The organism is Actinomyces acetigenes, assembly GCF_031296635.1.
In the GTDB taxonomy this organism is placed as follows: domain Bacteria; phylum Actinomycetota; class Actinomycetes; order Actinomycetales; family Actinomycetaceae; genus Actinomyces; species Actinomyces acetigenes.
On the sequence record NZ_JASPFC010000018.1, the window covers coordinates 1 to 56625 of the forward strand.

The 56625-nt window shown below is 68.7% G+C and carries 51 protein-coding genes and 1 tRNA gene (1 of these 52 only partly in view); 33 read left to right on the forward strand and 19 right to left on the reverse strand.

Features of this window, described 5'->3' with window-relative positions; translation table 11 throughout:
* Positions 1-244: 244 nt before the first annotated feature.
* The 3 genes from RIV14_RS08400 (at position 245) to RIV14_RS08410 (ending at position 4092) form a co-directional block, all read left to right on the forward strand.
* Entirely contained in the window at positions 245-1681 is a 1437-nt protein-coding gene (locus RIV14_RS08400) for a DUF418 domain-containing protein (RefSeq protein WP_075372069.1), read from the forward strand.
* A gap of 137 nt (positions 1682-1818) precedes the next feature.
* Positions 1819-3231 carry a DUF418 domain-containing protein gene (locus RIV14_RS08405; protein ID WP_075372068.1) on the forward strand — a complete coding sequence of 471 codons (1413 nt, stop codon included), beginning with the start codon at positions 1819-1821 and terminating at the stop codon, positions 3229-3231.
* Positions 3232-3645: 414 nt separating this feature from the next.
* A complete protein-coding gene (locus RIV14_RS08410; protein WP_075372067.1) occupies positions 3646-4092 on the forward strand; it encodes a hypothetical protein in 447 nt (148 codons plus the stop codon).
* A gap of 514 nt (positions 4093-4606) precedes the next feature.
* On the opposite strand, the gene RIV14_RS08415 is transcribed toward RIV14_RS08410, so the two are convergent.
* Together RIV14_RS08415 and RIV14_RS08420 are read right to left on the reverse strand one after the other, a co-directional pair.
* Positions 4607-5899, reverse strand: a complete 1293-nt coding sequence (locus RIV14_RS08415; RefSeq protein ID WP_256699150.1) for a sensor histidine kinase — start codon at positions 5897-5899, stop codon at positions 4607-4609.
* The gene (locus RIV14_RS08420) at positions 5896-6555 is read right to left on the reverse strand and encodes a response regulator transcription factor (protein ID WP_070658363.1); all 660 of its coding nucleotides are present in this window, start codon (positions 6553-6555) and stop codon (positions 5896-5898) included. Before RIV14_RS08420 ends, RIV14_RS08415 begins: the two co-directional genes overlap by 4 nt.
* A gap of 176 nt (positions 6556-6731) precedes the next feature.
* On the opposite strand from RIV14_RS08420, the gene RIV14_RS08425 reads away from it, so the two are divergent.
* From RIV14_RS08425 to RIV14_RS08440, 4 genes are all read left to right on the forward strand, one after another.
* Positions 6732-7199 carry a hypothetical protein gene (locus tag RIV14_RS08425; protein WP_075372066.1) on the forward strand — a complete coding sequence of 156 codons (468 nt, stop codon included), beginning with the start codon at positions 6732-6734 and terminating at the stop codon, positions 7197-7199.
* A gap of 83 nt (positions 7200-7282) precedes the next feature.
* The gene (locus RIV14_RS08430; RefSeq protein WP_075372065.1) at positions 7283-8479 is read left to right on the forward strand and encodes a peptidoglycan-binding protein; all 1197 of its coding nucleotides are present in this window, start codon (positions 7283-7285) and stop codon (positions 8477-8479) included.
* Positions 8476-9189, forward strand: a complete 714-nt coding sequence (locus RIV14_RS08435) for an ABC transporter ATP-binding protein (protein WP_075372064.1) — start codon at positions 8476-8478, stop codon at positions 9187-9189. Before RIV14_RS08430 ends, RIV14_RS08435 begins: the two co-directional genes overlap by 4 nt.
* On the forward strand, positions 9164-10417 hold the full coding sequence (locus RIV14_RS08440; protein ID WP_081379474.1) for an ABC transporter permease: 1254 nt from the start codon (positions 9164-9166) through the stop codon (positions 10415-10417). Before RIV14_RS08435 ends, RIV14_RS08440 begins: the two co-directional genes overlap by 26 nt.
* Before the next feature lie 221 nt (positions 10418-10638).
* Here the strand turns inward: RIV14_RS08440 and RIV14_RS08445 are convergent, their stop codons facing one another.
* From RIV14_RS08445 to RIV14_RS08470, 6 genes are all read right to left on the reverse strand, one after another.
* Positions 10639-10821: an Rv0909 family putative TA system antitoxin gene (locus tag RIV14_RS08445; protein WP_075372063.1), complete on the reverse strand. Its 183-nt coding sequence runs from the start codon at positions 10819-10821 to the stop codon at positions 10639-10641.
* A 177-nt stretch (positions 10822-10998) separates the two neighbouring features.
* Positions 10999-11472 (reverse strand): MmcQ/YjbR family DNA-binding protein, encoded by a 474-nt coding sequence (locus RIV14_RS08450; protein ID WP_075372062.1) that lies wholly within the window; start codon positions 11470-11472, stop codon positions 10999-11001.
* Between the two features lie 78 nt (positions 11473-11550).
* A complete protein-coding gene (locus tag RIV14_RS08455) occupies positions 11551-11760 on the reverse strand; it encodes a helix-turn-helix domain-containing protein (protein WP_075372061.1) in 210 nt (69 codons plus the stop codon).
* On the reverse strand, positions 11757-12518 hold the full coding sequence (locus RIV14_RS08460; protein WP_075372060.1) for a hypothetical protein: 762 nt from the start codon (positions 12516-12518) through the stop codon (positions 11757-11759). Before RIV14_RS08460 ends, RIV14_RS08455 begins: the two co-directional genes overlap by 4 nt.
* A 305-nt stretch (positions 12519-12823) precedes the next feature.
* Positions 12824-13528 (reverse strand): hypothetical protein, encoded by a 705-nt coding sequence (locus RIV14_RS08465; RefSeq protein ID WP_075372059.1) that lies wholly within the window; start codon positions 13526-13528, stop codon positions 12824-12826.
* 144 nt (positions 13529-13672) lie between these two features.
* Positions 13673-14353, reverse strand: a complete 681-nt coding sequence (locus RIV14_RS08470; protein ID WP_075372058.1) for a hypothetical protein — start codon at positions 14351-14353, stop codon at positions 13673-13675.
* Positions 14354-14598: 245 nt separating this feature from the next.
* Here RIV14_RS08470 and clpB point away from each other — a divergent pair, with 245 nt between their 5' ends.
* Entirely contained in the window at positions 14599-17280 is a 2682-nt protein-coding gene (gene clpB / locus RIV14_RS08475; protein ID WP_075372057.1) for an ATP-dependent chaperone ClpB, read from the forward strand.
* 178 nt (positions 17281-17458) lie between these two features.
* On the opposite strand, the gene RIV14_RS08480 is transcribed toward clpB, so the two are convergent.
* On the reverse strand, positions 17459-18487 hold the full coding sequence (locus tag RIV14_RS08480; RefSeq protein ID WP_075372056.1) for a DUF3152 domain-containing protein: 1029 nt from the start codon (positions 18485-18487) through the stop codon (positions 17459-17461).
* Positions 18488-18712: 225 nt separating this feature from the next.
* Between RIV14_RS08480 and RIV14_RS08485 the strand changes: the two genes are divergently transcribed.
* Both RIV14_RS08485 and RIV14_RS08490 read left to right on the forward strand, forming a co-directional pair.
* A complete protein-coding gene (locus tag RIV14_RS08485; RefSeq protein ID WP_143224190.1) occupies positions 18713-19012 on the forward strand; it encodes a hypothetical protein in 300 nt (99 codons plus the stop codon).
* A 29-nt stretch (positions 19013-19041) separates the two neighbouring features.
* The gene (locus tag RIV14_RS08490; RefSeq protein WP_143224189.1) at positions 19042-19890 is read left to right on the forward strand and encodes a hypothetical protein; all 849 of its coding nucleotides are present in this window, start codon (positions 19042-19044) and stop codon (positions 19888-19890) included.
* A 29-nt stretch (positions 19891-19919) separates the two neighbouring features.
* Here the strand turns inward: RIV14_RS08490 and RIV14_RS08495 are convergent, their stop codons facing one another.
* Together RIV14_RS08495 and RIV14_RS08500 are read right to left on the reverse strand one after the other, a co-directional pair.
* Positions 19920-20549 (reverse strand): RES family NAD+ phosphorylase, encoded by a 630-nt coding sequence (locus tag RIV14_RS08495; RefSeq protein WP_075372054.1) that lies wholly within the window; start codon positions 20547-20549, stop codon positions 19920-19922.
* Positions 20546-21136: a hypothetical protein gene (locus RIV14_RS08500; RefSeq protein ID WP_075372111.1), complete on the reverse strand. Its 591-nt coding sequence runs from the start codon at positions 21134-21136 to the stop codon at positions 20546-20548. The genes RIV14_RS08495 and RIV14_RS08500 overlap by 4 nt, the downstream gene beginning before the upstream one ends.
* A gap of 238 nt (positions 21137-21374) precedes the next feature.
* Between RIV14_RS08500 and RIV14_RS08505 the strand changes: the two genes are divergently transcribed.
* The 3 genes from RIV14_RS08505 (at position 21375) to RIV14_RS08515 (ending at position 26444) form a co-directional block, all read left to right on the forward strand.
* Positions 21375-22649, forward strand: coding sequence for an IS256 family transposase (locus RIV14_RS08505; RefSeq protein WP_075372053.1), 1275 nt, complete (start codon positions 21375-21377; stop codon positions 22647-22649).
* Between the two features lie 1226 nt (positions 22650-23875).
* Positions 23876-25246, forward strand: a complete 1371-nt coding sequence (locus RIV14_RS08510; RefSeq protein WP_218638384.1) for a hypothetical protein — start codon at positions 23876-23878, stop codon at positions 25244-25246.
* A 394-nt stretch (positions 25247-25640) separates the two neighbouring features.
* Positions 25641-26444, forward strand: a complete 804-nt coding sequence (locus RIV14_RS08515) for a TetR/AcrR family transcriptional regulator (protein ID WP_256693084.1) — start codon at positions 25641-25643, stop codon at positions 26442-26444.
* A 154-nt stretch (positions 26445-26598) separates the two neighbouring features.
* Here the strand turns inward: RIV14_RS08515 and RIV14_RS08520 are convergent, their stop codons facing one another.
* Positions 26599-27279, reverse strand: coding sequence for an HAD family hydrolase (locus tag RIV14_RS08520; RefSeq protein ID WP_075372050.1), 681 nt, complete (start codon positions 27277-27279; stop codon positions 26599-26601).
* Positions 27280-27477: 198 nt separating this feature from the next.
* On the opposite strand from RIV14_RS08520, the gene RIV14_RS08525 reads away from it, so the two are divergent.
* The gene (locus RIV14_RS08525) at positions 27478-28488 is read left to right on the forward strand and encodes a LacI family DNA-binding transcriptional regulator (RefSeq protein WP_081379473.1); all 1011 of its coding nucleotides are present in this window, start codon (positions 27478-27480) and stop codon (positions 28486-28488) included.
* Positions 28489-28561: 73 nt separating this feature from the next.
* Here RIV14_RS08525 and RIV14_RS08530 read toward each other — a convergent pair whose 3' ends face one another.
* Complete coding sequence (locus tag RIV14_RS08530) at positions 28562-31384, reverse strand: GH32 C-terminal domain-containing protein (RefSeq protein WP_075372049.1); 2823 nt, start codon at positions 31382-31384, stop codon at positions 28562-28564.
* A 246-nt stretch (positions 31385-31630) separates the two neighbouring features.
* On the opposite strand from RIV14_RS08530, the gene RIV14_RS08535 reads away from it, so the two are divergent.
* The 10 genes from RIV14_RS08535 (at position 31631) to RIV14_RS08580 (ending at position 41326) form a co-directional block, all read left to right on the forward strand.
* Entirely contained in the window at positions 31631-31936 is a 306-nt protein-coding gene (locus RIV14_RS08535; RefSeq protein WP_075372048.1) for a PspC domain-containing protein, read from the forward strand.
* Positions 31937-32405: 469 nt separating this feature from the next.
* Positions 32406-34652, forward strand: a complete 2247-nt coding sequence (locus tag RIV14_RS08540; protein ID WP_428978873.1) for an NAD(+) synthase — start codon at positions 32406-32408, stop codon at positions 34650-34652.
* Positions 34653-34954: 302 nt separating this feature from the next.
* Entirely contained in the window at positions 34955-35395 is a 441-nt protein-coding gene (locus RIV14_RS08545; protein ID WP_075372047.1) for a PTS sugar transporter subunit IIA, read from the forward strand.
* Positions 35395-35886 carry a PTS sugar transporter subunit IIB gene (locus RIV14_RS08550; protein ID WP_070658335.1) on the forward strand — a complete coding sequence of 164 codons (492 nt, stop codon included), beginning with the start codon at positions 35395-35397 and terminating at the stop codon, positions 35884-35886. The genes RIV14_RS08545 and RIV14_RS08550 overlap by 1 nt, the downstream gene beginning before the upstream one ends.
* Positions 35887-35994: 108 nt before the next feature.
* On the forward strand, positions 35995-36927 hold the full coding sequence (locus RIV14_RS08555; protein ID WP_075372046.1) for a PTS mannose/fructose/sorbose transporter subunit IIC: 933 nt from the start codon (positions 35995-35997) through the stop codon (positions 36925-36927).
* A 21-nt stretch (positions 36928-36948) separates the two neighbouring features.
* Complete coding sequence (locus RIV14_RS08560) at positions 36949-37806, forward strand: PTS system mannose/fructose/sorbose family transporter subunit IID (RefSeq protein WP_075372045.1); 858 nt, start codon at positions 36949-36951, stop codon at positions 37804-37806.
* A gap of 217 nt (positions 37807-38023) precedes the next feature.
* Positions 38024-38806: an HAD-IIB family hydrolase gene (locus tag RIV14_RS08565; protein ID WP_075372044.1), complete on the forward strand. Its 783-nt coding sequence runs from the start codon at positions 38024-38026 to the stop codon at positions 38804-38806.
* Positions 38799-39398: a hypothetical protein gene (locus RIV14_RS08570; RefSeq protein ID WP_075372043.1), complete on the forward strand. Its 600-nt coding sequence runs from the start codon at positions 38799-38801 to the stop codon at positions 39396-39398. Before RIV14_RS08565 ends, RIV14_RS08570 begins: the two co-directional genes overlap by 8 nt.
* Positions 39399-39470: 72 nt before the next feature.
* Entirely contained in the window at positions 39471-40388 is a 918-nt protein-coding gene (locus tag RIV14_RS08575) for an HAD hydrolase family protein (protein ID WP_075372042.1), read from the forward strand.
* 134 nt (positions 40389-40522) lie between these two features.
* A complete protein-coding gene (locus tag RIV14_RS08580; RefSeq protein WP_256699142.1) occupies positions 40523-41326 on the forward strand; it encodes an HAD family hydrolase in 804 nt (267 codons plus the stop codon).
* Between the two features lie 189 nt (positions 41327-41515).
* Here RIV14_RS08580 and RIV14_RS08585 read toward each other — a convergent pair whose 3' ends face one another.
* Positions 41516-41962, reverse strand: a complete 447-nt coding sequence (locus RIV14_RS08585; RefSeq protein WP_075372040.1) for a GNAT family N-acetyltransferase — start codon at positions 41960-41962, stop codon at positions 41516-41518.
* Positions 41963-42341: 379 nt separating this feature from the next.
* Complete coding sequence (locus tag RIV14_RS08590; RefSeq protein ID WP_075372107.1) at positions 42342-43685, reverse strand: serpin family protein; 1344 nt, start codon at positions 43683-43685, stop codon at positions 42342-42344.
* A 310-nt stretch (positions 43686-43995) separates the two neighbouring features.
* Between RIV14_RS08590 and RIV14_RS08595 the strand changes: the two genes are divergently transcribed.
* On the forward strand, positions 43996-45360 hold the full coding sequence (locus RIV14_RS08595) for a PAS domain-containing protein (protein WP_075372039.1): 1365 nt from the start codon (positions 43996-43998) through the stop codon (positions 45358-45360).
* Positions 45361-45530: 170 nt separating this feature from the next.
* Here RIV14_RS08595 and RIV14_RS08600 read toward each other — a convergent pair whose 3' ends face one another.
* The 3 genes from RIV14_RS08600 to RIV14_RS08610 all read right to left on the reverse strand — a co-directional run bounded on the left by RIV14_RS08600 (position 45531) and on the right by RIV14_RS08610 (position 48003).
* Positions 45531-46757 carry a methyltransferase domain-containing protein gene (locus RIV14_RS08600; protein ID WP_075372038.1) on the reverse strand — a complete coding sequence of 409 codons (1227 nt, stop codon included), beginning with the start codon at positions 46755-46757 and terminating at the stop codon, positions 45531-45533.
* An 88-nt stretch (positions 46758-46845) separates the two neighbouring features.
* A tRNA-Thr gene (locus RIV14_RS08605) sits at positions 46846-46921 on the reverse strand.
* Positions 46922-47085: 164 nt separating this feature from the next.
* On the reverse strand, positions 47086-48003 hold the full coding sequence (locus RIV14_RS08610) for a DsbA family protein (protein WP_075372037.1): 918 nt from the start codon (positions 48001-48003) through the stop codon (positions 47086-47088).
* Positions 48004-48244: 241 nt separating this feature from the next.
* On the opposite strand from RIV14_RS08610, the gene RIV14_RS08615 reads away from it, so the two are divergent.
* The 4 genes from RIV14_RS08615 to RIV14_RS08630 all read left to right on the forward strand — a co-directional run bounded on the left by RIV14_RS08615 (position 48245) and on the right by RIV14_RS08630 (position 50530).
* Positions 48245-48736: a hypothetical protein gene (locus tag RIV14_RS08615; RefSeq protein WP_256699137.1), complete on the forward strand. Its 492-nt coding sequence runs from the start codon at positions 48245-48247 to the stop codon at positions 48734-48736.
* A gap of 343 nt (positions 48737-49079) precedes the next feature.
* The gene (locus RIV14_RS08620; protein ID WP_256699135.1) at positions 49080-49337 is read left to right on the forward strand and encodes a hypothetical protein; all 258 of its coding nucleotides are present in this window, start codon (positions 49080-49082) and stop codon (positions 49335-49337) included.
* A 2-nt stretch (positions 49338-49339) separates the two neighbouring features.
* A complete protein-coding gene (locus RIV14_RS08625) occupies positions 49340-49915 on the forward strand; it encodes a hypothetical protein (RefSeq protein WP_081381805.1) in 576 nt (191 codons plus the stop codon).
* Positions 49916-49927: 12 nt separating this feature from the next.
* Positions 49928-50530 (forward strand): hypothetical protein, encoded by a 603-nt coding sequence (locus tag RIV14_RS08630; protein WP_256699133.1) that lies wholly within the window; start codon positions 49928-49930, stop codon positions 50528-50530.
* A gap of 96 nt (positions 50531-50626) precedes the next feature.
* On the opposite strand, the gene RIV14_RS08635 is transcribed toward RIV14_RS08630, so the two are convergent.
* On the reverse strand, positions 50627-52678 hold the full coding sequence (locus RIV14_RS08635; protein ID WP_075372034.1) for a serine/threonine-protein kinase: 2052 nt from the start codon (positions 52676-52678) through the stop codon (positions 50627-50629).
* A gap of 383 nt (positions 52679-53061) precedes the next feature.
* Here RIV14_RS08635 and RIV14_RS08640 point away from each other — a divergent pair, with 383 nt between their 5' ends.
* The 4 genes from RIV14_RS08640 to RIV14_RS08655 form a co-directional block, all read left to right on the forward strand.
* A complete protein-coding gene (locus RIV14_RS08640) occupies positions 53062-54189 on the forward strand; it encodes an ABC transporter ATP-binding protein (RefSeq protein ID WP_070658311.1) in 1128 nt (375 codons plus the stop codon).
* Positions 54190-54372: 183 nt separating this feature from the next.
* On the forward strand, positions 54373-55749 hold the full coding sequence (locus RIV14_RS08645; RefSeq protein ID WP_075372033.1) for a DUF4032 domain-containing protein: 1377 nt from the start codon (positions 54373-54375) through the stop codon (positions 55747-55749).
* 104 nt (positions 55750-55853) lie between these two features.
* Complete coding sequence (locus RIV14_RS08650; protein WP_075372032.1) at positions 55854-56333, forward strand: hypothetical protein; 480 nt, start codon at positions 55854-55856, stop codon at positions 56331-56333.
* Positions 56334-56373: 40 nt separating this feature from the next.
* On the forward strand, positions 56374-56625 hold the 5' portion of the coding sequence (locus RIV14_RS08655; protein WP_075372031.1) for a hypothetical protein. Its footprint extends 204 nt past the window's final position; 252 of the gene's 456 nt are visible here — the first part of the coding sequence; the start codon lies at positions 56374-56376; the stop codon falls past the right edge of the window.

Below are 56625 nucleotides of genomic sequence, written 5' to 3' on the forward strand. Positions count from 1 at the left end.
CGCGCACGCGCCGGTGCGACGGGGGCAGCGGGCACTGCGGGAGGCGTGAGCACCGCTCTCGTGCCCATGGGTCGGTGGCACTGACTGGCACTGACGGGGACTGGCGAGCGCCGGCGGGTTCTGGACTCGGGCACTGATACGGCACTGAGCCCGTCAGCCGCTGCGGCGGGGCCAGCGGACAGCCCTTGCGCATCATTCTCCGGGCGGATGCAGCCGGTCCTCGACCGCCCGTAAGGTCCTGCCCATGCGGATGACAACCTCCTTCACCGGCTCGCGGGGCGTGCGATACCCCGCCCCAGACGTGGCCCGTGGCTTCATGCTCCTGCTCATCGCGGTCGCCAACGTTCCGTCATGGAACAAGATGCCCAACGGGGCCGAACCGCCGGTGTCCTCCGTTGACGGCTGGTGGATGTTCGTCCGCACGCTGCTGGTGGACCACCGGGCCTACCCGCTGTTCGCGATGCTCTTCGGCTTCGGGCTCATGACTATGATCAACCGACGCATCGCCTCCGGGACCCAGACCTACCTCGCCTCCCTTCCCGGCGCGCCGGAGGGCCGCGAGCCAATGCCGCACGAGGCGGCCTGGGCCCGCGAGATGGCCACCATTGACGCCTACCGCCTGGTGCGGCGCCGCGGCTGGTGGATGCTCCTGTTCGGATTCGTCCACGGCCTCGTCTTCCCCGGTGACATCATTGGCGCCTATGGGCTGGTCGCCGTCCTCCTGGCCAACCTGCTGGCCCGCAAGAACTACGCGGCGCTCTACCTCACCGGGGGCATCATCTCCGTGCTGGCGCTGGGGACGTACCTGGCCTCCGGGACCCTGTCGGGCGGCGACACCCTGACGGCCTCCGGGGAGCAGTCGGTCTCGCTCACGGCGGCACTGCTCTGGGTCGGCAGCAACATCGTGCAGTGGGTCATCGTGCTGGTCGTGCAGGTCCTCATCGCCCTCATCATTCCCGCCGTGGTGATCGGCGCCCGCCTGGCCGACACCGACATCCTCACCCAGCCGGAGCGGCACCGTCGCCTGCTGATCTCGGTGGGCCTGGGCGGTTTGGCGCTGGGGGCGCTCGCGGCGTTCCACGGCGCGCTGACGCTCGCGACGTCGATACAGCGCTGGCCGACGGACTTCGCCGCCACAGAGTTCTTCGGCCTGGCCGGCGCCTGCGGCTGGCTGGCACTGCTGGTGCTGTACGCCGGCGGACCCAGGCCGGATGGTCGGCTCACGGGGCTGCGCCGGCTCGCCTCCGCCGTCGGCCGCCGCTCCATGACCGTGTACCTGAGCCAGACGATCCTGTTCGGCATCATCTTCGGCATCATTCCGCTCCTGGTGACGGGCAGGCGCCTGTGGATGGGGCAGGCCGCGGCCGCCCTCGTCGCCCTGGGTGTCTGGCTGGCAACCGTGGTCCTGTGCCTCCTGCTGGAGCGCGGTGGTCATGCCGGCCCCTTCGAGACCCTGCTGCGCACCGCCGTCGCCCGCAGCGAGCGCAGGAGGACGCCGGCGCCCCCGCCCACCGTTTGGCCCGGGATGCAGCCGGGACCGTGGCCGATGATGCAGATGGGAGTCCAGCCGGGAGCGCCGGTGCCGATGCAGCCGGGCATGCCGCCAGCGGCTCAGCCGGGAGTCCAGCCGGGGGTGCCGGTCCAGCCGGGCATGCCGCCTGCGCCCCGGCCGGGAGCTTAGCCTGCCCCCTGAGCCGGCCCCGTCCCGGGGCCGTCCGCCGGAAGAATGGCTGGGCCTCAGGCTCCTCCTTTCGGTGGAGACGATCTCGGCGCTTAAGGCGGACGCCGCGGAACCACTGGTTTTCATACGGTCGAGTCATGAACACGACGACTTCCTCCGCGACCTCATTCAACGGTTCCCGCGGCCTGCGCTACCCCGCCCCCGACGTAGCCCGCGGCTTCATGCTGCTGCTCATCGCCCTGGCCAATGTGGGGTTCTGGGTGGCAGGCCCCGAGGGCCGTGCGCTATCGACCGTCGACAGGACCTGGGCCTTCATGCGTGCCCTGTTCATCGACCAGCGCGCCTACCCACTGTTCGCACTGCTCTTCGGCTTCGGGCTGGCCACCATGGTCAACCGTCGCATGGCATCGGGCATCGACGCCTACTGCCGGCAGCTGACCGGCGGGCTGCGGGCGCCGTCGGCGGCTGAGCTCGACCAGGCCCGGGAGCAGGCCACCATCGACGCCCGCCGCCTCGTGCGGCGCCGCGGCCTGTGGATGGTCCTGTTCGGGCTCCTCCACGGCGCCTTCTTCCCCTCGGAGATCATCGGCACCTACGGCATCGTCGCCGTCGTCTTCGCCGGGTGGTTCGCCCACAAGCACCACAAGCGCCAGCTGGCGGTGTGCGCCCTGGTCATTCTGTCCCAGATCGTGCCGGTGGTCCTGGCTATGCTCTTCGGCCCCGGCGGTGAGGCGGCTGCCTCCAGCGCGGCGGGCCCCGCCCCGGCGGCTGCGGCAGCCACCGGCGCAGGTGAGTCCGTGGCGTCAGCGCTGCCCTGGTTCGTGACCAACGTGAATGACTGGTTCTTCACCGCCCTGGGCGCGGCCTTCACCACGATGATTCTTCCCGCCGCCTTCCTGGGTGCCCGCCTGGCCGACACCGACCTCATCGCCCACCCCGAGCGCCACCGCGGTCTGCTGACACTCGCCGGGATCGGTGGTCTGGCCCTGGGGGCGCTCGGCGCGCTTCACGAGCTCCTGGTCCCGCTCACCAGTGCTCAGTCCTGGGAGGCCGACCCCGCCCTGATCGCGGTCCTGGGCCTGGCCGGGGGCTGCGGCTGGCTCGCCGTCCTGGCCCTCTACGCCGGCGGGCCGACGGCGGACAACCGGCTGACCGGCCTCAAGTGGCTGCTGTCCAACGTGGGGCGCCGCTCCATGACGGCCTACCTGTCCCAGACGGTCATGTTCGCCAGCATCTTCGTCATCGCGCCGTGGATGACCGGGAGGCCCCTGGAGCTGGGGTTGGCGGCATCCGCCGCGGTGGCGGTGATGGTGTGGCTGACGACCGTGGTCCTGTGCGCGGTACTTGAGCGGCTCGGCATGCCCGGTCCCTTCGAGGTCCTGCTGCGCACCGCCGTCGCCCGCAGCGAGCGCAGCCGCACGAACCCGTTTCCCCAGCAGGTCCCCGACCAGCGCACGGACCAGCTCCTCGGCCAGCCGATGAGCGCCCCGGCGTCGCCCGCCCTGTGGCGCGCGCAGGTCCCCGTCACCCCGGTTCCTGCGGGAGCCTGAGAGCGGGGCGGGTGCCCGACGCCATCGAGAGTGGGCTGAGCCCTGGTCCTCCCGGGAGGACCAGGGCTCAGCCCATCCTCCCGGGAGGAGAGGATCGGCCCGTCACGATGGCCCTGCCGGTGGGCGCCTCCAGCACCTACGGCCTGACGCGTTGAGACACCGAAGCACGGGTGGGTTCCCCAAGCGATGGGGAGGGCTTCCCCCGCGGGCCGGCGGGTGCGTGCCACCACATCCTTCAGGGATTCTGTATGGTGGGGTGGCCCGATGACCGCCTTGATGGCGTGTCAGTGCACCATGTCCTGAGGACTGTGAGTCGCCTCGCAGAATGCGAGGGTTGACCTGATCGTTTCACAGGGCATCGTTGACACGGTAGCCTGCCTGCGTCCCCAACTCCGAAGGAAGCGAACAGCCCTCATGACTCAGCCCCCCAACCCCGGTCAGCCCTTCTACCAGCAGCAGCCCTCGGCCCCGTCGGCTCCGGTCCCGGGGCAGCCCTACCCGCCCCAGCAGCAGTTCCAGGGCGCTCCCGGCGCCCCTGGCGCCCCCGGCCAGCCCTTCGCTCAGGCTCCGGCGGGGGACAGCTTCATGGGCAACCTCTTCGACACCGCCAAGCCCTTCGCCGAGAAGTTCGGCAAGGTGGTCTTCTACATCGCCGCCATCGCCCTGGTCGTGAACTGGCTCTACGCGGCTTACAACGCCGGTGACCTCACCCATGGCTTGGACATCGAGCTGCAGAACGGAAGCTTCAACTTCGGCAAGTTCCTGCTGAGTCTGCTCTTCGACGCCCCCTGGGTCGTCGCTCAGATCGGCCTCATCCGCCTCTTCATCGAGCTGGTCATCAACTCCGCCAAGAAGAACTAGTCGCTGCCCGGCGGAGTAGCGTCTCCGCCGCAGCCAGGTGCTTGACCCTGACGGTCGCCGGCCCGCGTGGTCGGCGACCGTCAGCCGTTGGTGCCGGCTGTATGGACACCGGGTTGCCTGTGTGGCCGAGTCCGGGGCCATGGCGGCGGAGCCAGACGCTCTCACCTCGGGGCCAGCCTCGCCTTCCCCTTTGGCCCCTTCCGGCTCCCGCGCAGGGGTCGGGAGGGCATGGTTCGACGTCGGCTCCGGCCCACCTCGTCGCCAGGGCGGCCTACTGCACGAGGGTGGGGGTGCACTGGCCAGGGGTTGTGCGTACTGCACGAACCCCCGCCCCCCGTGAAGTACACCCGACCCTCCTCCAGTAGCACCCGATCCTCGTGCATTGCGCACCCATGACACCGGGAACCATGTGGATGGTCGCGTCCGCTCCTTAGCGGGTGAAGCGAGCGACGACGATCAGGTCCGCCCCGCCGTCGGTGTCGTGAGGCGCTTTGACCCCCGAAGCTCTCAGTGGTCACGAGGCAGCATGGTTGGAATCTGCTGCGCTTGAGGCGTCCTCGGCCTGACCCACCGGCAGCTCGAGGACGGCCGTCAGCCCGCCGTCGGGGTTGGCGCTCAGGCGCAGCTCGCCGCCGTGCGCGGTGGCCACGGCCGTGACGATGGCCAGGCCCAGCCCGTGCCCGGAGCCCCGGGTCCGTCCCCGCCCCTCGCCGCGGACGAAGGGCTCGCGCAGGGACTCCACGCTCTCGGCCGCCACGACGGGGCCCTCGTTGCGGATCGTCAGGCGCACGCCGTCGTCCAGACGCGCCATGCCCACCGTGATGCGGCCGCCCTCGATGTTGTAGCGGGCCGCATTGCGTAGCAGGTTGGAGACGCTCTGGCGCAGCAGCACCGGATCCCCGGGCACCCGGGCGGGAAGCAGGTGGGTGGAGACGTGAAGCCTGCGCTCGGCGACCTCCGGCGCGATGAGGCGCAGGGCGTCACGGACCGTGGCCTCCATGTCCACGTCCTCGTGGGCCAGCTTGCCGGACTGGGCGTCGGCCAGGTCCAGTAGGGCGTCGATCGTCTCCCGGTTGGCGCGGTTGGTCTCCAGGACCCGGGTCAGAACCCGGCGCAGGTCCTCGGCCGAGGCCTGCGGGTCGGACAGGGCGACGTCGATCATCGTCTGCGTGGTGGCCAGGGGAGTGCGCAGCTCGTGGGAGGCGTTGGCCGCGAACCGGCGGTGGACGGAGAAGGAGCGCTCCAAGGAGGCCAGCATGTTGTCGAAGGTGTCCGCCAGGTCGTGGATCTCGTCGCGCGGGCCGGACAGGTCCAGCCGCTGACTGAGGTCGCCCGAGGCGGCGCGCTTGGCTGCCGCATTCATTGAGGACAGCGGCTGCAGCATCCGCCCCGCCAGGATCCAGCCGACGGTCCCGGAGAGCACCACGAGCAGCGCCAGCGCGCCGACGGCCGAGCGCATGATGGTGCCCAGCAGATCGAACAGGTTCGTGTCCACCTTGGCGGCCTCACCGACCTGCGAGACCGGCACGGCGGCGGTCTCCCCGACCGGACCTCCGATCTGGATGCTCAGCGTGACGTAGCGCGTGTAGAAGGAGACCAGGGCAATGAGGACCACGCCGGCGGCCGTCACCATCCCGGCGTAGGTCAGGGTCAGGCGGGCCCGGATACTCAGGTGCCGGGCGCGGCGCAAGCGCTCCCGGCGACCCGGCCGGGCGTCGCGGGCTTCACGAGCGCCGTGAGGCCCGCTGTCGGCGCCCGGCTGCGCCGCGTCGTCGGCCCGGGTCTGCGCAGCCCCCACCCCACTCATGCGCTGAACCTGTAGCCCGCGCCGGGAACCGTCTGGATCACGCGCGGCTCACCGAGCTTGCGACGCAGGTGGGAGATCGTCACCCGCGTGGAGTTGGTGAAGGGGTCGGCGTTGGCGTCCCAGGCCTTCTCCAGAAGCGTCTCGGCGCTGAGGACCCCGCCCTCGGCCTCCATGAGGACCTGAAGGACCGCGAACTCCTTGGGACTGAGGTGAATGAAGCGCCCATCGCGGTAGACCTCCCGGCGGAAGGGATCCAGGCGCACCCCGTGGGCCTCGAGGACCGGGGTGCGCGCCGGCTGGCTGCGTCGCCCCAGGGCCCGCAGCCGGGCCACCAGCTCAGGGAACTCGAAGGGCTTGGTGAGGTAGTCGTCCGCCCCCAGCTCGAAACCGCCCACGCGCGCGTCCAGCGTCCGGGACGCGGTGAGCATGAGGACCCGCGTGCTGGGGTAGTCGCGCACCACCCGCCGGCAGACCTCGTCGCCGTGGACCACGGGCAGGTCCCGGTCCAGGACGATGATGTCGTAGTCGTTGATCTCCACCTGCTCCAGGGCGCTGGCCCCGTCGCCGACGACGTCAACGGCCATCGCCTCACGCCGCAACCCTGTGGCGATGGCCTCAGCCAGGTACTCCTCATCCTCCACGACGAGCACGCGCATTGCCCTGCCTCCTTCACTGTGGTGTCTTCGGCCGGTCCCTGAGCGAACCAGCCCCCGTGTTGCCACAACATAAGCGAAATTGTGAATCCCATGGCAACACCGCTCCCGGTTGGCTGTTCCCCGAACGAACGGACGCCACCGCGCCCCGACCCACGTGAGCCGAAAGGACCCCTCCCATGAAGCAGCCCCTCAACACCCGGATCCTCACCCGCGCCGCCACGGTGCTGACCTGCGCCGTGTGCGCCGTCGGACTCATGACCGGATGCTCCCAGGGCTCGAAGGCGGACTCGGCCGCCTCCGCCTCCGCCACCAGCGGGGACGACTACCTGCTCAAGATGGCCAAGTGCATGCGCGACAAGGGCATTGACGTCTCCGACCCCGACTCCAACGGCAACGTGCAGTTCCCCGACAACGAGGCCGCCAACAAGGCCGCCCAGGAGTGCGAGCAGACCGTCGGCCCCGCCCCCGGCACCGAGGACCTCGCCAAGCCCGAGACGCAGCAGGACCTGGTCAAGGCCGCCGAGTGCCTGCGTAAAGAGGGATACGACGTGCCCGACCCCGAGGCCGGCAAGGGCATCCAGCTCAACGGCGATATCCCCCAGGACGTCATGAGCAAGTGCTTCTCCCAGGTCGGTAGCAAGTGACGCCGCGCCCCTCCGGGCGCCAACAGACCACAGGCTCGCGCGGCCCGGCTGCCGCGCAGACACACACTCAGACAGGCAGACACATGGATCAGACCACCACCTCCACGCAGGCCGACGACGGCTCGACCGGCACCGCGGACAAGCCGGCGGGTACGGCCCACCGCACCCGCCGCCGGGCCTTCCTGGCCATGGGGGCCGCCGCGATCCTGGCTACGGGCGCTGGTGCAGGCGCCTTCGCCTCCAGATCGGGCCCCTTCGCGGCCAAGGCCAAGCCGACGACGTCGACCTTCAACGGCGCCACCGACACCATCACCAAGGGGGACCTCCAGGGGCACACCTCCGTGACCGGTACCCTGCGCTACTCCGACTCGCGCAAGTTCAAGTCGGGCTTCGAGGGCGTTCTCATCCAGGTGCCCGACTCCGGGACCGTCCTGACCCAGGGGGACGTCCTCTACCGCACGGGCTCCGGGACCGCCTACCTCATGCGTGGCTCCCTGCCCGCCTGGCGCAACTTCGAGGCCGGCATGGAGGACGGCGAGGACATTCGCCAGCTCGAGACGGCCCTGAGGGACCTGGGGTACTTCGACTACGATCCCGACGACCACTTCAGCTGGGCCACCACCAGCGCCATCATAAAGTGGCAGAAGGACCTCGACCTGCCCCAGACCGGGACCATCCCACTGGGACGGGTAGTCTTCGCTCCCGGGGACCTGCGCGTGGGGAAGGTCGCTGCCCGGGTGGGGGACCGCGTCGCCGCCGACACCGAGCTCTTCGACGTCACCTCCACCACCCAGGTGGTCGACGCCAACATCAAGCTCTCCGACCAGAAGCTCGCCGTCGCCGGCACCGCCGTGACCATCAAGCTGCCCGACGCCAAGACCACTCAAGGGAAGATCACCTCCGTGGGCACCCCCACCGAGAAGTCCTCCGGCTCCGAGTCAGGTTCCGGTTCCGGCTCAGGTTCCGGCTCCGGCTCCAGCGAGTCCAAGGAACGGGTCATCCCCATCACCGTGACCCTCACCGACGCCTCGGCGACCACCAACTTCCAGGAGGTCTCCGTCACCGTCGACCTGCCCAGCGAGAAGCGGACGGGTGTCCTGTCGGTGCCGGTCGGGGCCCTGCTGGCCCTGAGCGCCGACCAGTACGGCGTCGAGATCGTCGAGTCCGGCGGCACCACCCGCAAGGTGCCGGTCACCATCGGGCTGTTCGCCGGCGGGCGCGTGGAGATCTCCGGTAAGGACATCTCCGAGGGACAGCGAGTGGTGGTGCCGCAGACATGAGCCGCATCCTGTCCCTGCGCGACGTGAAACGCACCTACGGGGAGCCGCCCGTGGCCGCCTGCGCGGGCGTGAGCCTGGAGATCGACTACGGCGAGTTCGTCGCCATCGTCGGCCCCTCGGGCTCGGGCAAGTCCACGCTCCTCAACCTCATCGGCACCCTGGACCGGCCCAGCTCCGGCACCGTCGAGATCGACGGCGTCGACGTCGGCTCCCTGTCCGACGCCAAGCTCTCGGCCCTGCGGGCCAGCCGCATCGGCTTCGTCTTCCAGCAGTTCCACCTGGCCGACGGCGTCAACGCGGTGGACAACGTCGCCGACGGCCTGCTCTACAGCGGGGTCCCCCGCTCCGAGCGGCGCCGACGCGCCCGGGCCGCCCTCAGGCGCGTCGGCCTGGCCCACCGGCTCGACCACCGCCCCCACCAGATGAGCGGCGGCGAGCGCCAGCGCGTGGCCATCGCCCGGGCCGTCGTCGGCGAGCCCCCACTGCTGCTGGCCGACGAGCCCACCGGGAACCTCGACTCCACCTCCGGGGCCTCGATCGTCGAGCTCCTCCACGAGCTCCACGCCCAAGGCACCACGATCATCGTCATCACCCACGACAACGAGCTGGCCGCCCAGCTCCCCCGGCAGATCGCCATCCGCGACGGCCGCATCGTGGGGGACTCAAGCCTGAAGGAGATCGTCCATGACGACGTCTACGCTCCGGCGTGACCGGTCCACGGCCGAGCGGGCCGGCAACGCCCCGGCTCGGCGGCTCCAGCGCTCGCGGCTGCGCCTGGCCGACGTGCTGCGCCTGGGAGGCACCGGCATCAGGGCCCGCCCCACCCGCGCCTTCCTGTCCGCACTGGGGATCGCCATCGGTATCGCCGCCATGATCTCGGTGGTGGGCATCTCGGCCTCCAGCCGCGCCCAGCTCTCCGCCCAGCTCAACTCCCTGGGGACCAACCTGCTGACGGCCACCGCCGGCCAGGACCTCTTCGGAAACTCCTCCTCCCTGCCGCAGGACAGTGTCGGCAAGGTCCGCCTCATCGACAACGTCCAGAGCGCCTCGAGCACCGGGCTGGTCAAGAACTCGCTGGTCTACCGCACTCCGCTCATTGACAAGAACGCCTCCGGCGGCATCACCACCCTGGCCGCGGACAAGTCGCTGCTCGACGTCGTGGCCGGCCAGGTGGACAAGGGCACCTGGCTCAACGAGGCCACCAGCAAGTACCCGGCCACGGTCCTGGGTCAGACGGCGGCCCAGCGCCTCGGCGTCGTCTCGCCGGGAACCAAGGTGTGGATCGGCGGCAACTGGTTCACCGTGGTCGGCATCCTCAAGCCGGTGGTGCTGGCCCCCGAGCTCAACAACGCCGCCCTCATCGGTCAGGGCGTGGCCAGTAACCTGCTGGGGCACGACGCCAAGCCGACGACGGTCTACACGCGCAGCCAGGACGCCGCCGTCCCCACAGTGCGCAAGGTGCTGGCGCCGTCGATCTCACCGCAGGCCCCCAACGAGGTCAAGGTCTCGCGCCCCTCGGACGCGCTGGAGGCCAAGAACGCGGCCGACAAGGCCTTCACCGGCCTGCTGCTGGGCGTGGGCTCGATCGCCCTGCTCGTCGGTGGTATCGGGGTGGCCAACACGATGATCATCTCGGTGCTCGAGCGCCGTCGGGAGATCGGGCTGAGGCGGTCCCTGGGCGCGATGCGCGGACACATCCTCGTGCAGTTCATGACCGAGGCGCTGCTGCTGGCCTCCCTGGGCGGTGCCCTGGGCTGCATCATCGGGATCGGGGTGACTGCCGGGATGTCGGCCGCCAACGGCTGGCCCTTCTCCCTGCCAGTGGTCGCCGTCGCCGGTGGGCTGGGCATCACCATCGCCATCGGCGCCCTGGCCGGCGTGTACCCGGCGGTTCGGGCCTCCCGCACTCCTCCGACCGCCGCGCTCAACGCGCAGTAGGCGAGCGCAGGCAGCCCGAGGGGAGGCCGATGAGACATCCCGGTGGGAGACAACTGGGCCCCGCGGTGGCGGCACCGGACTGTGGCGGCCGGTGCTTGAGAGAAATGGGGAGAGCCCAGTTGGCCGGGATCGCGTGAGGGCCCCGCACTGAACTGTGCGGGGCCCTCACTCCTGCGATCAGAAGACCGCGGTGCCTGGGGTCAAGCAGGCTCTCAGCCGGATCACTCCGTGCCGAGCTTGCCGTCAACGGCGTCGCGGGCGGCGTCGATCTTGTCGTCGTACTTGCCGCCGGTCGCCTTCTTGGCAGCACCGGCTGCGGCGTCCAGCGCCTTGTCGCTGATCGCCTCGGCCTTGTCGGAGTTGAGAGCGTCACCGGCCTTCTTCGCCAGGTCATCAAGTCCCATCTGTGTCTCCTTCCGTCGGGTGGCCAGACGTCGGATGACGATGGCCTCGCCTGAATAGTGCCAGGTTTGCGCACCTGCGTCATCTGAGACCGGCTCGACCGCCGGTCTTCGGGAGAGGACTGCGCGGGAGAGGACATCCCGCGCGGCCGGCCTCCGGACTGCTGTGGGGACGGCGCCTCACCACTGCCAGGTGGGGCGGGTGGGGGAGCCTGCGGCGTCGGCCAGAAGGACGGCCTCGCGCGTCCGGCGGGTCAGGAGGGACAGGACAAGCCGGTAGGAGTCCTCGACCATGCCGGCGGCCTCGTCCGCACGGTAGTCGGGGCTGGTGAGGTCGATGCTCACCCAGTGCCGCTTGGACTGGTGGAAGCCCGGTTCCACCCACTCGAAAGCGGCCCGCACGGCGACGACGTCCTCGGGGTCGAGCTTGACATTGGCCAGGAGGCGGCCGTCGGTGTGGGGGATGAGCAGCAGGAAGAGGCGGGGGCCCACCGAGGCGACGGGGATGTCCCACTCGGGCTTGTGCCCCGCCCAGGCGCCGGGCAGCATGGCCGCCGTGGCCAGGAGCTCGTCGCGGCGGGCGGTCACGGCGGCCTCGTCGACGCGCGTGGAGGGCTCGTCGGGGTGAGGGCTGCGGTGGAGTGGTGCGGTCATCGACGTCGAGCCTACGATCTCCCCGCCCGGCATCGAGCGCTGCCACAAGGTGAGGCGCCCAGGATGAGTACTGGGAGGTCAGTGCGGCACGACCTCCAGGAGCTCTCCGACCGAGCACCCCAGGGCCTCGCAGATGGCGCAGAGCGTGGAGTAGCGAATGGCCTTGGCGCGGTCGTTCTTGAGCACTGAGAGGTTGACGGTGGTGACCCCGACCTTCTCGGAGAGCTCCACGAGCGTCATCCCGCGGGCGGCCAGCAGCTCATCGAGGTGGCAGACGACGTGACTCACACGAGCCCCTCGGTCTGTTCGCGCAGCACGGTGTTCTCAGCGGCCAGGGTGCGGGAGTGCTGGTACACGCGGTGCAGGGCGAGCAGCAGATGCGTGGCGAGGATGAGGATGATGATGCTCTTGAGGGTCGGGATGTCGTTGCCGGTGGGGATGACCCCGGTCAGCTCCGTTCCTGCTCGGGCACCGGTGAGGTACTCGTCGGAGATCGCCAGGCCTGAGATGCGCAGCGCTAAGGCGCTCAGCTGCTGTCCCAGGAGGAGCCAGAACAGGTGGCCGCCCCGAGTGAAGAGGTGGTCGACGAATCCCCTCCGCTCCGGGCGGATCGCGGCGATGAACCGGACGAAGGCGACGGCGCAGGCCACGATGAGGAGGAGGTGGATGGCAATGATCAGGCCGACGAAGAACCGCGCGCCGCCGGACATTCCGTGCACGGTCCCATAGCTCACCGAGTAACCGTTGATCGTCTCCACCGTCGTGCGCCCGAAGGACAGGTGCCGGTCCAGCGCGGGGTCGCTGTCGGTGAGCTCCATCAGCAGCCCGCGGCCGTTGATGAGGTCCCACAGGTTGGAGCCGAGCATGTAGAAGGAGGGGAAGCAGAGCAGGGCGAGGAGGAACGAGGTGAAGGCCAGGCTCCCGGGGCCGACGCCGGCGTCGGCACCAGGGGAGGCACCGACGTCATCCGTTGGGGTCTGGTCGGCGGCCACCTCGTCGTCGAGGTCGGCGCCGGGGGCGGTGTCGGGTTCGGTGCTGACAGTCATGACGACACTCCATATCGACTATCGATGTATCGATACTCGATATGGTGCGCTTGGGCACTCGCCTTTGTCAAGCATTCTTCCGGGCGGGCCCTGCCGTGCAGCCGCTGCCGACGGTGTCAGGCCGAGGTGTTGTGTGCGGGCGGGGCATTGCGCGTGGTCGGGTGCCGAAACTTCCAGCCGGGGACATCCTGCACGCCCGGGGACAGGATTGCTGTCCCCGACGGCGTCGAATGCCCCCGGCTGAACGGAAAAGTCTCTGGCCGTGTGGAGTGTCCCCACCCGGAGTGAGGTGCCCCTGGCTGTGCTCAGTGGATCGTCTCGAGGACGGTCGTCCTCAGCTCGTCAACGGTCTGACCGCTGGAACCGGCGTTGACGGCGATGATGGCGTACTTCCCCTTCTCCTTGGTGGGGGCCGCGATCACGGCACCGTTGACCGTCTGGCCTCCGATGTTCGCGGTGTAGTTGAGTACGGCCGCCTCGCCATTGGCGGTCTGCTCGGTGGAGTAACCGGTCGGGGTCCCTCCGGGGATCGAGGTGAGGGCGGCGCTCAGCTCAGCCTCGGTCGGGGGCGCGGTGGCGGGTATGACGGTCTTGGAGACGTTGGCGTTGCCGAGGTAGGGTTCGGCGCCGGTGTCGGGGGCCTTGTAGTAGATGTCGGATGTCTCGTCCAGGGGGGTGGCCTGCCAGCCCTCGGGCACCGCGAAGGTGATGCCGACGGTGGGGGCGGTGATCTCCTGGTAGCCCGCGGGCGTCGTTTTGGGCAGGTCGCTCTTCGTGGCGCTGGCGGAGGCCTTGTCGTCGGCCTTGTCGGTCTTGTCCGCCTCGGCGTCCTTCTTGCTGTCCTTCTTGCTGTCCTTGGTGTCGCCCTTGTCTGATGCTGACGAGCTGTCGGAGGCGGCTGAGCTGGAGGAGCTGGAGCCCCCAGTGCTCTGAGAGCAGGCGGTCAGAACGGGGGTGGCGGTCAGGGCGAGGCCGGCCAGTAGTATCGCGGCGGTGCGTACGGATTTCATGATGCTCCAGTGTGCGAGTGCGAGTGTGATAACTAGGTCATCACGTTTTGCTGAGAATACTCGATGGGGATGATTCCCCATCGTGGACTGAAGGCGGGGCTCGCGGTGGCCGGGCTGTGACAGGCTCGCCATCGCCCCTGCCCGTCAGCGGGCCGTCGTGAGGATGGTGGACACGATGGTATTGACCTCCTGCTCGTTGCCGGCCGTCACGGCGATGCGCACGTAGGTGCCCGACGACGTCGGCACGGCCACGACCGCGCCGGCCGTCTGGGCGCCCTGAACCTGCGCGGTCGAGGTGTCGACAGCGGCCTGCCCGTAGGTGGACTGCTTGGTGGAGTAGCCCGTCGGCGTGCCTCCCTGCCGGGTGATGGTCTCATCCAGGCTCTCCTGGGACGGGGGCGTGGAGGAGGTCTCGGTCTCCTTGGCGACCGCGGCGCTGTTGAAGGAGATGCCGCCGCTCTGTGAGAACCGGCCGTAGAAGGCGTCGGTGCTGCTCAGGCGCTGGGTGAGGGTGGAGGGATCCACCCCCTGAGCCCGGGCGAGCAGCGCCTTCTGGGCCTCGGGAAGGGCGTTGAGGTCCTGCCAGTCCTCGGGAATCGCGAAGGTGAGGCCGGATGTCGGTGCGGTGACCGCCTGGTGGCCCGCCGGGATGGAGGGGGTGGCGCTGCCGGAGGTGCTCGCGCCGCCCCCGCTCGACGACGTTGCCGCGGCCACGGGTGCCGAACCGGCCGCTGTGGCCGAGCCCGCCGACGAGGGGCTGGTCTGCGAGCAGGCCGCCAGGATGAGGATGGTGGCCAGGGCCAGGACGGCGCGCGTGGTTCTCATGATGTCTCCGGGGTGAGGACGTGATCGTGATGTGACCATAGCGGTGGCGTCGAACAGCGGTGTTTCAAGCGGTTGGTTGGCATGTCGCGGGTGGGCGCGATCACCGACGGGATTCCAACGACAAGGGCCCGCGGAGTAGCCCACGTCACTGCCGGTCCTGGAAGTTGAGCGGAATAGACTCAACTCTGTGAAGGTTGTGGTGACCAGAAGACACAAGACGTCACCACCTCTTGAAGGAGATCCGCATGGACACCAACTACACCACCAAGTCGCAGGAGGCGATCTCCGGCGCGATGCAGGCCGCCGCCGCGGCCGGCAACCCTCAGATCGAGCCCGCGCACCTGCTCATCGAGCTCCTCTCCCAGCCCGACGGCGTCGCCGCCGGACTCCTGGCCGCCGTCTGCCCTGACACAGCGGCCCGCCAGGCCGTCGGCGCCTCCGCGCGCCGCATCCTCACCCAGCTGCCCGCCTCCTCGGGCTCCTCCATGACCCAGCCCCAGCCCTCGCGCTCCCTGCTGGCCGCCCTGGAGGCCGCCTCGACGGTCGCCAAGGAGCTGTCCGACGAGTACATCTCCACCGAGCACCTGCTCATCGGCCTGGCCAAGGGCGACACCTCCGGCTCCGCCCCCACCGTGGCCCGCATCCTGGCCGATGCCGGCGCCACCCCGGACGCCCTTGTCAAGGCCCTGCCCCAGGTCCGCGGCTCCTCGCGCGTCACCTCCGCCAACCCCGAGGGCACCTACAAGACCCTCGAGAAGTACGGCACCGACCTCACCGAGGCCGCCCGGGAGGGCCGCCTCGACCCAGTCATCGGCCGCGACGCCGAGATCCGCCGCGTCGTGCAGGTCCTGTCCCGGCGCACCAAGAACAACCCCGTCCTCATCGGTGAACCCGGCGTCGGCAAGACCGCCGTCGTCGAGGGCCTGGCCCAGCGCATCGTGGCCGGCGACGTCCCCGAGTCCCTGCGCGGCAAGCGCCTCATCGCCCTGGACCTGTCCGGGATGGTGGCCGGCGCCAAGTACCGCGGTGAATTCGAGGAGCGCCTCAAGGCCGTCCTCAAGGAGATCAAGGACTCCGACGGCGAGGTCATCACCTTCATCGACGAGCTGCACACCGTCGTCGGCGCCGGCGGCGGCTCCGAGGGCGCCATGGACGCCGGCAACATGCTCAAGCCCATGCTGGCCCGCGGCGAGCTGCGCATGGTGGGCGCCACCACCCTGGACGAGTACCGGGAGAACATCGAGAAGGACCCCGCCCTGGAGCGCCGCTTCCAGCAGGTCTTCGTCGGTGAGCCCAGCGTCGAGGACACCGTCGCCATCCTGCGCGGCATCGCCCCCAAGTACGAGGCCCACCACCAGGTGACCATCTCCGACGGCGCCCTCGTGGCGGCCGCGACCCTCTCCGACCGCTACATCACCGGCCGCCAGCTGCCCGACAAGGCCATCGACCTGGTCGACGAGGCCGCCTCCCGGCTGCGCATGGAGCTCGACTCCAGCCCCGTCGAGATCGACGAGCTGCGCCGTCGCGTGGACCGCATGCGCATGGAGGAGGCCTACCTGGACGAGTCCATCGAGGACGTCTCCACGGCCGACCCCGCCGACGTCGAGCGCCTCGAGCGCCTGCGCGCCGAGCTGGCCGACGCCTCCGAGGAGCTGGCCTCGCTCAACGCCCGCTGGGAGGCCGAGAAAGCCGGCCACAACAAGGTCGGTGAGCTGCGCGCCGCCCTGGACGAGATGCGCACCCGCGCCGACCTGGCCGAGCGCGAGGGGAACTTCGAGGAGGCCGGTCGCCTGCGCTACGGCGACATGCCCGCCCTGGAGCGCCAGATCCGCGAGGCCGAGGCCGCCGATGACGCTGCAGAGCAGGCCGCCGGTGAGCCGATGATCGCCGAGAAGGTCGGCGCCCCCGAGATCGCCGAGGTCGTGGGGGCCTGGACCGGCATTCCCGTGGGCAAGCTCCTCCAGGGTGAGACCGAGAAGCTCCTGACCATGGAGGACGTCATTGGTGAGCGCCTCATCGGGCAGAAGGCCGCCGTGGCCGCCGTGGCCGACGCGGTGCGCCGCTCGCGGGCCGGCATCTCCGACCCCGACCGCCCCACCGGCTCCTTCCTCTTCCTGGGCCCCACGGGCGTGGGCAAGACCGAGCTGGCCAAGGCCCTGGCCGAGTTCCTCTTCGACGACGAGCGTGCCATCGTGCGCATCGACATGTCCGAGTACTCCGAGAAGCACTCCGTGGCGCGCCTCGTGGGCGCCCCTCCCGGGTACGTCGGCTACGAGGAGGGCGGCCAGCTCACCGAGGCTGTGCGGCGTCGGCCCTACTCCGTGGTCCTGCTTGACGAGGTTGAGAAGGCCCATCCCGAGGTCTTCGACATCCTCCTGCAGGTGCTCGACGACGGCCGCCTCACCGACGGCCAGGGGCGCACGGTCGACTTCCGCAACGTCATCCTCGTGCTCACCTCGAACCTGGGTAGCCAGTTCCTCACCGACCCGCTCACCAGCCCCGAGGAGAAGCGCAACGAGGTCATGAGCGTGGTTCAGGCCTCCTTCAAGCCAGAGTTCCTCAACCGCCTCGACGACATCATCGTCTTCGAGGCCCTCTCCAAGGAGGAGCTGGGTGAGATCGTCGACATCCAGCTGGCCCGCATCGCCAAGCGCCTGACAGGCCGGCGCCTGAGCCTGGAGGTGACCGACGCCGCCCGCAGCTGGCTGGCCGACGAGGGCTACGACCCCGCCTACGGGGCCCGGCCGCTGCGCCGCCTCGTCCAGCGCGAGATCGGCGACCGCCTGGCCCGCATGCTGCTGGCCGGGGAGGTCCTCGACGGCCAGAGGGTCGTCGTCGACAAGGTCGATGGCTCCGACGGGCTCACGCTGCGGGCCGAGGGCGAGGCGCACCTGCCGTCGGCCTCCTCGGCGGCGTCGCCGGCCTGAGCTCGGAACCCGGCTGAGGCGGCCGACTGAAGCCGAGGCCGTGCCGAGGCCGTGCCGAGGCAGTGACAGGTCAGCGACAGGTCAGTGACAGGCGCCAGCGATGAGGGGCGGGCCCACCTGAGTGGTGGGCCCGCCCCCTCTGTGCTGCCAGCACACGCTGCCGGCGTCGTCGTGGGCCTCAGCCGGGCTGGTTGTCCTGGGTGGGCCAGGCGTTGTACACGCAGCCGCCGGCCAGGTCATGGCTCTGCTGGGCCATGAGCGGGGCCTTGAGACCGGCTCCGGCGCAGAACTCGTGCTCGTGGCCGAGAAAGTGGCCCACCTCGTGGTTGGTGACGTAAGTGCGGTAGGAGTCGACGTCGGGATAGGTGACGGCGCCCCAGTTCCACCGGTCGGAGTTGATGACCACATTGTCCCCGTTGCGACAGCTCCACATGCCGCCGGTGTCCAGCGGCGAGCACAGGGCGTCGGCGCTGGGTGGCGTGGCGATGTTGAAGGTGAAGTCCGCGCTCGCGGGGTCGGCGACCGGCTGGAAGGACGTGTTCTGCGCCGTGGGCCAGCCACGCTCGTCATTGAGGATGCGTTCCACGATGGGGGCCGCCGCTGCGGCATCAACATACGTGCCGCCCTCGACCCGCAGCACGTAGCGGTAGACGGTGGCGGCTGCGGGCCGGGAGACGGGCACGGCCGGCGCGATCGTCCAGGTGCCGTTGCCGACGGCGCCGGAGTGCGCGAAGCCCTCGGAGTCCAGCTGCGGGGACGGGAGAGCCGAGGCTGACGGCGTCGGTGAGGCGGAGGAAGCGGCCGACGCAGACGGCGAGGGCGCGCGGCTGGCGGACGCCCGGGCGGAGGGCACGGCGGTGGCCTGCGACGGCGTCGTCGACGGCTTGGGGGAGGAGCCCAGCGGCAGGGCGAAACCGGGGTGGAGTCCCCAGGCTCGCAGGCTGACGACGATCAGGGCCAGCGCTACGACGAAGGTCGTTCCGTAGAGGAGCCGGTTGCGGGAGCGCCGGCGCCGCCGCTCCCGGCGGGCGATGGTGAGTGCTCGCCGGCTGGCGGGATCGGGTGCGTCCAGCGGGCGGCGCGGGGAGCGCCGACCCTCGGGGCTGCGCCGATGACCGGCGGACGCTCGACGGCCTCCGGATGCCGACGACGAGTCGCGGCCGGTCCGGGAGGGGCGCCGCGGCGGCTGCGGGGGCGAAGGGCGCATACGACCATCGTAGGGGCGCTCACCCAACCGACCCACCGGGAGGCGCCCCCGCGCGCCCAAGGTCACACGAGGCAGGCATTCGTGGAGATCCGCCGATCTGTCTGGTGTGCGCTCATCTCCGGGCGTCAGCCGCGATGCTGCGGGCTGAACCTCCCCAAGATGTCGGTGGGAGCATGTAACCTGCTCCTACAAGGTGATCCACCGCGCCCCAACCCAGGAGCACCGATGAAGACGTATTCGACCGCAACCTACCTTAAGGTGAATGATAAGGCTCGCGCGAACCATCTGTGCGAGTTGCTCAGTAGTGTTCTAAAAAGCGCAGCCGAGACCGTTGACCATGTCGATTATGATGAGGTGCGACTGCTTCCGTCGGCAGGGTCAATCTATGTGAGCTTACTTGTCCAGGCGGATAGTGCCCAGGGGGCTGCTGAGCTTGCGGAGGTAGTCTATTCAAGCGCGCTTAACATGATGGGTGAAGCTGCTGAAGAAGTGTCGCGTCGACAGACTTCCCTTTCTTACGCCTGATATTCTGCTCGTCTGAGAGAATGCCGAAGGTGGCGAAAGAGTTGTCGGGAGATCTTGAAGACAAGATACTGACATTGACGTTTCGGCGTCGCTTGAAAAGTCACTTCGGGGAAGTTGTGGCAACATTCTCTAGTATCGTCCTCCTCTATCCCAGTCTTTCCGGCTCTCGTCGTTTTCCTGGCAGTGAAGTACTGTGGTGGATTTGCATTATTCTTGGTGTTCTGGGGGTGATTTTATCGCTTATTCACACCCTTAGGGTACGGCCGACAAGAGAAGAGCTCTTGCGGGAGGCTGACCGTCTTGGCGAGCAGCAAGAGCAGTGGGAGGGCGAACTTCGCGACGCCCTCAACGTGGTTGCGCAGCGTCTCTTCGATGAGACGGTCTCTAAAGCAAATGCTAATGCGAGTGAGGCTCGTCTCACGGTCTATTTTCATCGAGAGAACTCCTTTGTCTCGGTTTGTCGACGGTCGGGTAACCCTAACCTGAGTTCGATCGGCAGAGGGAAGTATCCTGATAATCAAGGTGTTATCTCGAAGGTCTGGCAGATGGGGAGGCACGTAGAAGTTGATCTGCCTTCTGATGTGGAAGAGTGGGTTCAAAGTTGCGTTGATCATGGCATGGATGAGGCAGAAGTGCGCGGCGTTGTGGCTCGCATGCAAAGTTTATCATTCGTTGGCAAGCGGATTGGCAGCAGAGGAAGTCCTGTAGGACTAGTTCTTTTCGAGTCACTGAAATCTCGCGGATTTAACAACAAGACGGTTGAGTATTTTGACGACGAGGGTATTAGGCTGCTTTTGGATGTGTTGTCAGAAATTCTGATTGTCGTGCGAGGAAGTCTTAGTTCTGAGCTGGAACACATTCCCGCTAATAGAACGTGAGCGGAACTGTTGGTGACTTTTGCGGTAGCTCAGACGATCTCGTAGCCGATGTCGGGGGCGAGCGTCTTCAGCAGGGCGTAGAGCGTGGCGTCCGCCAGTGGGGCGGTGTCCCGGGGCAGGGTCGGCAGGCTGTCGCGCGCGGGGGAGAACAGCACTGTCATCTCGCCCCCGGTCATCGTCGAGCGGGCGCGCAGGCCGTCGACGTCGGGCAGCTGAATCCGGATGGCTCGCGCCCAGGCCCGGCACGTCGAGCGCAGGGCGCTGTCGAGGCTGACCGAGGCTCCGTTGCGCAGCGCCCAGGTGCTGGTGAGATCGAGCAGGCGCAGCGGACGAGTCGCCTCCCAGACCTGCAGAAGAGGTATATCGCTGCGTGTGTCGATGACGCGGGTGTCGGCGAAGACCTCCGCCACGCACGTGAGCAGGTCGCCGGCGGTGTACAGGACCCCGTGCTCCGGATGCTCCCCCGTCGGCAGCGGGTGCGGATCCCAGCGGCATCGCGGGTGCGGCCCCCAGGTCCGCAGCTCACCCCACGGCAGGGGATGAGGGCTGTGCGCGAAGGCGACGCGGGCGAGCTCGGCGTGCTCCACCGTCACGATGTCCTCCGGGCGGGTGTGGAGCGTCGACGGCGGCTGCGAAGGATTCTTCGGTCGGGGACTCACCGGTGGTCCGCATCCGAGAGCTGCTGGACCACCGCCGCCGGGTCCCCGCCGGCGATCAACCACTGCGTGGGTGTCGCCCCGTCGAGCAGCTCGGGGTCCGACGTCGTCATCCGCGCCTCGATGGTGGCCGGCGTCAGCCCCTCGCGCAGGGCGGGTACCACCGTTGCCAGCCCCGGGATCGGGCAGCCCTCATGGAACTGCCACGTGGGGAACCTCAGCGACCGCCCCTCGCGGTAGGCGTAGAGGGTGCGCCCGGCCGCGCGGGTGATCGTCGTCGTTGTCCGGCTGAGCAGGGTGGCGACCTGGCGGGTGCTCAGAGAGCGCGCCAGCGTGCAGGCCGCCTGGACGGCCTCATGCTGGGCGGTGAGCTGCTCGGCGTACGTGCGATCGGACAGGATGCGCTCCACTGTGCGGGCTGTGGACTTGCTGCGGCCGCGAGGGGTGGTTCGGGCCAGGAAGTCGGTCATGCCGGCGGACACCGGGCCGACGCCGCCCTGCGACGTGCGGGCAGTGGCCTCGCGCATCGCGTCCGCGAGCTCCTGGTCGCTGAGGTCGAGCTGGTCGAGCAGGCCGGCAAGAACAGTCATGGCGCAAGTGTAATGCATCATACCTGCATGCACATGCATACATGATGCGTATCTGTGGTCCCGGGGCGGGCTTACTGCGCGAGGGTGGGGAACCACTGGTCGGGGGTTGGGGTGAGTCTTTTAGTGTGGTGGCAATTCCTGCGGGGCTTCCCTGGCCGGTGTGGCTGCCTGAGATCAGTAGAGGGGGCATCGTGGGACCCGGATTTTCGACCAAGATTCACCAGGAGGTACTCCCACGATGCCCAGTGACCAGTCTGCCGTCTCCGTCCTGATTCAGGAAGTCCTGTCCGACCCGGACCTGGCCCATGATGACGTCTTCCGTCGTCTACTCCAGGCCGGCTTGCAGGACCTGATCGACGCCGAGGCCACCGCCCAGATCGGCGCAGAACCCTATGAGCGCTCCAGCACGCGCTCCAACCGACGAAACGGCAAGCGCCCCAAGAAGCTGGCCACCACGGCCGGGGAGGTGGACCTGGCCATCCCCAAGCTGCGGCAGGGATCGTTCTTCCCGTCCCTGCTCTGCCCACGCAAACGGGTCGACAAGGCCCTGTACGCCGTGATCTGCTCAGCCTGGATCGAAGGGGTCTCGACCCGCAAGGTCGACGACCTGGTCAAGGCCCTGGGCAACGAGTCGGGTATCTCCAGATCCACCGTCTCAAGGATCTGCAAGGACATCGACGAGGCAGTGGGTGAGTTCCTCACCCGCCCGTTGGACCACACCTGGTTCCCCTACGTGTTCGTCGATGCCACCTACGTGGATGTCAGGGTCAGCCACCGGGTGGTCTCTCAGGCCCTGGTGGTCGCCACCGGGGTCTCGGCCCAGGGACGTCGCGAGATCCTGGGTATGGCGCTCGGCGACGCTGAGACCACGGACTTTTGGACCTCCTTCCTGCGGTCCCTGCGCGAGCGGGGACTGAGGGTCGCCACCGACCAGGACCCCCAGGGCGTCGTGCTGGTCACTAGTGACGCCCACCCAGGTATCCGGGCCGCGGTCAAGGCGATCCTGCCTGGCGCCGCCTGGCAGCGGTGTCGGGTCCACTTCGCCCGCAACATCACCTCCAGGCTGGGCTCGGCTCGCTCCAAGCCTGCGGGCGCCCTGATCTCCACGATCTTCGCTCAGACCAGCCGGGAGGCCGTCACCGCCCAGTACCAGCACGTCATCGACTCCCTACGCCCCTCCTTCCCGCAAGTCGCTGACATGCTCACCGACGCCGAGCCGGACCTGACCGCGTTCGCACCCTTCCCCAGGGAGCACTGGCCCAAGATCTGGTCCAACAACCCCATTGAGCGTCTGGGCCGCGAGATCAAGCGCCGCACCGACGTCGTGCAAGTCTTCCCCGACCGGCAGTCCGTCACCCGCCTGATCGGTGCCGTCCTGCTCGAGCAGCACGAGGAATGGCAGTACGGCGAACGCCGCTACCTGTCCGAGACCTCCCTCAGACACCTCACCCACACACTCCACCACGACCAGCACGCCCTACCCGACCACAACACCATCACCCTCAACCCCTAACCCGATCTACACCACACCAAAAGACTTGACCGGGGGTTGTGCGCACTGCGCGAGAGCCCGGCCTGCTGTGCTGTCCCCTCATTTCTAGACGTTTGAGTGTCGTGGCTTCTGAGGCACTCGCTCGGGCGGGAGCCCGGGGCAGGCAGTGGTCCTGGAGGCGAGGGTGGGCCGAAGAGATGGGGCGTGACGGGTGTGGGTGTCCATGGTGCTGACATCAACTCTGCATTGGCACTGCATGCCGGGGAGGAACCGCAGGATTCCAACGATTTCCGCTGGATGCTTTGGCGGCAGGCTCGTTCATGTCAGCGCTGTGGACACTGGGCTGCTGGCGGGATCGACTTCGCGGGGTTGTGGGGCGGGGTCGGCCGCGTAGGCCGGCGTCGCGTTCGTACCTTATGCCTCGCGTTCGGGGGTTCAGGGTACGAACGCGAGGGCTACCCTACGAACGCGAGGCGCTCGCTCAATGGGAGCTCGGAGGCCGGGGCTCAACGCCCAGTTTCGGGCCCGGACCCCTTCCCGCCCCGAGTCGACCAATGTGCACGAGGGTGGGGATCTACTGGCCGGGGGTTGTGCGTACTGCACGAGCCCCCGACCCCCATGGAGTACACCCGACGCTCGTGCAGTGGCACCCCACCCTCGTGGAGTGGTCGCTGGGCGGAGGGTGGGATCGAGTCCGTGGTGTCTTGGCGGCGAAGTCGGCCGCGTAGGCCGGCGTCGCGTTCGTACCTTATGCCTCGCGTTCGGGGGTTCAGGGTACGAACGCGAGGGCTACCCTACGAACGCGAGGCGCTCGCTCAATGGGAGCTCGGAGGCCGGGGCTGAACTGGTCAGGCGTGGTGTGTAGCACGGCCCGCGGCAAGCCGCCCAACCGGTGTCTCAGAAGTCATGACACTCACCTGTCTCAGAAGTCATGAGACAACACAGAGAGCCTGACCTACGTGGAGTGCCTCCGGCCCTCCCCAGTAGTGCCCCGCCCTCGTGCAGTATGTGCCGAACTCGGCCGGGTTCACAGCGTGGTCACGGGGGAGTGCTGCCGTAGTGACAGGCCGGGGCCCAAGAGTGGAGACACGGAGCCCGGGCGCCCCTGGGCGACCCCAGCAACCCCCAGCAACCCCCAGCAACCCCCAGCAACACGGACACACGACATGGACAACCGTCGGTGCTGCGGGAGAGTGCCACGCCGCCGCGCTCGCCGCGCCGCCCCTGCTGATTCAAGGAGACACATCATGACCCTGTCCGCACCCACCACCCCCATTACCCCGGCAGAGGCCGCCGCGGCCGCCGACGCCGCCCTGCGCGGTTGTGATTCGGGGATCTCCTTCACTATGAGGCGTCGCAGTCTCCTCATGGCCGGCTTCGGCCTGGGAGCCGCCGGTCTCGTTGCGGCTTGTGGCTCCTCCGGCGAGGCGATCGCCGCCGGGTCCTCCGGAAGGGGTGGCGGCTCGTCCTCCGGGCCCGCCTTGGCCGCGGCCTCCCGGGCCGCCTCCTCCCCCGAGTACCACGAGGCCAGCGCCTCCAACACACCGCTGTCCGCCGGCACCTGGAGCGGCACCATCGGAGACAAGCAGGTGACCCTCTCCGGGGCCTACCTTGTCGACGGCACCACCGCCACCATCGACGGCGGCACCTTCGAGTCGGCCACCGCCGATCAGGCCGTCTTCCTCGTGGTCAACGGCGGGCGACTGACGATCACCAATGCCAGGATTGCCAAGGCCGGAGACGCCGCCTCCAGCGGCCAGCACGGTGTCGACGACTCCTACAGCTTCTACGGTCTCAACTCCGCCGTCGTGGTCGTCGGCCAGGGGTCGAGCGTCACCGTCAGCGAGACGACCCTGACCACTGACGCCTCGGGCGCCAACGCCGTCGTCGCCACCGGCAGCGCCAATGCCACCGTCACCAGCTGCGCCATCGCCACTACCGGAGAGTCCTCCCGCGGCCTGCACGCCACCTACGCCGGCGTCATCACCGGATCCGACCTGACCATCGAGACCCAGGGTGCCCATTGCGCCGCGCTCGCCACCGACCGCGGTTCGGGAACCGTCACGGTCGACGGCACCAACACCTTCACCACGAACGGCGACGGTTCCCCGTGCCTCTACTCCACCGGGCAGATCATCGTCAGTGGCCTGACCGGTCAGGCCAACGCCTCCCAGGCCGTCGTCGTTGAGGGCAAGAACCACGCCACCGTGTCGAGCTCGACGCTTACGAGCGCCTCCACCAAGGGTGGCGTCATGCTCTACCAGTCCATGTCGGGCGACGCCGCCGACGCCGATGCCACCACGGAGGTCTCCACCCTGGCCATGACCGGCGTCAGCCTCACGTGCACCCACAAGGTCCCGATCCTCTACGTCACCAATACCTCCTCCCAGGCGACCCTGACCGGCTGCACGCTAACCACCACCGGCGGCCTGGCCACCGCGGCTGAGGACCGTTGGGGGACGGCCGGCTCCAACGGGGGCGTCCTCGCCCTGACCATGGATGCCACCGCCTCCGACGGCGCCATCACCGCCGGCTCGGAGTCCTCCTCCATCACCGTGGTGACGGCCAACGGCGGGACGGCCACCGGGCCGACCTCGGGTAACGTCACTGTCTCCTGAGGGGTGGTGACGATCCTGCTCGCTCGGCCTCGGCTCTCCCCGGGGGGTGGAGGCTCTGGGGAGAGCCGACGCATGTATTTGAACCGGAAACAAGAATCTCGCAAATGTTACACAACTGTGACCATCATGGTGTTGCTGCATGAACCTGGGTGGAGTCATAAGACGTTCTGGGTGGTAGCGGGAAGATGTGGTGGCCTGCAATCCCAGCAGCCCCAGCAGACCGCGTGGTCGGGGAACTCTGTGCTGGTAGGGGCTGGTTAATTGTGTGAAAACCGAGACCAAGTCGTCACTCACGTCACGAGGAGGGCACGTGGAGGTCACACTTGAGCGGATTATTCCGTTGAAGGCCTTTCTGCCTTGCAATTCCCTTACTGGAAGGTGCCATGATTCGGCCATGAACACTGTCAGTACCCCGACTTCGCCCCAAGCTGCCCCGGCTAGGCGGCGCGGACCCGGGCGCCCCCGAGCGGGCAGCGAGGACAAGCGAGCACGCATCCTCAACGAAGCCGTGGTTCTCTTCGGAGAGCACGGGTATGCCGGCACCTCCCTGGCCGACATCGCCAACGCGGCAGACATTTCCAAGGCCGGACTCCTGCACCACTTCTCCTCCAAGGACGAGCTCTTCTGCAAGGTGCTGGAGCGTCGTGACCGCGAGGATGCCCTGAGCATTCTCGTGGAGTCCCCGGCCGTCGAGGGTGACGCCGCCGAGGCCCCCGTCGACACCGTCGGCAACCTGGACACCCTCGACGTCGCGGGTGACTCCGACCTGGACGGCAACCCCTGGGCCCTGCTGGAGCGCTACATCGAGCTGCTCGAGCGCAACGTCGCCCACCGGGACCTCACGGCGATCTACACCGCGACGGCGGTCTCGGTCCTCGACGCCGACCACCCCGCGCACCGGTGGATGGCCAACCACCTCAACAGCGCCGTCGAGCGCTTCGAGTCCAGCTTCGAGGCCGGCAAGACCGCCGGGCTCGTGGACCCACAGATGCCCTCGCGCCTCGTGGCGCGCAGCCTGGTCGCCCTCGTCGACGGCCTCCAGCTGCAGTGGCTGTGCTCGACGACGCCCGGGACGGCCGCCGCGGAGGCCCTGTCCACCGACCTGGTGGCGGAGATCCGCCTCTACACCGAGTGCCTGCGCAGCCGGTGGGAGGTCCAGGAGACCCCGGAGACTCCTCAGCGGCCCAAGGCTGCCTGACAGCCGGAGGCGCCGCGTCGCACCGGCTCGGCACCATACGAATCCGCACCAGCATCCCTATCCATCCCATCCGGCTCGGGAACCTCTCGTTCCCGAGCCGGTCCTGTCCGTGGGTGTCGGTCGTGAGCTGGTGCCCGCCTGGCGCCGGTCCGGTTCAGCGCTCCGCCCACAGCAGCAGGTGCGGGGTGATTGAGGCCAGGTCAGGGACGACGACGAGGCCGGGGTCGGCCGGGAAGTGCTTGGTCGTCCCGATCTGCACGACGTGGATCCCGTTGCCCCGGGCCGAGGCCGCCCCTGTGGGGGAGTCCTCGACGACGACGCAGTCCTGAGGGCGCAGGTCGAGGCGCTCGACCGCCGTGGCGTAGGGCAGCGGATCGGGCTTGGCTCCGACACCGTCGTCACCGGTGACCAGGACGGCGAAGACGTCGCCGAGCGCGGAGGCCACCTTCTCGACGATCCGGCGCGGTGAGGCCGAGACGATTCCCTGGGCCAGCCCCACCTCTGAGAGCGCCGAGGTGATCCGCAGTGCTCCGGGCACCAGGGGAGGGGCTGCGCTCACGGAGGCCTCGACGTCGTGCGCGATCGCCTCGAAGACCTCCTGCGTGGCCGGGTCGTCCCAGGAGCGGGTGGCGCCGGTGGCGGCGATGAGTTCGCGGGCCTGACGGATCGAGGCCCCCGTCATCTGGGCGACGAGTTCGGGGCGCGGGTTGCCGCCCAGGGCCTGGCAGTGGTGGATGAAGGCCTCGTCCCAGAAGGGCTGGGAGTCCATGAGGGTGCCGTCCATGTCCCACAGGACAGCGCGCACCGTGAAGTTGGGAGTGGGGGATGGCGTCATGAGAAATAGCCTAGCCGGAGGGTGTCGTGGCGCACAGGGGCCGGGTGCGCTGCCTCATGATCCGCCTGCCGGCGCTCAGGGTTATGCGCTGCGTCGTCGTCCTGGCAGACTGCCGTCAGGACGCCAGGCGGTGCACGCGCCCGATCCCAACGGGGTGTGCAGGTGGCGGCGCAGTCGGAGGGGCCGGGAGGAGACCGGGTGGGGGACACCTACAGGACCACGATGGCGGACGTGGCCAAGGCGGCCGGCGTCTCGCGCACCACCGTGTCCTTCGTGCTCAACAACCGCGACGGCGCTCGTATCCCTCCGCAGACCCGTGAGCGCGTCCAGCAGGTGGCTGCCGAGCTCGGGTACCGCCCGCACGGTGGGGCGCGGGCTCTGGCCTCGCGCCGATCCTCCCTGATCGGCCTGGTCTCCGAGATCGTCACCAGTCCCTTTGCCGCCGCGACGATCCGCGGGATCCAGGACACCGTCCGGGCTGCCGGCTACACGCTGTTCATCGTGCCGACCTCGACGGAGGCCAGCGTGGATGCCGAGGCCTTCGAGACGCTGCTGAAGTCCAGGGTCGAGGGGATCATCTACGCCACCGGCTGGAACTGCCGGGTCCGCATGCCGGCGCAGGCCCGCGAGATCCCCACCGTCCTGGTCCACTGCATCGACCCGGTCTCCGGCCTTCCCTGCGTGCGCCCTGACGAGGAGCAGATGGGGCGCCTGGCCGCGCAGGCGCTCTTGGAGGGCCATCACCGCGACATCGGCGTCATCGAGCTCGACCCCAACGACGGTGAGGCCGCCCCGGGACGGCGCGTCGGCTGTCGGACCTACCTGGAGCAGGCCGGTATCCCCTGGAGCACCGTGCACGTGGCCGTCGGCCACGGCACCGCCCGGGACGGGTACGCGGCCGCCTCCCGCCTCCTGACGGACGATCCCTGGCTGACCGGGCTGGTGTGCGGCAACGACTGCATGGCAATGGGCGCCTATGCCGCGATCCGTGAACAGGGGTTGAGGGTGCGTGAGGACGTGGCCGTCATCGGGATCGACGACCAGGAGCTCATCGCCGACCAGGTCCATCCGGCACTGACGACGGTCGCGCTGCCCTTCGAGGAGATGGGCCAGGTGGCCGTCTCCCACCTGCTGGCCCTCATGGAGGGCGAGGAGGTGCCCGCTGAGACGCTCCTGCCGGGCACAATCATCCGTCGTTCCTCGGCCTGACGGCGCGTCACACCGCCTCTCCGGTCCGGTCCCCGACGGCGTCGAAGGTCCCCGGCCGTGAGGGGCGGAGTGCTCAGGAGCGCCGACGGCGCAGGCGCAGCGCGTAGGCGCCGGTCGCGGCGGCGGCCGCCCCCAAGGCGCCGAGAGCCAGGGACGTACCGGTGCGGGCCAGCGGGAACCGGGCCGAAGCACTCCTGCCTGCAGTTGCGGCAGTGGGGCTTGCCGACGCCGACGCCGCCTTCGCCTGGCCGCGGGCCGGCTCCTGGACGGCGGGCTTGCCGGGCTCGGGGGAGTCGGGACCCTCGGCTGGGGCGCCCTTATCCTGAACGGACCCCAGGTGCCACAGGCTCAGGGAGTCCAGGTGCGCCGTGCCGCCCTCGGCGTAGAGCGAGACCCCCGTGGCGTCCTGTCCGGGGTAGACGGTCTCGGTGATGACGGGGGTGCCGTCGGCCGCGAAGACCTCCACGGAGTGGGCGTCGACGACGATGTGCAGGTGGACCTGTCCCTTGCTGTCCGGTGACAGCGGCGCGGTGGAACGGCCCGGGAACTTCGGGGAGAAGTCGGTGACCCCGGAGTGGGTGCGGTCCACGACGAGCTGCTTGGCCTTGGAGTCGTAGCCGATGAGCGTGTACTGCTCGCCGTTGTCGAGGACCTTGAGGCCGGCGAAGGAGGAGGCGCCGGGTTTCAGGTCGACGCTGATGTCCAGGGAGGTGCCCTGGGCGGTCTGCCCCAGGGAGGTCTCGCCCACCGGGATGTCGGTATTCGTCCGAGTGAGCTCCTGCCCCGTGCGCAGGGACTCCAGGGCGGTGACGGGCTGGGCGGTCAGGCGCAGCTTGCCGCCCACCCGGGTCAGCCCCATCTCGCGCACCGTGGACATGGCGGTGCGCCAGGTGGTGGTGGGCAGGTCGCGCACGTAGGCCCAGTTGCTCATCCAACCCACCTGGTAGCGCTTGCCGTTGGGGACATTGTTCCAGGTGACGGCCGCGTAGTAGTCCTTGCCGTAGTCCAGGCGCGGGACGACGTCGGCCCCGGAGAAGGCCTTCGTGTCCGACTGGAGGATCTGGTCGACCATGAGGTGGCCCCAGTCCTCGGCGTTGCCGTTGCGGTCCTCAATGACCAGGCGGGCCTTGCGGCCCTTGTAGGCCGTCACGTCCATGCTCGTCCACTCCAGGGTCCCGGAGTTGTTGCCGGTGGCGGAGGCGACGACCTTGCCGTCGACGACGAGGTTGACCGAGGTGTTGTCCGCGATGGGGGAGGCCTTCTTGTCCGAGGCGCGCACCTCGTCCAGGAGGATGTGCCCCCAGGGGCCGGTGGCCGTGTCGGTGACGACGATCTGGGCGGACTTGCCCTTGAGGTCGCTGACGTCCCAGCTCTGCCAGTTGAGCTCCTCCAGGTTGCGGCCGGTGGCCGAGCGCACCACCTTGCCGTCGACAACGAGCTCGACGACGCTCACTCCCGAGCCTCCCTCGGCGTCGCCCTTGGGGCGCGGGTTGTTGCCGCCGCCCATGAGGAGGTTGAGGTAGGCGGAGTCGATGGTGAAGGTCGGTGAGGTCGCGGTGCCGGTGGTGGCATCCGAGCCCTGCCCGTTGCTGACGTCCAGGTAGGTGTTGAGCAGCCCGGCGCTGGAGTGGTTGACCAGCGGCTGCTGGCCGGGGGTGGCGCCCTGAGGGGGCGTGGCCCCGAAGGCGCTGCCCTCCACGGTCCAGCCGTCCCAGGAGCCGTCGAAGCCGGCCAGGAGCCGGCCGCCGCCGTTGTCACCGGTGGCCTTGGGGTTGTAGGGGTGCTTGCCGCCGGCGGTGCGCAGGTTGATGTAGGACGAGGAGACGGTGAACTCATCCGAGGTCAGCGTGCCGGTGTCGGCGTCGCCGCTGCCGAAGGAGTCCACGTAGGCCTTGCCCTGGTGCCCGGGCAGGTCACCGGTGGCCGGGCCCGAGCCGAAGGCGGCGCCGTCGGCCTTCCAACCGGCGTAGCCGTTCTCGAAGTCGGCCAGGGTCGTGCCCTCCTCGCCGGTGTAGTGGGGGATCTCGTCAGGGGTGAAGGTAGAGCCGTCCCAGCTGCCCACGAAGTACTGGGCGGAGTCGGCCACCGTGACCACGAGGACCCACTTGGTCTCCTTGGAGCTGCCGTCGACCGGCAGCGGGAAGAAGTCCGGGCACTCCCACACCGCCGAGGTGATGCCCTCCCCGCCGAAGCTGGACTGCTCGGTCCAGTGGATGAGGTCGGGGGAGGAATAGAAGGAGACGCGGTGCTCAGTGGCGTGGGAGACCACCATGGTCCAGCGCCCGGAGGTCTCGTCCCAGAAGACCTTGGGGTCGCGGAACTCGTGGGAGCCGATGTCCAGGACCGGATCCCCGTTGTTGTACAGGTTCCAGGTGCGGCCCTTGTCCGTGGAGTAGGCCAGGGACTGGGACTGGTTGCCGCCGACGTCGGCCCGCGTCCACACCGCGACCATGGCCGGGTTGTCCGGGCTGCCCAGGCCGGAGGTGTTCTTGGTGTCAATGACCGCCGAGCCGGAGAACACCCCGTACTGCGAGGTGTGCGGGATCGCCACGCCCAGCTCCTGCCAGTGGACCAGGTCCTTGGAGACGGCGTGGCCCCAGGACATGTTGCCCCAGTCCGAGCCCTCGGGGTTGTACTGGTAGAACATGTGGTACTCGCCGTCGTAGTAGACGAGTCCGTTGGGGTCGTTCATCCAGTTCTTCCGGGGGGTGTAATGGGTCTGCGGACGCCACCGCTCGCCGGATTGGTCGGCCTTCGGCGGCGCCGGTGCGGTCGGGGAGAGGGAGACCGGTTGGGCCTGGCCGGAGGCGGCTGCGGGCATGGAGGCCAGCGTAGAGCCGGCTGCCAGCAGGCAGAAGGCGGTCAGGGCGCTGAGTACTCGGACGGTCCGACTCATGTGCTGTCCTCCGGGAAACGGGCTCGGCGTGAACGGGCGGGGGGCGCCGTTGCGGGGCGGTGCGATGCTCAGGGGCTGCTGCCCGTCTCCTACGCCGATCCGATAACGCGCGTTAGCGCCGGTAATAAACTACGCGGACCTTTGATGCTGAGCAAGCAGTCAGGGGTGAGTCCCGATCAACATCGGGGACTTCTCAGGGTGCTCCCCGATAGCGGACGGCAGACCCCAGCACCCAGACTTGTTGCCATGACGCAGCAGCAGTACCCCGGTCAGTTCAGCCAGTCCGCCCGCTTCGAGGGTGGGGGCGCCTCCTCCAGCCGTTCGGGCGAGTTCCTCCGTTTCCGCGACTCCCTGCCCCGGCGCTCGCGTGAGCACCGCATTCTCGGCGGCGTCTGCGGGGGTCTGGCCGAGGCCTGGAGCATGCCCGTGAGTGCGGTGCGCGTCGGGGTGATCCTGGCCAGCTTCCTGCCCGGCCCCATGTGCCTGGCCTACGTCGCGGCATGGTGCCTCATGCTCGACGAGCCCGCCCCCGCCCAGTACTGCCAGTACTGACTGTTCTCAGCCTGCCCGGGCGGGTCCGAGCCGGCTGGCCCGGGCCGTCACAGTCCTCCAGAGACCTTTAGCGCCCTGGTAACACGACCCCTACCAGACTCACGACTACCACATCGGCCGAGGACGTCGACGTCTTCGACCTCGTAGAAAGAAAGGTGATGGCTGTCTCTTCGCTCTCCTCAATGCTTCTCTCCTGCCGTCTCTCCGTCACTCGCTTTCTCCTGACGCATGCCCGTCCCTGCCGCCACCGGTTCCAGGCGGCGCCTCGGGTCCACGCGTGAGTGATGGGCTGCGCCCACCTCGTCGCCCTCGGTTCCACGGGTGACCTGGTGGGCGCAGCGTGCTGCTGAGTGGGGGTCATCGATGCGTGCGGGGGCAGAGCTGCTGCTCCCGCACGCATCGAGTGCCCCGGTCGCGAAATGAGGGCGGCGGTCTCGCGGGAAGGCGCCGTCGATGGGAGGATCAAGCCGTGACCAATACCGTGAATGACGCCAATGACGCCGACGCCGCCGTGACTGCTCCAGCGGCCGACATCGAGTTCTTCTCCGCCTACGACCAGGGCTTCGCCCGCGTCGCCGCCGTCACCCTGCCGGTGGTGCCGGTCGACCCGGCCGCCAACGCCGCCGCCATCATCGAGCAGGCCCGCACCCTGGCCGACGACGGCGTCTGCCTGGCCGCCTTCCCCGAGCTGTGCCTGACCGGCTACGCCATCGACGACCTCCTCCTGTCCGACGTCCTGCTGTCCGACGTGCTCACCGCCATCGAGACCCTGCGCGCCGCCAGCGCCGACCTCCTGCCCGCCCTCGTCGTCGGCGCCCCCCTGCGCCTGGGCGACCGCCTCTACAACTGCGCCCTGGTCATCCAGGGCGGACGGGTGCGCGGCGTCGCCCCCAAGTCCTACCTGCCCACCTACCGGGAGTTCTACGAGAAACGGCACTTCGCCCCCGGCGACGCCCTACCCGCCGGGGTGGAGAGCATCGAGCTGCCCGGCGTGCGCGGCGGTTCCGGCAGCACCGAGAGCGCCGGCGGTACCGAGCCGGTCGCCCGGGTCCCCTTCGGGGCGAACCTCCTGTTCAAGGTCGACGACGTCGCCGGCCTGACCTTCCACGTCGAGGTCTGCGAGGACATGTGGGTGCCTGTTCCGCCCTCCGCCGTGGCGGCGCTGGCCGGGGCGACGGTCCTGGTCAACCTCTCTGGCTCGCCCATCACGGTGGGGCGGGCCGAGGACCGTGAGCTGTTGGCCCGCTCCTCGTCGGCCCGAGGGCTGGCCGCCTACGTCTACGCTGCCGCCGGGCAGGGCGAGTCCTCCACGGACCTGGCCTGGGACGGCCAGACCCTCGTCTACGAGAACGGCGAGCTGCTCGGCTCCACCGAGCGCTTCCCCGACGGTCCGCGCGCCACCGTCGTCGACGTCGACATTGAGGGCCTGCGCGCCGAGCGCCTGCGCCAGGGGACCTTCACCGACAACGCCCGCACCCTGAGCGCCCCGGTCGCCGGCTCGCCTGCCGCGGCCACCACCTTCACCGACCCGGCGGCCTTCCGACGCATCCGCATCGGCGCCGCCGACCTGGCGGCCCCGCGTACGGACATCGGCCTGCGCCGCCGCGTGGACCGCTTCCCCTTCGTGCCCGACGACCCCGCCCGGCTCGCCCAGGACTGCTACGAGGCCTACAACATCCAGGTGGCCGCCCTCGTCCAGCGCCTGGGGGCCATCGGCAACCCCAAGATCGTCATCGGTGTCAGCGGCGGCCTGGACTCCACCCACGCCCTCATCGTCGCCGCCCGCGCCATGGACCTCCTGGGCCGGCCCCGCTCGGACATCCACGCCATCACCATGCCCGGCTTCGCCACGAGCGCCGGCACACGCCGCAACGCCGAGGACCTCGCCGTCGGCCTGGGCTGCACCTTCGAGGAGCTCGACATCCGGGCCACCGCCACCCAGATGCTCACCGAGATGGGCCACCCCTACGGCGAGTACGCCCGCACCGGGGCCCTGCCCGAGGGGGTGAGCGAGCGCGAGCTCTACGACGTCACCTTCGAGAACGTCCAGGCGGGCCTGCGCACCGACTTCCTGTTCCGTATCGCCAACCACCGCGGCGGCATCGTCCTGGGCACCGGGGACCTCTCCGAGCTCGCCCTGGGCTGGTGCACCTTCGGGGTGGGCGACCAGATGGCCCACTACGGCGTCAACGCCGGCATCCCCAAGACCCTCATCCAGCACCTCATCCGCTGGGTGGTCGCCGAGGGGCTGTTCGACGACGCCGTCGGGCGCACGCTGCTGTCCATCCTGGACACCGAGATCAGCCCCGAGCTGGTCCCGGCCGAGGCCGGCGGCGCCATCCAGTCCACCCAGGCCAAGATCGGCCCCTACGCCCTGCAGGACTTCACCCTGTGGCACGTGCTGCGCCGCGGCTCACGGCCCAGCCGCATTGCCTTCCTGGCGCACCAGGCGTGGGCGGACGCGCAGAGCGGGGACTGGCCCGAGGGGCTGCCGCAGGCGGAGAAGGTGGCCTACGACCTTCCCGAGATCCGGCGCTGGCTCGAGCTGTTCCACCGGCGCTTCTTCACCAACCAGTTCAAGCGCTCCACCCTACCCAACGGGCCCAAGGTGGTCGCCGGCGGCTCGCTGTCCCCCCGCGGCGACTGGCGCATGCCCTCCGACGCCGCCGCGACCGCCTGGCTGGCCGAGCTCGAGTGCAACGTGCCCCGGGCGTGAGGCCCCGCAGGAGACTAGGACTATTGTCCTGCGATGTGAGGTACAACACAATGTGGCACCTTAGGCGCCCCTTGTTCGGGATTGATGTGAATAAAACGCATACTTGCAGCGAAAACGTCCGGTGACGTGCGGGTAACGCGCGTTACCATCGTTGGTTTTGTGCGCTTCTGTGTGAAAGTGGTGGGCGACTTAGTGGTGGCGATCACCCTGATCCTTCTTATCGTCGCCATGTCACACACGTTGCTGTTGCCCAGGCCATACGCACCTTTGGCGGCAGCCCGGATGGGAAAGGTCCCCCGCCCATGGTCTGCCTGGTCATAGCCGCGCACGGACACTTGGCTGAAGGTCTTGTCGCCTCCTCATCGATGATCGTCGGTCCCAGTGACGACGTCGTCGCTGTCACCTTCGAGCCCTCCGAGGGTCCCGACGACCTGCTGGCGAAGTACGCCGCCGCGGTCGAGGACTCCTCCAGCCAGGAGTACCTCATCCTCGTCGACCTCTTCGGCGGCAGCCCCTACAACGCCGCCGCCCGGTTCGCAGCGGGACGCGACGACGCCGACGTCGTCACCGGCGTCAACCTGCCCATGGTCATCGAGGTCCTGTCCCGTCGTCTTACCGGCGCCGGTCTCGCCGAGCTCGTGGAGGCCGCTCGCGCCTCCGCCGTCGACGGCGTCAAGGTCCTCTCCGAAGTCTTCACCCCTGCCCCCACCACCACTTCCGATGATGAAGGAGACGAGCTCTGATGGACGTCAAGCTCCTGCGTATTGATTCCCGCCTGGTCCACGGACAGGTCGCCAACAACTGGGCCGGATCCCTGGGCGCCGAGGCCATCCTCGCCGTCTCCGACGGCGCCGCCAACGACGAGCTGCGCAAGACCCTCATGCTGCAGACCGGCGGCGGCAAGGTGAAGGTCCACGTGCTGGGCGTGGAGAAGGCCGCCCGCGTCTACAAGAACCCCAAGTACGAGAACCTCAAGGCCGTCATCGTCGTCGAGACCCCGGCCGACATCGTGCGTCTGCTCGACCTGGGTGTGGACGCCAAGGAGGTCAACGTCGGCGGCATGACCTTCAAGCAGGGCACCAGCCAGGTCTCCCAGGCCGTCTACGCCAGCCCCGCCGACGTCGAGGCCTTCAAGGAGATCGACTCCCGCGGCATCAAGCAGTACATCCAACAGGTGCCCTCCACCGCGAGCTCCGACCTCATGGGGGCCCTCAAGGAGAAGGGCCTGCTCTAAGGACACGGCTCCGTCCCCAGACCTCCCTCAGACACCTCCATCCCGTCGCCGTTCGGTGGCGGGCTCAGTTGGAGTGTGCTGTCAACCCTCACATGAGAGAGACATACTGTGCATGACATCAATCTGATCCAGATCATTCTGGTCACGCTCGTGGCGTTCGTCGCGGGCATGGCCAGCGTCCTGGACGAGCGGCAGTTCCACCGCCCGCTCGTCGCCTGCACCCTGACCGGTATCGCCCTGGGCAGCCCCACCGTCGGCATCATGGTCGGCGGCTCTCTGGAGCTGCTCGCCCTGGGCTGGATGAACGTCGGCGCCGCCATGGCCCCCGACTCCGCCCTGGCGTCCACCGTCTCCACCATCATCGCCGTTGCCTCGGTCGGTGACGCCTCCTCCACCAAGAGCGCCATCGCGGCCGCCATCGGTGTGGCCGTCCCGCTGGCTGTCGCCGGCCAGGCCTTGACGATCTTCGTGCGAACGATCGCCATCTTCTTCGCCCATCAGGCGGACCGCTTCGCCGAGCAGGCCAACTACCAGGGTATTGCCATCATGCACTTCACGGCCCTGGGCCTCCAGGGGCTGCGGGTGGCCATCCCGACCGCAGTGGTTGCCGCACTGGCCTCGGGCGACACGGTCAAGCATGCCCTCGACGCCATTCCGAAGGTCATCACCGAGGGCCTGGGCATCGCCGGAGGCTTCATCGTCGTCGTCGGGTATGCCATGGTCATCAACATGATGAAGGCCCGCAAGCTCATGCCCTTCTTCTTCCTAGGCTTCATCTTCGCCACCTTCGCCACCACCGTTGGCGGCTCGGCCTCGGTCAGTGACCACAGCAAGGGCATCGACAAGTGGGTCATCGACCTCGCTCCCAACGGCGCCACCCTTGTGGCGCTGGGCATTTTGGGGGCCTGCCTGGCCGTCATCTACGTCCAGCTCAACCCCGAGTTCCACGACTCCGTGCGTCTGCCCGCCGCCGCCTCCCCCGCTGCCGGCGGCGGCTCCAGCAGCGACCTGGACGACGACCTCGACGACGAGCTCGACTGAGCTGGAAGAAGGAAGACTCTCATGACCACTGAAACCGCTCCGGCCACCTCGGAGAAGATGCTCAACAACCGCGATCTCATGCGGATGTACTGGCGCTCCACCTTCCTGCTCGGATCCTTCAACTTTGAGCGCATGCAGGCCATGGGCTTCTGCTACACGCTCATGCCCGCCATCCGGAAGTTCTACCGCGACGACAAGAGCGCCCAGGCCGCCGCGCTCAAGCGGCACCTGGAGTTCTACAACACCCACCCCTGGGTCTCCTCGGCCGTCTTCGGCGTCACCGCCGCCATGGAGGAGCAGAAGTCCAAAGGCGAGGAGATCTCCGAGGAGACCATCACCTCGGTCAAGGTCGGTCTCATGGGGCCACTGGCCGGCGTCGGCGATCCCATCTTCTGGGGGACCGCTCGCCCCGTCCTGGCGGCGCTGGGCGCCTCCTTGGCCGTCAACGGCTCGATCGTGGGCCCGCTGCTGTTCTTCGTTGGCATCAACCTCCTGCGCGTTCTCACCCGCTGGTACGGCCTGAGGTTCGGCTACGAGCGCGGGACCGAGATGGTCACCGAGGTCGGTGGCGGCCAGCTCAAGAAGATCACCCAGATGGCCGCCATCATGGGTCTGTTCGTCATGGGCGCCCTGGTCTCCAAGTGGACCACCATCAAGTTCCCGACCGTGGTCTCCAAGGTGGCCGACCCCGACACCCAGATCGTCAAGGTAACGACTGTCCAGAGTATCCTCGATCAGTTGTTGCCCGGCCTTGCGGCGCTGGGCCTGACCTTCCTGTGCATGTGGCTGCTCAACAAGAAGGTCAACGCCCTGTGGATCATCCTGGGCATGTTCGCCTTCGGCATCCTGGGCCGCTGGACTGGCTTCCTGGGAGTCTGACGACGGCATCCGCTTGCCATATCCGAGCGGGGAGGGCGCCAGAGGACTCGCCTCCGGTTCCCTCCCCGCTCCATGCGCTCGGTAGAATGCTCGGGGCTCCCGCCGGATCTCCTGGCACACCACCAGTGCTCCGTCGCGACCGTCCGACGCCTTCTCCTGACTCTCCGCCTCCCCCCGACTGCCAGCGCCCTCCGCCCCCCTGCAGCAAGGAACCCGCGTGACCCGACTCCTCGTCACCGACCTGGACGCCACCATCGTCTTCGACCGCACCGTCTCCCCGGCCGACCGCGAGGCCATGGCCCGCTGGCGGGCCGCCGGCAACCTCCTGGCCGTCGACACCGGCAAGTCCTCCTTCGCCACCCGCGACGTCCTGGCGCCCCTGGGCGTCGACTTCGACTACGGCGTCGTCTTCACCGGGGCGGTCCTCATCGACGGCGACTACCAGGTCCTCTCCGCCCGCTTCCTGCCCGACGGCGTCGCCCGCGACGTGGCCGCCCGCACCGTCGACCTGCCGGGGGTGACCACCTACGCCACCACCATCGAGACCGACTACATCCTGGCCGACAACAACGAGGAGATCTCCTCCATCCTCGCGGTCTTCGAGCACCTGACCCTGGAGGAGATGGACTCCCACCGCTTTATCGGCGTGCCCCTGCGCGTCACCGACGACGCCCTACGTGAGCGCCTCCACCAAGACCTCAGCCAGCGCTGGGAGGGCGTCCTGGACTGTCACCGCAATCAGGAGTTCCTCGACGTCGTGCCCGCCGGCGCCACCAAGGGTACGGGCCTGCGAGCCCTCCTGGACGGGCCCCTGGCGGGACAGAGCATCGAGGTCTGGACCATCGGCGACTCCTGGAACGACCTGGACATGCACGCCGTCGCCGACCACGCCGTCGCCCTGCCCTGGTCCCCACCGGAGGTGACGGCCGCATGCGAGACGACCGCGGGCTCCATGGCCGAGCTCATCACCACGATCCTGGAAGGCGACCAGCATGAGTGAGAACAGCAAGACCGACGCCGGAAGGACCCTGGGTGCCCGGGTGCGCGACTGGTTCAACGGCGGGGATCCTGACGGGCGTGCCAAGCTCCGTGCCTGGGCCACCGGGGACGACGGCCGCTGGCGCGGGTACACCCACTCCATGGGCAAGTACGTCACCTGGCTCATGGTCATCGCCTGCGTCCTCTACCCCTTCACCCGGGGGATCGGCTCGATCCTGGCCCTGCTCGTGGCCATTTTCCTCATGGGCGGGCGCGCCATGATCGAGCGCCAGGTGCGCCGCGACGTCTCCGACCTGGAGGAGGCCAAGCGCCAGTGGGGGCTCACCCGCAACCCCGAGTACCTGCGGTTCATGACCCTGCGCGCCGAGGGGCTGCTCGAGGACAACAGGATCCTCACCCCCGACTCGCGCAGCCTCCTGCAGGACTATGTCCAGTGGGCCCGTGAGCGCCAGGAGCGCGAGGACAAGAAGCAGGCCAAGAAGGCCCGCAAGGCGGAGAAGAAGGCCCGCCAGGAGAGCGCGGGTCACGAGGCTGACGAGTCCGCTGACGCTGCTGCGAAGAATGAGGAGAATAAGGCTGCTGACGGCTCCTAGCGACTCCCGGGCGGCTCGCGGGCCGCTCTGAGGCGGCTGGAGACCGGCAGAACCTGAACGGAAAGGACTCCCATGCCACGCAGGCTCATCTCCACCGACCTGGACGGCACCATCGTCTTCAACGGGACGATCTCGCTGCGTGACCGCGAGGCCATGGCCCGATGGCGGGCGGCCGGCAACCTCCTGGTCATCAACACCGGCAGGTCGGTCTCGGCGCTGGAGCACGTCGTGGTGCCCATGGGCCTGGAGTTCGACAACGCCATCCTCTACACGGGGGCCGCTATCGTGGACGAGGACATCCGGGTGCGTTACTCGACGGCCCTGCCGGCTGGCGTCGTCGAGGACATCCTCGACTTCGTCGAAGGGGCGCCGGGAGTCACCGTCTTCACCACCGGGCTGGACGAGGACCTGCTCGTCTACGACACGATCGGCTCCGGCTCCGAGCTGCTGACGCTGTTCCGGCCGGCCACCCGGCGAGAGCTGGACGGGCGCGAGGTCATCGGGGTGCCGATGCGCTTCACCGACCCGGAGATGGCCGCACGCACCGAGACCTACCTGCACCGGCGCTGGGAGGGGCAGGCGGTGGGCTTCCGCAACCAGGACTTCATTGACGTCGTGCCGGCCTCGGCCTCCAAGGGGGCGGGCCTCAGGCAGCTGGTGGCGAGCCTGGCTGAGCCGTCCGTCGGGGAGGTGTCCGGGGAGGGCGCGTTCGGGACGGGAGTAGCCGGCGGGGCCGGGGAGGCTACGACGGGTGTGGCCAGCGAGGCGGCGGCTGGCGGCTCGGTGGGGCTCGGCGTCGGCTCGGGCCCGCTGGAGCCGGTGGAGACCTGGTCGATCGGGGACTCCTGGAATGACATCTCCATGCACGCCGCCGCCGACCACTCCTACGCCCTGCCCTGGTCGCCGCCGGAGGTGGTGGCCCAGTGCGACGGCACGGTCTCCAGCCTCGCCGACCTCATCGACTCCCTCATGGGGCGACCGACGCTCTAAACCCCACACACTTCGACCAAAACTTCACAAACGACGCGGCTCCGGGTCTATTTTGAAGATTCGGTCGAAGTGTTGCGGCATTGGTGCACTGACGCGCGCGGCGGGCGCGGGCGGCGCGGGCTATGCTCGCCGGCATGCGCCTGCTCGCCACGGATCTCGACGGCACCCTCGTCTTCCACCACGTCGTCGGGCAGGCCGACGCCGAGGCCCTCGTGCGCTGGCGGGCGGCCGGCAATCTCCTGGTGCTGGCCACGGGGCGTTCGGTGCGGCTGGTGCAGCACGCCGTCGAGGTGGCTCGGGCCTCGACGTCCATCGGCCTGGACTACGACTATGCCGTGTGCGCCACGGGCACGGCCGTCATTGACGCCGTCGGTCAGGTGCACCGCACCCGGACGCTTGAGGCCGACCAGGTGCGGGCGGTTGTGTGGGCAGTCGGCGATGTCGCCCGGGCCCCCGTCTCCGTGTTCGCTTCGACCCTCGAGCGCGACTACGTGCTGGACGACCCGATCGGCCTGTCCACTGACCAGCGCACGCCGCCGGACCGCTTCACCGCGGCGCCCCTGTCGCAGGTCGCGGGCCTGGGGGTGACGTCGATGCCGCTGCACATCCCGGATGCTCGGGCCGCTGCGGCGCTGGCCCGGGGCCTGGAGGAGACGGTGGACGGTATCAGCTGCACCCGCTCGACCGGCTTCGTGGATGTCACGGCCGCGGGGGAGTCCAAGGGAACGGGCCTGGGCCGGCTCGCTGAGCTCCTGGCCGAGCAGGGTGTGGAGGTCAGTGAGGTGGCCGCCGTGGGCGACTCCTGGAATGACATCTCGATGTTCGAGCGGGCCGACGTCCCCTGCGCGATGGCCGGCGCCCCGGGCGAGGTCGTCGAGGCCGCCGGCGGGCGCACCACCCCGAGCGTGGCTGCCTTCATTGACGCCCTGCTGGCGTGACGGCATACGGAGGCCGGTCCCGTTCGCTGCCTTCGCGCTCCTACACATCGACAGAAACTTCAAAAAAGACGCGGCTCCGGGTCGTTTATGAAGTTTCTGTCGAAGTGATGGCGGCGGTGACTGGTGCCAGCGGCGGTGCTGCCAGCCGCGGAGAGAAGGCTGCCGTTGAGGGGCCGCGGGGTGTGCTGCTCAGGCCTTGGCGTAGCGGTAGACGTTGGTCTCCCGCAGCTTGAAGCCGGCGCGGCGGTAGAGGCGGTTGGCGGCCTCGCGCGAAGGTCGGGAGGTGAGGTCCACAGTGCGCGCGCCCAGCTTCCCGGCATGCTCGACGGCGGCCTCCACGAGGGCCTGCCCGGCGCCCTGGCCGCGGGCCTCACCGTCGACGACGACGTCCTCCACCCAGGCGCGCAGGCCCGTGGGGATCGTGAAGGTCGCCAGGGTGAGCATGCCCAGGATCGGAGCGCTCTGGCCGGCCTCAGCCTCGGGTCGGAAGACGAAGAGGAAGACCCCCTCCTGAGCGATGAGGGCCTCGCACTGCTCGGCGCTCAGCGCCGGGGCGCTGCGGGAGAGCTGGGGGATGAGGCGCTCCATGGCCTCGACGATCTCCGGGCTGGAGGTGGTGACGAGCTCGACGGTCATGAGGAGTTCTCCTGCTGGTTGAAAAGGGGCGGCGGGCCGAGACGGGCTGGTCCCGTAACGGCTTCTTGTCAGCCCTGGAGCCTACCGCCTGGAATCGCTCCGGGAGGCAAGTCGTCCCACCGACCGGAAGAATCCGGCGGCGTGCCTCGGCCAGTGGGGTGCCGTGACTGGGGGTGCCTGAGCGATACGGCTGGACCGGTGGGGTGGGGTGCTTCGGGTCGTGGGGCGGGAGCTTCAGCCGGACTGCTGGGCCGAGGGCGCCTGGGCGGACGGCTCGGTCGGCGGGGCGGGGAGCCTCGGCCGACGAGGTGGGGCGCCTTAGCCTGTGGAGAGTCTCGGACCGAGAGCGCCCCGGCCGGCCGGCTGCTGGCGGGCTCGGTTAGGCTGGGTCGCCGATCTCTTTGACGGTGGGATCCATGATGGCGGCCTCGAGCAGGGCGGTGCCGCTGGTCAGGTCCCGCAGCCGCAGTACGTAGGGGTGGTCCACCGTGAACTTGATCGGCTCGGTCTGCGGCCCCGGTGCCGCCATGGCTTCCCCCGCGGCCTCGCTCAGGGCGGCCGCGACCGTGCCCTCCTCATCCAGGATGAGGCGCACCTGCTGGACCACCTGGGTCAGTCCGAGCTCGGGCGCGATCTTGTCCAGGCCATCGGGCTTGAGCCCCTGCTCCTTAAGGAAGTCGAGGAGCTCCTTGGGTTCGGAGGCGAGGTCCAGCTTGGGCAGGGTCAGTCCCACCTCGCGGGTCTCGGCCTTATCGAGGGCCTTCGATGCTTCCGCCCACGTCCCGGCGTCCATGGCGCCCGGCAGGGTACCGGCGTCGGGCAGGACGACGTCGAGAGCGAGGTCGGAGTCCCTACCGTCCCCTCCGCTGGCGTAGTGCAGACGCACTGCCGCCCAGCCCTCCCCAGTGGCGTGGGGGATGGAGCGCGTGTCGTGCATGAGGTCGGCCTTGACGGTCTTGCCCCCGGCGAGCGTGAAGTCCTCCTGGTGGGTGCTCTCGGCCGTGAAGGGGGAGTCCCACTGGGCCGCGAAGAGCAGCGCGTTCTGCACCACCAGGCGCGTGTCCTGGGTGACCTTGATGCCGCTGTTCGGGATAAGGCCGGCCGTGTTGCGCGAGGCCCAGGCGTCAAGGTTCTCCTTCATGGAGTCCACGCCGACCTGTTCGATCTCGGCGGAGAACCAGCGCAGCACCGCATCGAGGTAGGCCTGCTTGACCTTGAAGTCCTTCTTATCGGCGATGAGGACGTGGTTGGCTAGGTGAATGAGTGGCTTGTCCGGGACCTTGTCCGGGTCGAAGCCCTTGAGCTCGCCGTCGTAGCGGTTCAGGGAGCTCTGGATGGCCGACCAGGCCCGGTCGCGGTCCTGGCCCGAGAGTCCCAGGAGCGCGTCATAGCCCTGGGTGGAGGCGTCCGTGGCGCCGTCGGCCAGGATCGCCAGGACGAGGGCGAGGCTGAGCGGGGAGGCCATCGCCGTCGTGGCCGGGTCCTCCTTGAGGTAGTGGGTCAGGAGCTTGCTCCCGAGCTGGTCGCAGGCACTGGCGGCCTTGGCCGCTTGGGAGGCGACGTCGGAGAGACTGACCTTCTCGTGGGCCACCTTGGAGGTCAGCTGCGTGCCCGATGCCAGGGAGCAGCCGCCCAGCAGCGCGACTGCTGCGGGAACCAGGGCGCTCAGTGCCAGCAGCTGGCGGCGGGCCAGGCCGCAGTGCTCGGAGTCCGATGGGCTCATCATGGGATCACGTGGGGTCATGACGCCAGGTTAGGGAGCCCGCCCAGCCCTGTCAGGGCCTTGGCGCGCTCCCTTCATGGGGAGTCATTCCCGGCCGGCCGCCGGCGGGCCCGCTGCGGCCTCCGCCCGCGACCGCACGATCGGCAGAAAACAGCCCCATCGCGCCGTGGCCACTGTGATTCGTCCTCCCACCGGGATCGGCCGCCTCGAAGGCCGGTCAAGAGTAGGCTTCCGACCAAGGTCCCACAACGCCCCGCAGCCGCCGCAGTTCGGACGCCGCGCGCCTGCACCGCCCCAAGGAAGGTCACTCATGGTCGAGTCCGCAGCTCCTGTCGAGCACGTCTTCGCCGTCGACGAGCTCTTCTTCTCCACCACGGACTCCCACGGGCGCATCCGCCGCGCCAACTCCACCTTCATGCGCCTGTCCGGTTACCCACGCGGCGCCCTGGTGGGGCGGGCCCACAACGTGGTGCGGCACGCGGACATGCCCGCCGGCCTGTTCCGCTCCATCTGGGACGCCATCGAGGAGGGCCGGGCCGCCAGCGCCTACATCACCAACCGCTCCTCCGATGAGGGCCACTACCGCGTCTTCGCCACGATCGTGCCCTCCGGCTCCGGCTACCTGTCAGTGCGCACCCTACCGATGCTCACTGACCTGCGCGACGACATCGAGGCCGCCTACGCCCGGGTTCGCGACGTCGAGGAGGCCTCCGCCGCGGCAGGCTCCACCCGCCGGGAGGTGGCCGCTGCCGGGCAGGCCGCTCTCCAGGCCGAGCTGCAGGCCCTGGGCTACGCCGACGCCATCGACTTCACCCGCCGGGTGCTGGTCGCCGAGGTCGGCGAGCTGCTGGCCCACGGCGTCGGCATCCCCGACAGCCCGCAGGCCGAGGGCCCCGTGGCCCGGATCCTGGGCGCCATGGGCCGGATCGAGGCTGAGACCGCCGGGCTGGTCGGCATCCTCCAGGAGGGCCAGCGGCTCGTCGACCTCCTGGGCAAGCGGGCCGGTGAGATCGAGGCCCTCTCGACCCGCTTGGGCACCCTGCGTGAGGCCATGCGCGCCGTCGGCGCTGACGTCACGACTCTGGGCCACGGGGAGCAGGCCGACGACGTCGCCGCACGCTGCCAGCAGGTCGACGCCCTGGTCCTGGAGTGCTCCGAGCAGCTCCGCCCACTGAACAGCCAGATCGAGGCGCTGCGTGGAGACCTGGACTCGGTGAGTTTCCGCGTCGCCCTGGCCCGCCTGCACAACCTGGCCGCCGGGATCTTCGCCCTGCAGATCCTCGAGGGCCAGGACGAGGTCGACGCCAACGACGCCGTCGGCAGCCTCACCGAGCTGTGCTCGGCGCTGAGTGACGGCGCCGACAACCTCACCCAGCGCGTCGACCTGCTTGACGCGCGTCGCGAGCTGGTGGGAGGCGAGCTGGATGTCGTGGCCGAGGACCTCGGCGTCATCCAGGGCCCGATCCTGGAGGTTCTCGAGGCGGCCGCAGCCACCGGTGCCGGGCAGGCCGACTCCGTGACCACCGCCCGCGCCCTGGCCGAGCAGGGCTTCGGTGAGGCCCGGGACCTGGCCGACCTGGCCGTGCGCCTGCGCGACCTCGAGGTCCCTTTCGAGGCCGAGGCCATCAACAGTGCCCTGGCCGACGTGCGCGCCGCCCTGGCCGAGCTCGAGTAGCCGGCCGCTGCGCCCGCGAGAGCACGATGAGCCGTCCGCGGGATCGTAGGGTAGGTCGCGCGGTCGTACCCTCTACCCCTCGACCGCGCGGCGTAAGGTACGACCGCGGCGGGTCGGGATTTTCGCGACAGCACTGGGAGAGCCCCGTAGTCCCTGACTCGCGCCACGGCTCAGTCCCGTACCAGTTCCACGAGCACCTCGGCGTGATCGGTGTGCGGGAACATGTCGAACAGACGCGAGCGCACCACCCGCAGCGAGGGCAGGTGCGCCAGGTCCGCCGCCAGCGTGCGCGGGTTGCAGGAGGAGTAGAGCACCCGTCCCACGCCGGAGGCCTCGATCCGAGTGGCCAGCTGATCCCCGATCCCGCGCCGGGGCGGGTTGACCACGAGCAGGTCCGGCCGCTGGGCCCCGCCGGCGCGCTCCCCGGCGGCCGGGTCCAGGACGCGGGCGTCCCCGGCCTCGAAACGCACCAGGGTCGGGTCCAGGCCCATGAGGTCGGCCGCCGCGCGCGCCCCGTCAATGGCCGATGCCGAGACCTCCACCCCCAGCACCCGGCGGCCGGGTGCCGCCAGGGCCAGGGCGAAGCCGCCGACGCCGCAGAACAGGTCCCACACCCGGGCAGGCTCGGCCTCCTCGGCCCAGTCGCGAGCGGTGGCGTAGAGCGCCTCGGCCACGGCCGTGTTGGTCTGGAAGAAGGAACGGGTGGGTAGGTAGAGGGGCAGCTCGACGTCGTCGGTGCGCCGGCTGGCCCGGCCACCGAGCTCCGGTGAGGGCAAGCTCAGGCGCATGAGGAGGCGGTCCTCCTCGGTCAGGACGATCTCCTCGGGCCCCTCGATGACGGCCTGGTGGACGCTTTGGATGTTGACGGCGGCCACCGCCAGCTGTGGCAGACGCCGGCGCAGGTCCGCCACGGCGGCGCGCAGCCGCTCCAGATAGTGCCGGGAGCGCAGGACGAAGCGCACCATGAGGTCGTCGTCGGGCGAGGCGGTCACCAGGACGTACTTGAGCTCGCCGCGGCGCGCGGGCACGTCGTAAGGGCGCAGGCCCAGCTCGGTGACGAGGTCGGCCAGCACCGGCAGGGCCGCCTCGATGGCCGGCACGTGCAGTGGGCAGGTGCGCAGGTCGACGCCGCACCCGGCGCCATCGAGGATCCCCAGGGTGGGGTGGGCGGCGGTTCCGGCCACCGCCATCTTCGCCTTGTTGCGGAAGCCGGTGGGGGCGCTCGCGGCCGGCGCCTGCCACAGGTCGGCCGGGACGTGCTCGGCCAGGAGGGCGGCGACACGGGACTGCTTGGCGGCCAGCTGGGCGGGCATCGGCAGAGATAGGTGGGGGCAGGAGCGGCAGGTGCCGGCGTCGTGGAGGGCGCAGGACGCCGCTGGTGCTGCGGTCACCGACATGTCCCCTCCCGGTGGTGCGCTCGTGGCCGGGTCGTGGGGTGGGGCTGCGACAGGAGCGGCCGGGCCCCGGACGGCTGCGGGCGATGAGTGGAGCCGCTTGTCGGACTCGAACCGACGACCTGCTGTTTACAAGACAGCTGCTCTACCAACTGAGCTAAAGCGGCGCGCGGCCGGCCAGGCGGCCGCAGGTGCGTGGGACAGTCTGACACAGACCGGCCCGGGGCAGGAAACTGGGGGAGACGGGCTGCGCTCGTTGCCGTCCGGGCCCGTGGGTGCCGGGAGGAGGCCTGTACAGGGCCGCCGCCCCGGGGCGGGTCCCAGCGTGGGATCAGCCCTGCTGAGTCGGCTGCGGGTTGGGCTGCTGAGATGCTTGCTGGCTGGGCTGCGCCGTCGGGGTGGAGCCGGTGACGAGCTCGGTCAGGGAGGTCCGCGTCTGGAGCTTGCTCAGGTCGACCTTCTCGCCCTTGAAGAAGACGGTGGGGGTGCCCTCCAGATTCCTGGCCTTGAAGGCCTCATCGCTGAGCTTGACCCACTTGCCGTACTTGTCGGCGTCGACGGCGGCCTTGAACTTGGCGGAGACCTCCTTGGGGACGTTCACCTTGGTGGCGGCAGCGACCAGGCCCTCCACCGTCATGTTGCTCTGGTCATTGGTCTGAATGGCCTGGGAGAAGATCTCGAAGGCGGCGCCATGGAAGCTCAGGGACTGGGCCGGGGCCTCGTCGAGGACCACGCCCATCGCGTTCATGACGACGCTGGTCCACTGCTGGCCGAGGAGCTTGCAGGGGTGGAGGGCCAGGGTGATCTTCTTGTCGCTCAGGAGCTGGTTGATCTCCTGGGTGTGGGTGCCCTCGAACTGGGCGCAGTGAGAGCAGGAGTAGTCGAAGTAGATGTCGAGGACGGGAACCGAGGCGGCGACAGTGTCGAGAGCGGCGCCCTCGCCGTAGGTCCAGGAGGCGTCGGAGAGGACCTGCTTGGGGATGCCGCTCTGGTTCGCCTTCGCGGTGGCCAGGCCCTCGCTCGGGGCGGGGAACTTCGAGTTCTTGGGTTTCTTCTTGGCGTCGACGCCGAGGTAGACCAGGTAGCCGAGCCCGCCGACCACGCTCGCGCCCGCAGCCCCGATGAAGCTGCGGCGGGCAATGGTGTTGCGGCGCGCGCGACGGGCCTCAGCCTCGCGCAGCTCCTTGGCCTTGAGGCGCGCGGCCTCACGGCGCTGGGCCTTGGTCTGGCGGGGCTGGTTACTGGACACGCGGTGCTCCTTGTGATGCGGTGACGAGCGGACGACCAAGAAGACGAATGGTCAATGAGTGACTGCTGTCGTGACGTCATTCTGCCCGAGGAACCTGGAGGAAACCACGCCTGGCGTCTGCCGGTGGCGGATTGTGACGCATCGGTCGTCGTTGGTTCGTTGCGTGCAGCCGGGGTCGGGCAGAATCGGGGGGAATCAGACCGCGTGGTCTGGAATCAGTTGGGCGGAGAGGATTGTGACCATGATGGATGGACCGATGGACGGACCTATGGGCGGCATGATGGATGGGCCGATGGGTGGCCAGGTGGAGGACCAGATGGTCCTGCTCCAGAACATGTCGACCGACTGGGGCAACTGGATGCAGTCCGTAGACGCCCAGGAGGTCGTGGTGGAGGTCGAGGGGGTGGGGACGCGCGCCGCCGTGACGAGTCGCGTGCTCAGGCCCCGTGGCATTCTGCGCCGCGCCCAGTGGGCCGAGAACGAGATGCCCGTTGAGCTGGTCCGTGAGGCCGTGCGCCTGCGGGCGCTCATGGCCCACCCCCGTGGTGGAACCTGGACCTGGGCGGCGTTGTCCATGAAGAGCAGCGAGGGCTACAAGCTCATCTCCAACTTTGACTACGACCGCGAGCCGGTCCTCGACCCGCCCTACACGGCGGAGGACTGCGCCAAGGAGCTGGAGGTCTTCCCCCGTGACCCCGGTGCGATCCCCGACTGGATGAAGATCGGGCTCTGAGGACCGGAGTAAAAGGTATCCGGCTCATGTGAACGCCAGTACTAGCCAAAAAGTTACCAACGATAGGCGTGGACAGTGTGTTTGGAGGTGGACATGTTGGGCGACGTTGCCGAGAGGTTCCGGTTTCAGTCAGATTCAGTATAGGGACACGTCAAGGGCTACGGCAACGATCTTGCCTCGGAGTATGAGGCTTATTCGCGGCATCCGCCGAAGGTGCTGTGACCTGCGCAGATGCCAGCGTCGGCTAGCTCTGTGAATAAGCCTCTATGACACGACGTATAACGGTGGTCATGTTGCTGGTGCGCGGTCCGGTGGCCCGTCAGAAGAGATCAACACAGTCGTCATGCTGGAGGAAGTCAACCAGTACCGGGTCGATAGTAAGCTCAAGTCGTACTACAAGTTTGAGCAGGAGATCGCCGCCGCCCCTGAGAACTATAGGAATCTTGTGGTGGAGTTTGAGTACCCGGATCCGGCCGATCCCACCAAGCTTGCCAACAGTGAGAAGGTCCCGACCGGGTTCGAAGCAAGTTGGACTGACTCCAATGGGGCGTTACGGTCTCGTTCATTTGAGAATGTTCCCCCTCGGTCTAAAGGAGATTGATTGTGTCAGAAGAATCCCAGATGTCGTCAGATCCATTAGGTCGTTATGAGGAGTTGCTGCGAGGTTGGTTAATTGAGAGTGGTGGTCGTCGGGTTGATGTGTACTATAATGCTATTCATCTAACGGGAGAGATCGAATACTGGTTGATTGATCAGCAAGGACGGGAGCAGTCTGTCCGTCCTTCGCGTGAGGTGAGGTTCGCGCTTCATGATGTGCGTCCGTCTCAGGCGGACCCGCATCGGGGTGCGTGGTTGTGGTCGCATTTGTGGATGGAGGCTTCTGATGGGGTGCTGCATCAGGAGTCGGACTGGATGCGTGAGCCGGTGATTGGTGGCGACCCGGTGGGTGATGGTGATGCTGCGTTTGAGCTGGATCAGTTCCCTCGGGATCCGCAGTGGATTCCGGAGTGGATGGCAACTAAGGCTGCTGCGTATCACAAAGAAAGAGAGAAGCGGGAGCGTCGTCGTCAACGGGACCGGGAGCGTCGAGCCCGCAAGAAGGCAGAAGCCGCCCAGGCTGAGGGCAATGGCGCTGGTGAGCCTGGTTCGGGTAGGGTCGGCCGCTCTGGTGACGAGTGAGTGAGGAGCTGCATGAGTGAGGTGCGGGAGCCCGAGGCCGTAGCATCCTCGGACGGCTACTACACGATGCAGGAGTCGGCGCCTGAGGTCGACCCCGCGAGACGATCCGTGCCGGGTCCAGTGACGGACTACGGGGCCTTCCCCGCGCCTGGGACTCCAGGTGCGCCGGCCCCCGGGATGGTGCCTGCGCCAATGATGGCTCCGGCACCAGTCAAGGTGCGTGCTCCATCGGGTGCCGAGGCCTGGAGTATGGGGCTGCTGGCACTGCTGGCGTTTCTGCCGGGCTTCAACGTGCTACTGGCGGCGGTCGCGATGATGGTGGTCGGCCTGTGGAACAAGAAGGACCTGCGTGAGCCGGCCCGGACGAATCGCCGCCTGGCAGCGAGCTGGGGACTGACACTGCTGCTGGTGGAGCTGGCCCTCATAGCAATCCAGATTGCCGTGGCCTCCATCGCGAACGACGTCGATGAATCTCCATCCTTCATGCCGTGGGGCACCCCGATCATGATGGCCCTGGGAATGGTCGTGGTCCACGTGCTGGTGTGCTCCGTCCAAGCGATCCGGGCCTACCGCGGCACAACCCTCCGCTTCGGAGGCTTCCCCTTTTTCCGCTGACTGGGCCCAGGCCGGAGCCAGCATCTCACCCGGGTCACCAAGCCCCGGAGGCGGGTGCCGACAGGGAACCACGGCGTCCGCCGCCGAGGCGGCATCTCAGCTCCCGAAGGGAACCAGACTCGGAATCGGCAGCGCTCCGGCGAATGTCAAGACGAAGAACACGGCACCAACACCCAGCATCGCCATCACCAGATTCCTTCGGCCATTGTCACTGGGGGTGAAGGAATTGAGAATATGCGCGCCACCGCGTCGCGTCGCCGCCCCCCACGGCACCAGCCACAGGATGAGAAGGTACAAGGCGACCGTGACGAAATAGAGGATGTAGATACGGCTATGGGGGGGGAACGATCCGAGAATCGGGGCGTCGTCGTTCGCCGCACCCATCGAGTAAGTGGTCGTGAGGAGGACGGCCGCGGTCCCTATGGCCAGGAGAAAAGCGAAGCTAGCAGAGACCAGCGAACGCAACAGATACCACGGGGTCATCGCCCACATGCGGGAGTTGTCCGACGGCGAGGTGCCGCCGCGCTGAAGCCGGTTCCAACGCCGAGCGTCCTGGGCCCGGCCCACAGCACCGGCCACCACTATCAGAATCACCCCAGCAATCGCCATCAAACCCGGCCTGACGATCCCGATGGAGGCCAGCATGAACCACGTGGCCAGCATCGCCAACGGACGACGCACCGGCTCCTGCGCCCACTGGGGCAGCTCTCCCGGACGGCTGGGGGAGCTGAACCGGCGCACCTGCGCCCCTGGGGCGCCGGCTGCCATCGGCCCCGTCATCGCTCCCGCCGACGACGCAGCCGTCGGACCGGCGACGGCCTGGGAGTAGCCGGGCTGATACGCCGTCGGATGCTGGCCGGAGTAGGGGAACATCGGCACCTGCCCCGACGGCGCCGGACGCGGGTACGCCCCCGAAGAGGCCGCAGGCGCAGGAGCACCCACGCCGTACTGCATCGACTGCGCCCCCCTGGAGGGCATCGCCGAACTGCTCTGGTACCACTGACGCGGCGGGATGGCCGGTGGGGGCTGGGCGGAAGCGCCAGAAGCGGCCGACGGCGCCGAGTACCCGTACCCGCCCTCCGCGCCGGAGGGCGCAGAGATGGGACTGCCGTATGCGGCCGGGGAGGCCGAGGTCGCACTACGAGCATCGCGAGGCGACCCCAGGGTCGAACCGTAGCCAGGAACGAAAGTGCTGGTGCTCCGCTCCAGCTCACTGGACTCCGGCTCCTCGTCCTCGGGCCCCAGGAGCCGATCGACCGCCTCCTGCCCGGTCCCGCCCTCGGCGATCTCATCGAGCACCTCCAGCAGGCCGTCCGGGCTCAGACGGTTCTCCGCCTCAGGGGCGAGCGCCGCCGTGAACGCCCGCGCCAGCGCCGGATTCTCCTCCTCCAGGTTGCCCAGCTCCGGGGTGCCCGCGTAGACGCGCCGGAAGACCACCTGCCAGGCCCCCGAACCGAAGGGAGCCAGCCCGGTGACGGTGAACAGGAGCACACCCGCGCAGGCGTACCAGTCGACGTCGGCATTCGGCTCCCCGCCGTCGAGCATCTCCGGAGGGATGAACCCCGGCGTACCCGTGACCTGGCCGGTCTGTGTGAGCCGGACGTCGTCGGCCACCTGGGCGATGCCGAAGTCGATGAGAACCGGCCCCTGCGCACTGAGCATGACGTTGGAGGGCTTGAGGTCGCGGTGGATGACGCCGGCGGCGTGCACCGCGCGCAGCGAGTCGACCAGCCCGTGGGCCAGGTCGGCCAGGTCGCGGGCGTCAGTGGTCAGGTCGTAGACGCCCTCATGCTCCACCTCATGCTGCAGGGTGGGGCCCTCGATGAGCTCGGTGATGACGAAGGTGATGCCCTGGGAGCCGTCCCCGGTCTCGATGTCCAGGATGCGCGCCACGCGCGTGTCCCTCACCCGGGCCAGGACGCTGGCCTCCCGGTCCAGACGGCGCCGAGCCGTGGGGTCCGCGGCGATCTGCGGGTGGAGGATCTTCATGGCCACGTGGCGCCCACCCTCATCGGTGGCCTCCCACACCACGCCCATGCCCCCGGCGCCCAGGCGACGCAGAAGCCGGTATCCCCCCACTGTGGTGCCGGCGCGCAGCTTGCTCAGGGTGACCGGCTCGCCCGGGTGCGCGTCGAAGTTCTGCGTCATGGCCCCCACAGTACCGGGCTGGATCCACTCGTGGGTGCCCCGAAGCTGTGGGGCTCTTCGCCCGACTGTGGGCCATGTCGCGGGAGTAAAGCCAGTGATGGAGCCGCATTGCCGGTATCGGGTCGGATGGTTTCCGACGGCGGGGATGGGGAGGTCTCCACCGGCCGCCACCGCCGTCGAGGACTGTCGAGGACTGTCGAGGGCTGTCGAGGACTGCCCTGACTGATTGCTGCGAATCGCTGGTCAAAGCGGGGAACCTGTGTCAAGATGAGCCCGTCCGCGGTCGAACGGCTGACCGCGGCACGTGTCAATGCGGACACGCATCGGCACCTTTCACGACGGATCGTCCGGCACGTACCTGCCGGTGAAGGGAAGCACCACCCATGGCAACTGTGACTTTCGAGAACGCTACACGTATTTACCCGGGCAATGACCGCCCCAGTGTTGACTCTCTCAACCTCGAGATCGCCGATGGCGAGTTCCTCGTACTCGTTGGCCCCTCCGGCTGCGGTAAGTCCACCTCCCTGCGCATGCTTGCGGGCCTGGAGGACGTCAACGCCGGTCGTATCCTCATCGGTGACCGCGACGTCACCGATGTTCAGCCCAAGGACCGTGACATCGCCATGGTCTTCCAGAACTACGCGCTCTACCCGCACATGACCGTGCACGACAACATGGGCTTCGCCCTCAAGATCGCCGGCACCCCCAAGGCCGAGATCGACAAGCGCGTGCGTGAGGCCGCCAAGATCCTCGGCCTGACCGAGTACCTGGACCGCAAGCCCAAGGCCCTCTCCGGTGGTCAGCGTCAGCGTGTGGCCATGGGCCGCGCCATCGTGCGTAAGCCCAAGGTCTTCCTTATGGACGAGCCGCTGTCCAACCTGGACGCCAAGCTCCGTGTGCAGACCCGCACCCAGATCGCCTCGCTCCAGCGCTCGCTGGGCGTCACCACGGTCTACGTCACCCACGACCAGACCGAGGCCCTCACCATGGGTGACCGCATCGCGGTCCTCAAGGACGGCGTGCTCCAGCAGGTCGGTACCCCGCGTGAGATGTACGACCACCCCGCCAACGAGTTCGTCGCCGGCTTCATCGGCTCGCCGGCCATGAACCTGGGGCAGTTCACGATCAAGGGGGACGTCGCCACCGTCGGCGCCGCCAAGATCCAGTTGTCCAAGGCGACCCTGGACGCCATCACCCCCGAGGACGGCGGCAAGGTGACCATCGGGTTCCGGCCCGAGTCGCTCGACGTCGTCTCCGCCCAGGACGAGCACTCCATCCCGGTGCGCCTGTCCTTCGTGGAGGAGCTGGGCTCTGACGCCTACATCTACGGTGAGCTCGTCGGCGCGGAGGAATCCGAGGCCAAGCTTGGTTCCGGTGAGGACTCCAGCCAGATCATCGTGCGCGTGCCTCCGCGCACCGCCCCCGAGCCGGGTGAGACCGTCTACGTGCGGATCCGCCCCGGTCAGGAGCACATCTTCTCCGCCTCCACCGGCAAGCGCCTGCCCGCCTGAGGATGCTGAGCACGACGGCGCCGTTCCCCTGTCCCGGGGCGGCGCCGTCGTCGCACTCACCGAGGGGGCCGGTGGCGGAAGGCCAACCGGCGGGGGAGGTTCAGCGGCCGGCACGGGAAGAAGTGTGGTCGGCGGCTCATGTCTCGAAAAGCAAATTGGGTTCCTGCCTGAAAGAATGACGTCATGTCCCAGTCCATGAAGATCACGGCGGCGACCATTGACCCGGCGCTGCTCGACCTCCCCTGGGAGACGGCGCTGGAGGAGTGGCCCACCGAGGTCCTCGCCGCGCTGCCCCGTGGTCTGTCCCGCCACATCGTGCGCTTCGTCAACCTCTCTGAGCGCGTCATCGCGGTCAAGGAGATCGGCGAGTCCGTGGCCCACCGCGAGTACGAGCTCCTGCGCGACCTGGTGCGACTGGGGGCGCCCTGCGTGCATCCGACGGCGGTCATCACCGGCCGCCGCAGCGTCACCGGTGAGGAGCTCAACTCGGTGCTCATCACCGAGCACCTGTCCTACTCCCTGCCCTACCGGGCGCTGTTCAGCCAGTACATGCGGCCCGAGACCGCCACCCGACTCATTGACGCGCTCGCCGTGCTGCTGGTGCGCCTGCACCTGCTGGGCTTCTACTGGGGGGACGTGTCCCTGTCCAACACGCTCTTCCGTCGCGACGCTGGGGCCTTCGCCGCCTACCTGGTGGACGCCGAGACCGGGGAGCTCCACCCCGAGGGTCTTACGGACGGCAAGCGCCTCTACGACATCGACGTGGCCCGCACCAACATTATCGGCGAGCTCATGGACCTCCAGGCCGGTGCCCTGCTGGAGCCGAGCGTGGACACCATTGAGGTGGGGGACCGGATCGTCAGCCGTTACACCGAGCTGTGGGACGTGCTCACCGCCAAGGAGTCCTTCTCCATGGATGAGCGCTGGCGCCTGCGCCGCCGGGTCGAGAAGCTCAACGAGATGGGCTACGACGTCGCCGAGCTCACCATGAACACCGACTCCCAGGGAAACCACATCACCATTCAACCCAAGGTCGTCGACGCCGGCCACTACCACCGCCAGGTGATGCGACTGACCGGCCTGGACGTCCAGGAGCGCCAGGGCCAGCGCATGCTCAACGACCTGGAGGCCTACCGGGCCATCACCGGCCGCAGCGACGACCCCATCGAGCTCGTGGCCCACGCCTGGCTGGCGGAGGTCTTCGAGCCCACCATTCACTCCGTCCCCGTCGAGATGCGTCGCAAGCTGGAGCCCGCCGAGATCTTCCACGAGATCCTCGAGCACCGCTGGTACATGTCCGAGGCCCAGAACCGCTACGTCACCACCCAGGAGGCGGTGGACGACTATGTGGCCACGGTGCTGCCCCAGCACCGTGACGAACGGGCCTACCTGGGGAACGGGGACACCCAGGAGATGGAGGCGATCGTCGTCGACGACGACACCGATGAACCGACGCCCGAGGACGACGCCGAGTTCGCCGCCCGCGACGAACAGACCCTGGCCGACTACGCCGCCAACCCTCACGGCTTCACCGCCGGCATGAAGTTCAAGGGGGAGTAGGTCGCGCCTTGCAGACCGGGGGTTGCGAGGGCGCCGGTGGCGTCCGGCTGGTTGATAGTCTGGCCTTGATCAGCTGAGACGATGAGAAGGGCCGTGACGGGGATATGAGTGAAGGCGCGCCCGCATTTCAGGCCCTGCCCGGGGCGACGCCGGACAACAGCGCCTTCATCGACCTGTACTTCGACCCGTCCGTCAAGGGATATCCCAGAAGGTCGAGGGCGTCGCTCGTGATCAATGGTTACCAGCTGTGGCTGGGCTTCGGTCAGTCCGTCGCGTTGGCGGTTCCGGCCGGGCCGGTGTCGATTGTTGTGCAGCAGATCGACCAGCTCCTCTACAGCTCGACGGCACGGCTTGACTTTTCTGTGCATGTCGGTCAGAGGGTGCCGGTGTTCTATCGGGCTTCCCATTTCGAGCGCAACCCGGGATCACTGACGTTCCAGAGGTTCGAGGGGCTCTCGCCCTCCGAGCGGAACGATCTCACCTCCATGAAGATCATGTTCGCCGTCATTCTCGGCTCGGTGGCCATGTTCGCCATCTTCATGGGGCTGGTGCTCTGGTTCCTCAACAGCCTGGGCGCGCCCTAGCCGGCGTTGCGTATCGAGCGAAGACTGAGGGAGAGCTGGGATGAGTACGAACAGTCCAGGTTTTCAGGCCCTGCCCGGGGCGACGCCGGACAACAGTGCCTTCATCGACCTGTACTTCGACCCGTCCATCTCACTACCGGGCAAGAGCACCGTGTCCATCACGATCAACGGCTGGGCGATGCGCCTGTCCGCGGGCCAGTCCGTGAGGATCGCGGTGCCGCCGGGGCCGGTGAGCGTCGTCGTTGACCACTACGCGGCCTTCCTCAGTCCCAAGCCGCGCCTTGAGCTCGTC

Bases quoted from the DNA above. Each gene is read 5' to 3' on its own strand.
- RIV14_RS08400 (WP_075372069.1), top strand. From the start codon at position 245: ATGCGGATGACAACCTCCTTCACCGGCTCGCGGGGCGTGCGATACCCC.
- RIV14_RS08405 (WP_075372068.1), top strand. From the start codon at position 1,819: ATGAACACGACGACTTCCTCCGCGACCTCATTCAACGGTTCCCGCGGC.
- RIV14_RS08410 (WP_075372067.1), top strand. From the start codon at position 3,646: ATGACTCAGCCCCCCAACCCCGGTCAGCCCTTCTACCAGCAGCAGCCC.
- RIV14_RS08415 (WP_256699150.1), bottom strand. From the start codon at position 5,899: ATGAGTGGGGTGGGGGCTGCGCAGACCCGGGCCGACGACGCGGCGCAG.
- RIV14_RS08420 (WP_070658363.1), bottom strand. From the start codon at position 6,555: ATGCGCGTGCTCGTCGTGGAGGATGAGGAGTACCTGGCTGAGGCCATC.
- RIV14_RS08425 (WP_075372066.1), top strand. From the start codon at position 6,732: ATGAAGCAGCCCCTCAACACCCGGATCCTCACCCGCGCCGCCACGGTG.
- RIV14_RS08430 (WP_075372065.1), top strand. From the start codon at position 7,283: ATGGATCAGACCACCACCTCCACGCAGGCCGACGACGGCTCGACCGGC.
- RIV14_RS08435 (WP_075372064.1), top strand. From the start codon at position 8,476: ATGAGCCGCATCCTGTCCCTGCGCGACGTGAAACGCACCTACGGGGAG.
- RIV14_RS08440 (WP_081379474.1), top strand. From the start codon at position 9,164: ATGACGACGTCTACGCTCCGGCGTGACCGGTCCACGGCCGAGCGGGCC.
- RIV14_RS08445 (WP_075372063.1), bottom strand. From the start codon at position 10,821: ATGGGACTTGATGACCTGGCGAAGAAGGCCGGTGACGCTCTCAACTCC.
- RIV14_RS08450 (WP_075372062.1), bottom strand. From the start codon at position 11,472: ATGACCGCACCACTCCACCGCAGCCCTCACCCCGACGAGCCCTCCACG.
- RIV14_RS08460 (WP_075372060.1), bottom strand. From the start codon at position 12,518: ATGACTGTCAGCACCGAACCCGACACCGCCCCCGGCGCCGACCTCGAC.
- RIV14_RS08465 (WP_075372059.1), bottom strand. From the start codon at position 13,528: ATGAAATCCGTACGCACCGCCGCGATACTACTGGCCGGCCTCGCCCTG.
- RIV14_RS08470 (WP_075372058.1), bottom strand. From the start codon at position 14,353: ATGAGAACCACGCGCGCCGTCCTGGCCCTGGCCACCATCCTCATCCTG.
- clpB (WP_075372057.1), top strand. From the start codon at position 14,599: ATGGACACCAACTACACCACCAAGTCGCAGGAGGCGATCTCCGGCGCG.
- RIV14_RS08480 (WP_075372056.1), bottom strand. From the start codon at position 18,487: ATGCGCCCTTCGCCCCCGCAGCCGCCGCGGCGCCCCTCCCGGACCGGC.
- RIV14_RS08485 (WP_143224190.1), top strand. From the start codon at position 18,713: ATGAAGACGTATTCGACCGCAACCTACCTTAAGGTGAATGATAAGGCT.
- RIV14_RS08500 (WP_075372111.1), bottom strand. From the start codon at position 21,136: ATGACTGTTCTTGCCGGCCTGCTCGACCAGCTCGACCTCAGCGACCAG.
- RIV14_RS08505 (WP_075372053.1), top strand. From the start codon at position 21,375: ATGCCCAGTGACCAGTCTGCCGTCTCCGTCCTGATTCAGGAAGTCCTG.
- RIV14_RS08510 (WP_218638384.1), top strand. From the start codon at position 23,876: ATGACCCTGTCCGCACCCACCACCCCCATTACCCCGGCAGAGGCCGCC.
- RIV14_RS08515 (WP_256693084.1), top strand. From the start codon at position 25,641: ATGAACACTGTCAGTACCCCGACTTCGCCCCAAGCTGCCCCGGCTAGG.
- RIV14_RS08520 (WP_075372050.1), bottom strand. From the start codon at position 27,279: ATGACGCCATCCCCCACTCCCAACTTCACGGTGCGCGCTGTCCTGTGG.
- RIV14_RS08530 (WP_075372049.1), bottom strand. From the start codon at position 31,384: ATGAGTCGGACCGTCCGAGTACTCAGCGCCCTGACCGCCTTCTGCCTG.
- RIV14_RS08535 (WP_075372048.1), top strand. From the start codon at position 31,631: ATGACGCAGCAGCAGTACCCCGGTCAGTTCAGCCAGTCCGCCCGCTTC.
- RIV14_RS08545 (WP_075372047.1), top strand. From the start codon at position 34,955: ATGGTCTGCCTGGTCATAGCCGCGCACGGACACTTGGCTGAAGGTCTT.
- RIV14_RS08550 (WP_070658335.1), top strand. From the start codon at position 35,395: ATGGACGTCAAGCTCCTGCGTATTGATTCCCGCCTGGTCCACGGACAG.
- RIV14_RS08560 (WP_075372045.1), top strand. From the start codon at position 36,949: ATGACCACTGAAACCGCTCCGGCCACCTCGGAGAAGATGCTCAACAAC.
- RIV14_RS08570 (WP_075372043.1), top strand. From the start codon at position 38,799: ATGAGTGAGAACAGCAAGACCGACGCCGGAAGGACCCTGGGTGCCCGG.
- RIV14_RS08575 (WP_075372042.1), top strand. From the start codon at position 39,471: ATGCCACGCAGGCTCATCTCCACCGACCTGGACGGCACCATCGTCTTC.
- RIV14_RS08580 (WP_256699142.1), top strand. From the start codon at position 40,523: ATGCGCCTGCTCGCCACGGATCTCGACGGCACCCTCGTCTTCCACCAC.
- RIV14_RS08585 (WP_075372040.1), bottom strand. From the start codon at position 41,962: ATGACCGTCGAGCTCGTCACCACCTCCAGCCCGGAGATCGTCGAGGCC.
- RIV14_RS08590 (WP_075372107.1), bottom strand. From the start codon at position 43,685: ATGAGCCCATCGGACTCCGAGCACTGCGGCCTGGCCCGCCGCCAGCTG.
- RIV14_RS08595 (WP_075372039.1), top strand. From the start codon at position 43,996: ATGGTCGAGTCCGCAGCTCCTGTCGAGCACGTCTTCGCCGTCGACGAG.
- RIV14_RS08600 (WP_075372038.1), bottom strand. From the start codon at position 46,757: ATGTCGGTGACCGCAGCACCAGCGGCGTCCTGCGCCCTCCACGACGCC.
- RIV14_RS08615 (WP_256699137.1), top strand. From the start codon at position 48,245: ATGATGGATGGACCGATGGACGGACCTATGGGCGGCATGATGGATGGG.
- RIV14_RS08620 (WP_256699135.1), top strand. From the start codon at position 49,080: ATGCTGGAGGAAGTCAACCAGTACCGGGTCGATAGTAAGCTCAAGTCG.
- RIV14_RS08630 (WP_256699133.1), top strand. From the start codon at position 49,928: ATGAGTGAGGTGCGGGAGCCCGAGGCCGTAGCATCCTCGGACGGCTAC.
- RIV14_RS08635 (WP_075372034.1), bottom strand. From the start codon at position 52,678: ATGACGCAGAACTTCGACGCGCACCCGGGCGAGCCGGTCACCCTGAGC.
- RIV14_RS08640 (WP_070658311.1), top strand. From the start codon at position 53,062: ATGGCAACTGTGACTTTCGAGAACGCTACACGTATTTACCCGGGCAAT.
- RIV14_RS08645 (WP_075372033.1), top strand. From the start codon at position 54,373: ATGTCCCAGTCCATGAAGATCACGGCGGCGACCATTGACCCGGCGCTG.
- RIV14_RS08650 (WP_075372032.1), top strand. From the start codon at position 55,854: ATGAGTGAAGGCGCGCCCGCATTTCAGGCCCTGCCCGGGGCGACGCCG.